Source organism: Cupriavidus sp. SK-3, from assembly GCF_000611145.1.
In the GTDB taxonomy this organism is placed as follows: Bacteria; Pseudomonadota; Gammaproteobacteria; order Burkholderiales; family Burkholderiaceae; genus Cupriavidus.
Window position 1 is genome coordinate 57,672 of sequence record NZ_JFJV02000285.1, and the last position, 55,269, is coordinate 112,940.

Genomic DNA, 55,269 nt, shown 5'->3' on the forward strand with positions numbered 1-55,269 from the left:
GCGAAGCCCGGGCTGCGCACTTCCACGCGGCTGGGCATGGTATCGCCACCGGTGACGACCGGGATGCCGACCAGGCCTTCGTTGCCGATGGCCGCGAACTCGACCGTGGCACCATCCTCGAGCAGCGAGAGCATGGAGACCACTGCCGTGGTGGGAAAGTAGACATGGACGATGCGCTGTCCCGAATCCGTCAGCAACTCCCCCGCGCGGAGCCTGACCAGCTCGAAGTGCCGGCACAACACCTCCCACTCGTGGCGCGGCAACGCGCTGAGCAAATGATTGACATGCAGATCTGACCGATGCGCGATCATTTTCGGACCTCCCTTGGACCCTAGGATCACGGCTGGTGCCAGCAAGACATGCTGGTGCCCTTATGTCCGGGCACTACTGGCAATGCCGTTCCACCCGCTGCAAACAACCGCTGACTTTCTGCCAGCTGGTGTATCTGTATTAAGCGCTACGCAACTCCGTTGCGACACTGGGCAGACGGCTAGTACTAGATCATCCCTTGGTAGGTTGGAGATGGCACGGGTGGACACCGGCGGTCGTGCCCGCTTGGGCGCGCAAGCGAGGCCGGCGGCTGCGCAGGCCACGCCAGGAGCGGGAATCAGCGGAGCGTCCTATGCGTTGTAGCTGACCGGCCGGTCCGCGTTGATGGCGTGAATCTCGCCCGAAGGGATGAGCGCACCCGGGGCGGGGGAGCCGCCGTCATGCATAAGGCGGATACGCCGGCTCTCGCCGGGAGCAAGATGAAACCAGTCTTGTGCCGGTTGAAAGACATGATCTTCGATATGCACCCAGCGCGCGAAGCGCTGTGTGCTGATTGTGAGCCACCATTCACCCACCACGCATTCGACTACAACTTTCAGGCCTGGCGGCTTTAGCGCGCTCGCCCTGCGATCCGGCAGGTAGGCCATCTGGCTCAGCAGTGCACCATCGGCCCCTGCAAGCGAGGCCACGACGACGTCGTGCGCCAGCGGACCAAACCGATAGGCGTAGGTGAAATCGAAGAACACATCCATCAGCGACGCGGCCTCGATGCGGTGCGCCTCGCGTGGGGCAAGCACGAGGTCCTGCGTGGCTTCGGCCACCACCGTCTCGCCGTCGCGGTAGCAGCGCAGCGACAAACGCACCTGATGCGGCTCCGGCGATTCGTTGAGCAGGTGCAGGTGCAAGCCGTTGAGCCCCTCGTCCGTGAACAGCAACTGCAGCGGCTGCCAGACCTGCCGCAAGGCATGCCAGGCCGATTTGGGACGCGCGCATGCGTCCACGATCCCCCAGCCCGGCCCCGGCAGGAGATCCTGCAGTTGCCAGACCAGCCCGCCCGCGCAGGTGGAGCCCACGCGCCGCCATTCGCTGAAGACATCGGTCATGATCTCGGCCACCACCGCGCGTGACAGTGCCAGATAGCGCGCCGGCCGTTCGTAGCGCAGGCGGGGGGGATCGACGTCATACAGCGTACGCAGATAGAAATCGCGCACGTCCTCGAAATCCCACGGCGCGCCGGCATCGCGCGGCACGCGTGACTTCCAGCGCGGATCGTGCAAGGGCTGGCCGAGGTCGTGCTCAGCCAGGGTGCGCTGGCAAGGTACGTTGGCAAACGCCAGGCATTCCGCGGCGAAACGCACATTGGCGAGACGCGCGTCCGCCAGGGGTCGCTGGTAGGCGCCCACGCCGTAATAATGGCTGATGCCGGTATCGGGCTGGAAGGGCCATGCACCTTCGCAAGGTGAGTTGCGCACGTAGACGACATCCGGCCTGTGCGCGGCCACCAGGCCGGGAATCAGCGCTTCGAACAGCGGCTGGCGCCAGGCCGTGCGCGCCGCACCCATCATGGCGGCTTGCTGCTCGGTCTCGCTGCCACCGCACAACACCGCGACGCTCGGATGCGCGCGCGTGGAAACCAGCCACTCCGTCACCTCGCACGCGGCGTCGTCCATCAGCGCAGATCCCGCCATGCCGTCGCTGCCGCCATAGTCGAAATTGGCGAACATGAAGTCCTGCCACACCAGCAGGCCGAGTTCGTCGCAGAGCCGATAAAAGTTCTCGCCCGGATAGCAGGTGACGCCGCTCACACGCACCATGTTCATGCCGGCCCCGCGAGCCAGCGCCAGCCAGCGTCCGACCGTCTCCTGCGCATCCGACAGGCCGTGCAGGTCGTGGCTCGACGCGCACGCGCCACGGCAGAAGAGCCGCTCGCCGTTGATGCGCAAGGCAAAGGCGCCTGGCGCGGCGCCGCGGTCGGCCTCGATGGTGCGAAAGCCAATGCGGCCGCATGTCAGCGTGCCGCCCTGCAGCGCGGCATCTATGCGGTAGAGATAGGGCTCGCCGTGCGTGTGCGGCCACCACAGCCTGGCATGGGTGATGCGCAATGTGCCAGCCAGCGTGTGGGCATCCAGGCGCCGCAACTGGCCCGCGCAAAGCGGTTCGCCGTCACCATCGACGGCACTGAAGCTGCCATGCTCGGGCGCTTCTCCCGGAAAATGCAGCCGCAGGGACACCACGCCCTCATGCCCCTCGATCCGGCTGGAGAGATCGGCGCGCATGCCTTGCGACGCATCGTGGCCGGCCGGGTCAAGCAGTTCGACCGGGCGCCACGGCCCCACGGCATGCACCGGGGGGCACCAGCCGGCCATATGGCCGAGCAAGGTGGTGCGCACCGCGCGCAAGGTGGCTGGCGCGATCATCCGCGGCTTCCAGCGGACCGCGCCGCGCTGTGTGCGCAGCCACGGATGCATCGCGCGAAAGCACAGGTGCAGTGTATTCTCGCCGGCCAGCTCGACTTCGACCTGATGGCTCACGAACATATGGCGCGTGGTAAGCACCAGCGCGCCGTTCAGCCACACCTCGGCCAGCGTGGCCAGGCCGCTGAACCGCAGCACGCGGCGGCCACTGCCCGCGAAGTGCACGCGGTACCAGTGATCGCGCTGGTGCAGCGGTGGTGGCAAGGCATCGTCCCATCGGCCGGCGGCACGCAAGGCGCCCGCCACGGTGCCGGGCACAGGGGCAGCCAGCCAGCCGGCCCCCTCCGGCAAGGCGGCCGGGCAGCCGGCGGCGCCGGCGGAGGTTTCAAGCCACACCCACTGCCCGGACAACGGCGCCCCTTTGACCGCGACGCCGTGCAATGCCGGCAAGCCGCGCCGATCGGGGGCGAAGTCGCGCGCACTCACCCGCCAACCTCGCCGAAGTAGGCAGCCAACGCCGGCACCGTCGCCTTGTAGGACATCTCGAGCTGATCGAAGCAATCCTGGCAGGGATCGGGCTTGCGGCTGATGACGGCACGCATCAGCCGGAACTGCATCACCATGGCCTCGGAGGCAATGGTGTAGCAAGCCTCGGCGATGGTGTCCGGCAGCGGCTGGCCATGCATCACCAGCCAGCGCAGGTAGCAGCCCAACAGCTCGAAATTGGCGCCCAGTTGGCGCAACACGCTCGACGCATAGGCCTGGAATCCCGGCTCCCCACGCCCCATCATCTGGTCCAGGTGCGCGGGGAAAACCGTACGAAAGGCGCTGATGGGATTGACCCGCGGCCGCCGTCCCAGGTGGCNCCGCCGTCCCAGGTGGCGGCGCAGCATGTCAAGCGAGATCCGCACCAATGCGGCATCGGTCTGGGGAGCAAAGCGGCGCCGCACCACTCTCGCTTGCGGATACGGCGCGATATTCTTGTCCTTCAGTTCCGCCGGCAGCCGGAAGATGGCCTGGTACTCCTCGCCGCTGACCGTGTGGTAGCCGTCGCCATGGTAGTAACCGGCGGTCGAGGCCTCCGGCACCAGCAGGTCCACACCGATGCAGGAACGCGCATGCAGGCGCCGGTAGCCGGCGGCGGCGGCATACGGCAGGTTGAAACTGTCGACATCAAGCAGTACCACGTTCCCGCGGCATGTCTGCGCGGCAATGTGCCCCTCCAGGTTGTCGTACACGGACAAGTCGTGCACGGTGACACCATAGAGCCGCTCGAGATCGCCGAACGGGAAACTGAATAACGTGAACTGATCGCCCTCGAAATCCTGGCTCACGGTAAATGCCAGTGCGGCAATGGGCTCGAGTTCCCAGCCATGCAAAAGCTCTATCCACAGATCGACATTGCAATTTGCGTGCGACCACACCGGGTTCCCGCCGCGCAGACCGAAACCGCCGCGCCCCCCCAACTTGGGTGTTCCATGCATTACGCGCTCCAGAGCCGCTCGCGCACGCCTCGCGGCCAGCGCGCCGGCTCGAGTCCATGGTGACGCAGCAGGGCAAGCCCGAGCCGCTCGATGCCAAAGCCCACGCAACCGGTATGGGCGGTGCCACCGTCGTCTGTCCGGATGCCCCACAAGGCACCGAAATGGTCCATATGGTAGTTGAAGCTCATACAGGCGGTAGGCGGCGCCCCGTCATTGACGGGAATCAGCAACTCGAACTTGAGCCGGAGCTCGCGCTGGCTGTCGGCCACGATCTTGCCGCCGCGCCCGAAGAACGGATCATTGGCCACGTCGACTTGCACCGGGAGCTCGAGCGCCTTGCCCAGTTGCAGCCCGCGCTCCATCCATAGCTGACGGAATGCCACGATGCGCTCGGCCGGCCCCAGGCACACGTATTCCCGCTGCCGGAACAATTGCATCCGCGTCGGCTCCAGCGAGGGCTCGTGCCGATAGCAATAGGACAGCACATCGACCACCTTGCCCTGCCACGGCAGCGGTCCGCGGCGCGCCATCACCGGGTAGACCGGATAGCAGGCTGCCGGTGTCAATACCACGCCGGAAAATGCCTGCTGGTCGGTCCACGCATCGCCATCCTCCAGCCGTGCAAGCAGGCGGCGGTGGCCGCGGTCGTCGCCGCAAAAGCTGTGGACGGTGCCCGCCAACTGGGGAAAGCTCTTCATGTATTCACTGGTCTCGAAGTCAGCCTGGCCGATGGCGGGCGGAAATCGCAGGATCTCAGCGTGCTGGTCGCTGCCGAGCGCGGTGATCGCCGCGTTCAGGCCGTCGGCAATGGCTTCGAAGGTCTCACTGCGACCGTACAAGCCCTGCACGCCAGTCGGGATCAGGAGGCCGGCATCGAGCAGCGCCGCGAGAAACGTGGGCTGTCCGGTGCAGGCCGCCGCCGGCTCGTCGGCGCCGCTCGTGGCCAGGGTGTCGCTGATAAGGGCAGTGGAATCCATCTTGTTTCTTTCAGGAACGATCGGCCAGCAGCAGGTTGGCGGTGTTGGCCAGGATACGGTCGTTATTGATCATCAGGGGCGCGGACCACAGATCACGCAGATGACGGCCGAGACTATAGGGCGTGCCTTGTTTGTAGCCGGCCATGCCGCAAACCAGCATGGCCTGGTGCACCACCTGCAGCGCCATCTCCGAAACCGAAGTCTTCAAGCCGTTCATCTCAGCCGCGAGCGAGAACGAAGCCGATACCGACGCAGCAGCGTGACGCTGGCGCTGACGCGCAAGGGCCAACCCGAGCCGTCCTTCGATCATCTGCAACTGGCTCACCGCTTCGGCAACATGGGACGCCGAGGGCGGCAGCGAACCCGGTCGCGCCCGCGCCTGCCCCCGAAAGAGATTTTTTGCGCGCTGGACCGCGTCGCCCGCGATGCCAAGCCAGAGTGCGCTCCAGAGGATATGCGAGACCGGCGTCATGGTGACGTCGGCGATCTCGCCGAACGCAACGGGCAATACCTGGGCAACTTGCCCGGCCGCTTCAAGGCGGAAACCATTGCTGCAAGTGCCACGCATGCCAAGCGTATCCCAGGTATTGAGGCACTGAAGCGTGTAGTCGCCGTGCAGCACGCACACCAGCACCTGGTCCGACGGCGAAGCATCGGCGTGCCGCCGCGCAGTCGCGAGGATGCCATCCGCGTACGCACCGTACGAGATGGTGGGCGCGATCTTCAACAGGTGAAAATGCTCGCCGTCGGCGTCGACCGCGCAGCCGCTGTTTCGCAATGCACCCCCGATGGTTTCCTCCGATGTGGCGGAGGCCAGCAGGAGCTGCTCGGCCGCGATGCGGGCAAGCAGGCTTTCATGCCACGAACTGCCCACGCCATGCCCGGCCACGCATGCCACCTGGATCTGGTGCATGGCGTAGATCATGCCGGTGGACGAGCAGGCGGCGCCAAGGATCTGGCAGATGGCCGCGATGGTATCGAGCGATGCTCCCGCACCGTCGTATGCGGTTGGCACCATGGCGCCAAGCAGCCGCTGCTCACGCAGGGCGGCAAGCGCCTCTTGGGGGAACCTTGCCTCGCGATCTACCTGGTCCCCGTGCTCCGCCGCCACAGCGGCCACGACATGAGCGGCGGCAATCAGCGCCGCGCTGGAAGCCGGGTCCACGCCAGGATGCGCCAGTTCCACCCTGGCCAGCGGCGCACTCACGCTGCCTCCTGCTGCTTGATCTGCTGCACCGCAGTGGCGAGCGAATCAATGCTGCGGAACAACTGCCGCGTCAGCATCCGGTCCGGAATCTCGATATCGAAGGCATTCTCGATGGCAAGCATCACATGGACGGTCGCCAGGGACGACAGGCCTACCTCGTAGAGATCTGTGCCATCGTCCAGCTGGTCCGCCGGAACCGTGAGTCTTGCTACCTCGCCAAGGATGTGACGGATCGTTGCTTTCATGCTGATCTCCAGCGATTGATACGGGAGCCGTTGAACACGGAATCGCCTTGGCGGGGCGTGCGTTCCTCCACCAATGGCGCGGCAAGCGGGGCGGATCGCACAAACTCAGAACGCGCTCTTGCCGGTCCATCCGTGCACTGCAGTTCGCAGGATGATGGAGATGTCCAGTTGGAACGACCAGTTGCGGATGTAGTAGATGTCGAACTCGACGCGCTTGCGCATCTTCTCGACGGTGTCGGTCTGGCCGCGCAGGCCGTTGATCTGCGCCCAGCCGGTGATGCCTGGCTTGACGCGGTGCCGGAGCATGTAGCGGTCGATCAGTTCCTTGTAGAACTCATTGTGTTCCATTGCATGGGGGCGTGGACCGACCACCGACATCTCGCCCCGCAGCACGTTGAGGAATTGGGGCAACTCGTCCAGGCTTGTGCGGCGCAGGAAGGCACCGATGCGAGTCACCCGCACGTCATCGCGCGTGGCCTGTGTCACACCGGCCTCCTGGTGCACCATCATGGTACGGAATTTGTAGACATTGAACGGAGAGCCGTCCATACCGAGCCTTCTCTGGCGGAACAGCACAGGGCCCGGCGAAGAAAACTTGACCAGGAGTGCGATGGCCAGCAGCACCGGCGACAGGCAAAGCAGCACGCACAGCGCGAAGACCCGGTCGAAGCTCGCCTTCAACAGCCCGGTGATGCCGGACACAGGCGGACTGTTCAGGTCGATCACCGGCATGCCGAGGAAATTGCTGAAGCGGTGACCGAGCAGTTCCACCGACATGATATCGGGCACCCAGCGCACGTCGACCATGTCATTGCGGAACTGGAACACCACGTCATAGAGGTCGCGGCATGCTGCCATCGGCAGCGTCAGCCAGATCTCGCGCACGCCATTGCTGCGTACGAAGTCACAGACGTGCTGCAGCGACTCGAGCCTTGCCACGCCCACGGGAATCGGCTTCTCGCGCTCGTCGTAGATGCCGACCACATCGTAGCCGGCGCCGCGGATGCGCTGCACGCGCTGGTACAACTCATTCCCAAGCGTCCCATAGCCAAGGATGACGACGCGCTTGGCGTTGAGGCCTTGTTCACGCACACTGCCCAGCATGCTGTACAGCACCAGGCGCGATACCACCAGCGCGGCGGCGACGCTGAGCAGCCACGTCATGGACCACAACCGCGAGAGTGCGGCAACCTGGTGCATCAGGAAGACTGTGACCAGGCCCAGCAGACAGACCGCGCACCACGCCGCCACCGTGCGCAGCGCCAATGCAGCCAGGCTGCGGCCGCGCCAGGAACTGTAAAGGCCGCAGGCGGGAAACACCAGCAAGGCACCCACCGCGCACAAGGCTATGAGGAAACCGTGCACCGGTGAGGCACCGCGGATGCCGTGGGGGAAGAGCAAGGCACCGACCACCACGCCGCAGGCGGCGATGATGGCTGCATCGGCGATGCGGTACATGATTTGCAGGGCGGCTTGCCGCTCGGCTACAAAAGCTCGGTCTGTCGACATGAATGGCCTCCGCCTGGCAAACCCAAGCAGTGATGGAGACCATGATTGCGCCGCAAGGGCGCCACGTCTGTTTGCTTACGCACACAGAGGCCGGCTCCGGCCCCTGCCGGCGTCAACGCATCAACGGCACCGGTGCGAGGTGCGTCAACACCTGCTCGTGCCCGTTCTGCAATGCCCAGGAGCACCACTGACCGCGCTGGAAAGGCTTGTCACGCCCGGCCAGCCGGGTCGCGAGCACCTCCAGCCAGCGATGTGTTGGCGCGGCGACACCCGTGACAGGTACCGCCAGCATCAGCACAAGCACCAGGCTTGCTGCCACGACCGGGGCCGAGCGTACCGGCCGTTCCGAGTTCAGGACAAAGGGCAGGCTCACGCCAAAGCCAAGGATGAGTCCGCTCAGGACCTCCGAACTGGAGTGCGCGTCCAGTTCCAGTCGCGAAAAGCCGACCAGCAACGCGAGCAGCATGCCCATGCAGCCGGCGCCAAAGGCAAGGCGTTGCCACGAGTTCGGGACCAGTAGATAGAGCAGTACCGGCAGTACCGATGCGGCCATCATGCTATGCCCTGAGAAACCCGTGAAATCGAGCGCGGCGCTGCCGATGCCCCAGCCCATGAACGCCAGCTTGGAGACCAGCACCATCGCGGCCGCCACGCCGAAGCTCAGGAACCACCGCCACGCGCTGGCGATAGCGCGGGTGTGAAAGAGCCAGGCGGTGATCAGCATCGCGCCCGGCAGCAGCAGGGAGGTCTCGCCGAAGCGGGTGATGAATTGCCAGTTAAGCATGATTGCGTCGAGGATCGAGTACGCGAGAAAAGTAACACAGTTGAGCCATTTTCCAGTCCCCGCCACCGGCCGGTGGCAACATCTCCACCCAGCCAAAAGCATGACAAGTCGCAGATGTGCCGGACACGTAAAGCGGCTGGTCCGTTGCGCCTATTGGGCTGGCGGACATCGCGGGCGCCGCGGCCGCCACGCGATGCGCTGCGTGGCGGATGCGGCTTCTGGTCGATAGGCGTGCCACCGCTGTTTGACTATCGTCTGAACAGTGGCCCGCCGAGCGGAATCGTGCCGGCCACTTTAGAGCCCGCATGGTCCCCCGGTCGGCGGGCTCTTTTTTTTGCTCGCGGTTCCACGGCAAGCGTGCCGATACCGATCAACGCCGATGCGGGCGGGCCGCCAGTCCCGCGCCGGAACAAAACAAATAGGCCACGGTCCGCCGCTTGTGCTACGCGGCTGTTACCGTGGCCATCAAGATCCGGCGCAGCACTGGCTGCAACCGAAATGCGCGTGTGCGTATCCGAATTGAATACGCACCGGATCGCTCCGGTCCCCCGAACACGCGCTTTTCGCCTCCCCCTTTGTCTTGCCGGCGCCTTGCCGCGTCCCGATACTCGCAGAGCGCATCGCCTTGCCTGGCTGGTTGGCGCCGCCGCTAGCCCGTGGCCGCGTCATTGCGGCCGTCGTGCGCCTGCTCGCCCGCTACCACCACGCAATACTCATGGCGGGCAATCAGTCCCTCCATGACGGTTGCCAACTGCCGGCGCGCTTCCTGCTCGCCGGCGAAGGTCGCCGCGGCAATGGCTGCCTCTTCACAGCTATAGCGCCGGCCATGCAGTTCGCCGCGATAGAGCAGTGGCCCATCGCGTCCGGTCGTCAATCTGATTTCATAGCAACATGCCCACTTGCCCCGGCCTTCGGGCACGGCAAAGCCGCGCACAACCAGGACGTCCAGTCCCGCGTCCATATGACCCCCTCTGCAACGCGCGGCGGCCGTATTGAAGTTGATATTCCCGGCTTCGTTACCCGCGCGCCTTCAGCATAGTTGCCAGCGCGGCCGTCCGCCCTCATCCCCTTGCCGTAGATCCACCTGAACGAATGGGGGAAGGATCCGGCGCGGGTGTCATGGAGAAGGCGCTGCGGGGAAGACACTGGCCGCCGGCGCGGACCAGTTCCACCGCCGCGCGCGCCTGCTCGGGCGTGGCCGGCACGGTCAGGCACCCGCTCGCGCCAAGGCGGGCGGCATAGCTTGCCACCCCGGAGCCGGACGCCTCGCACAGGATCAGCCAGCGCCTTGGCGCCAGGCGCGCGCAGAGGGTGTCGACGAGGACCTGCGGATCGGCGTCCGTGCCGCTGCAATCCAGCAGCGCGAAATCCACTGGAGCCGGAGGCATTTCCGCCGCTGGCGCAGCCAGCAGCCATTCGGGAGTCTGTGTCAATACCGGCGTGAGTGATGAGATTTCGCGAAGGTGGCGCAGCAGTCCGCGGCGCAGCATCATATTGTGGGCGAGCAGGAGCGTTGTCATCGACTCGGGGGGACGCGGGTGGACATCCGGCCGGCAGGCACAGGGATCGCCTATCGCATGCGGCACTTGTCAAAAGCGTAGCAACTACAACAAAGCGCCGCCTCGTGCGTTTGGATGAGGCGGCTCATGCCGACGATTGAAGCGCTTGCGGGTTGCCATGCCCCCGCCGGCCAGGCGGGGAGCAGGTACCGCTCTGCTCAGGCGGCCGCCTGGCAAACAGCGGCGAAATCAACCAGTTGGGCGGCGCCGCGAATCGGCGCGGCGGCAGCCGGGCCCGGCCAGCTCAGTTTCGCACCGCGCTGCAACGCCACGTAGACCGCCTCGCCCTTGTTGCGTACGTGCAGGCGTTGGTACAGGGTGCACGCATGGGTCTTGGCCGTGGCCACGGAAATGTTCAGCAAACGGCTGACGGTCTTGATCGGATAGCCGCGTGCCAGCAGTGCCAGCACCTCGTACTGGCGTTCTGTAATGTTGAGCAGATGCGAGCCCACTGATGGCGTTTCAGGCTCCGGTGCCACATCGGATGCGCGGCGCGATGGATGTTGAGTGGCGGTTGCGGCCTCGCTATCCGCCTGGCCGGGCCCGGCCAGCATATGCAGCGCCGTTGCGGCATGGCGCGCATTGTCGGTCGGCCACGGCGAGACGCCATCGGCGCCATGCGCAGCCTGCGCGCGCGCGGGGAAACACTCGCCATCGGCCAGAACCAGGCGGATCGCCGCGTCGAGCATCTCGGCGCTGCAGCCCTTGGACAACACGCCTCGCACATTGTCTGGCATCCGAGCGCTGATCGAGTGCGATGGGATCTGGTCCGACAACACCAGTATCCGCCTGGGCATCAAGGTCTGGCAGATGTCTCCCAACGACTGCCAGCCTGCATCCTGGTCCGGCGGCAAACCATAGACCAACAAATCGGCGTGGCAGAGCCATTCGGCAGGATGGGGCAAGGAAGTCGGATCGATGTCGACCAGATCGCCGTGGAGTCCAGCTTGAGTTAACAGATGGCGCAGACCCAGGCGCAGCAGAGGATGTGGCTCGATCAAGAGGATTGTGGCCATGGCCGCTCTCTTTTATTGTTTCGGCATGGCGAGCCCCGCGACAACCCGCGCATGCTAACGGAACTGACCGCTATGTTGCGGTTGCAGTTCCATACGATCCGTCTCGTCTCCAGGCCATGGCAACGCACCCGTCCAGGTTAAGCTGCCCGACTGACCATCCCGTGGAGTCGTTTCGAATCGCCCCGTTTGCGTTTTTTACGCTTTAGATGTTTCTTAAGTCAGAGTTAAAGAACTCTAACTCTGGGTATCAGGATATGCACAGGTGCGGGTGAATGCAAGGGAGGGTTACACCCGTCAAAGGATGTCGCGCGATGCCAACGGCGCCATGTACGCAACCGCACCGCGCGGCGTCGAAACCTGTGGCACGCGCGATCCGGGGATGCCGCATGGATTCGGCGTTATAATTATCGGCATTAAACTTCACTATGCATTTCTACCCGGATGCATTTAGCGATCGCTTAAGTGCCTTATGAATCAATATCTTAGCTGCCCGTTTGGGCATTGTCATGCAGCCCGGTAAGGCCCCCAATCTGAGCCTCACCCGAAGCGAATTCGCGGCCGTCCGCGCCTACGTGCAGGGTATGCCGGCCGCGATGGTTGCCGGGCGCTACCTGTCCGACGACGGCGATGACGACGCTGGTGGCGAGTCCGCACTGCGCTTGCTGCTCGGCCTGCGTGACCGCATGGTACAGCTGGCGCACCTGCATAACAGGCAGGATTTGGCCGAGTTGCTCGAGCTCGGCCCCGGCCGCTCCAATCGGGGCATGGACCGGCGCGTGGAAGCCCTGGCCGAACTGGAGCGGCTCGGCACCGCACGGCCGCGTGCGGATCATGGCATCGAGCTATGGTTTGCTCCCGCCCTGGCGCGACGATTACGCGCCCAAAAGATATCCAATCTGCATATTTTGGTTGAACTCGCCAATCGCCACGGCGGTGCGTGGTGGCGATCGGTTCCGCGTATCGGGGCGCTCGCCGGGACGGTCATCAACCGCTGGCTGGCCGATCATCGCGATGTCGTCAGGGACGAGCGGGGCGAGCCACTGCTGCGCGAGCATTTTGGCGCCCAGGGCCGCTTGACGGAGGCCGCGCTGGGGCCCCGCATGCGCCAGCTTGTGCCGTTCGAACTCATGCGCGAGGACGGATCCGCGACGGCGCAGGCGACCCAATACAATAGTGATTCTAACGTCTCTTTTGGTAGCGATCTTGCGGCTGTCCACGGGTGGCTTGCAGCCAATCGCGCGCAACGGAGTACCTGGTTGGCCTATCGCAAGGAAGCCGAGAGGCTGCTGCTTTGGTCCGCAATGGAACGGCGGAAGCCGCTGGCCGCGTTGGACGGCCAGGATCGTCTGGAGTACTTTGGGTTCCTGCGCAATCCCGGTCCCGTCCGGCTATGGGTCGGACCGCGCGCTCCCAGGGAATCGGCAGCGTGGCGTCCGTTCACCGGTCCGCTGTCGGAAAGCAGCGTGCTTCACGCGTCGCGCATCCTTGGTGCGCTATTTGAGTGGCTGCAGATTCAGGGTTATCTTGCGGACCATGTCTGGCAGCCCGAGACACGGGCCAACGCGCAACGTGCCGCGATGCCTGCCGGGGTGGGCAGCCCGCTCTCGCTCGATTCCCTTTCCCGGTTTCTGGATTGGCTGGCTGCTCGGGGGCGGGACGCCGAGGGGCTGCGGTACCGTGCCGCGGAGGCAGCGGTTCGCTTGCTCCAGGAGCAACATATTGGTTTTGCCGACCTGACGACATTCACGCGCGACAAGCTCGGCGTGGCCGGCGAACCCGGCTGTGGAGATAAAGCCCTCAGCGCGCCGGCGCGTATCGCGCTGGAGCGTCACTGGCAAGACCGCGGACTGGACTGGCACGGTCAGGCTGGCCAACCGATCGTGCTGATCGGACCTCCCCGGCTGCCACCCACCGGGCGAGCCAGGCGCAAAGCCGACATGTCGCCAGGTGCCGGTTACTCGGTGCGGGGCCTGCACGCGCTGTTGAGCCAGGCGATCGAACGCTATCGCGAAGAGGAAGATGCGGGATTCGCGGCGCGCTCTCCGCGTGATCTTGCGGGGCGGCGAACCCGCATGACGCGCGCGCCCGATGCAGGGGCCGCAGCCGGCATCATCGCGTCGGGGACACCGGCCATCGGATGACGCCTCGTGGACGAACGAGCCGCGGCCACCGTCCCCTATGCTGCCGCCCAGCCGTCAGCCCGCAGGCTTGTCCAGGCCGAAGCGTGCCTTGAGTGCCTCAACCAGGGCTTCGCGGGCGCCGCGATCGCCCACCTGCACGTCCAGCATCACGCGGCCGGAATCCCACTCCTTGATCGTTCCCAGCAATAGGCCACCATCGCTCCGGATCTTATATTGGCGACTGATTTCCTTGATCTTGCGCGCTTTTCCTTCCTGTGCATGCTTGCGAATGGCCTCGACCTCGCGACTGGACAAGCCGTCCGCCATGATCCGGGCAGCCAGGTCGCGGGTACGGTCCTCTCCCACGATCTTGCAATAAAGCGTCAGTTCGTAACCGGTCGCAATGCCGATTGCACTGGGCCGCTCGCGCATGACACCCAACACAGAATCCGGGAGCCTTAACAGCGCGAGGGTCTTGTTGACGGTCCCTGCGGACATGCCGGTCAGCTCGCAGATATCTTCCTCCTTCTGGACCTTGCCTTCGTCGAGGAGTTGCCGCCAAGCGATTGCATTGTCCAGCGCCGACTGGTCGGAACGCTGTTCATTGAGCAGGAAGGACAAGCGATAGAAATCGAGATCGCTCAGGTTGCTCTCGATGAAACATTCCATCTCGAGCTTTCCCGCCGATGCCAGCGCGCGCTTGCGGTAATGGCCGTCGATCAGGATGTAGTGCCCTGGACGCGCCGGATCCGGCGTAGCCAGGCCCGGGGTCTTCTGACCATGCGTGGCTATGGAAGCGGCCCGTTCCTGGACCACCACCGGATCATAGATGCGGCGCGCATTGAACGGGTTGTCGTGCAGTTGTGCCAGAGGAACCTTCATCAGGATCCGCCCGTCCCCCTCGTCCTCCGTCTCACTTTCAGCGCTGAAAATGGGATTCGGCTCGCGGCTGCGCGCTTGCAACAGACCATTGGGATGCTGCGAAATTGCCGCTTCGGCACGGGCAAAGCGGTCGAGCGCGTCGCCCCGCGTCTTTTCGGCCGCCATTCCCGCCAGCATGCCTGCCTTGAGGCTTTTCAATTTTGTTGCCATACCTATTGCTCAATCAAAGACAAGACTTCGTCGACCATCATGTCGACTTCCTGCACGGACTCACGCGCGCCCGCCACACCATGCACCGTGCACCCGATCGCCTGGCATTCGCGGAAAGCCGAACGTGAGCCAATCATGGAATGCATCAGGGGCACCTCCGAATCGTCGCCCAATATTTCAATCGCCTGGCGTGCAATGGAAACGCGCCGCTGGACCATGTTTGCCATCACGCGGATGCGGAGCGTCTCGTTCTGGACCTGCGCATGCTGGGCCAGCGTCTTGGCCGCCACGGCAGCCCAGAGATCGGGAGGAGACGGAACGACGGGAATGATCGCCAGATCGGAGATCAACAGTGCGCTTGAGGGAGCCGCCGAATGCACGGCTGGGGGGCAGTCCACCACGATGTAATCGTAGTCCTGCACAAACTTCCTGACCTCGCGATGCATGGCGCCCCCAGATGGGGCCAGGCCGATCACGGACGCAGGAAAGGGTCGCTCGTCGCTCGCCTGCGCGGCCCAACGCGTGGCGGTGCCCTGCTCGTCCATGTCTACCAGCATCGAGCGTGCGCCGCGCAGACCGAGCGTACCCGCGAGATGCATGCTGACCGTGGTCTTTCCGCACCCGCCCTTCTGGTTAAAGACCGTGATGATTTTTGCTGGCACTAAGACCTCTCTTTCAGCGCTGAAAGCGCGATTAACTCTAGCCGCAACTTTAGTCAAAGTGACGTGCTGGCTCAACTGTTTTTTGAATTTATATTTAAAATATAAAATTACTGGTGGCATTTCGCTTTATGGAAATGAAAGATTTCCACTTGAAATGCGGCATGAAATACGCCTAAAGTATCGATAGTGCGTCTTTCGACGCACATGACACAACTAGACAAACTGGTTATGATGCCCGCTACAGTCGAGTCAAGTCGTGTCACCTCGTCGGCGTCCGTTCGGTAACTACGAGAACTTAGCGTGCTTGAACGGTTGTTAGCGTTGTTAGCGTTGTGTACAAGAACTTGCTTCGAAAGGAAATTCACATGGCAACCGGTACGGTCAAATGGTTCAATGAGACCAAGGGCTTTGGCTTCATTACCCCGGACGACGGCGGTGCGGATCTGTTCGCGCACTTCTCCGAAATCCAGGGTTCGGGCTTCAAGACGCTCAAGGATGGTCAGCGCGTCACGTTTGAAGTAAAGCAGGGCCCGAAGGGCTTGCAGGCATCCGCCATCAAGCCGGCCTGATCTCACGAATCACGCCGAAATCGCCGATCACGCGAGGCTTCCGGGCCAAGCGTGGTCAGCAAAGCAAAAGGCAAGCGTTTTCGCTTGCCTTTTGTGTTTACACAGCCGGATGGCCACGCCTCGCCTACCGTCTGTTCCCAGGCGCCGTCTCCGCGACGGCTCCCCCATCGGAAGCGCCCGCCAGGCAAGACCTGCGGACAGCCACGATGCTTCTTATCTCCGCAGGCACAAATACCCTCCAGTAACAAAAAACCCGCGCGCTGGATCAGCCCGCGGGTTCCGCACCACGTATGGCCAGGATCAGGCCAGCTTGCGAACGCTCGTCCGGGAAGGCTGCAGGATCAGCGCCTTGGAGGAATCGGCGTCCACCTTGGCGCCTGGATAGACCACCAGCACATCCTTGAGCGCCTTGCGGAACAGCGCGCGGAATTTACGCTCGCTCTCGGTTTCCGTGCCGAATTGCATTTGCAAGGCTTCCCAGGGGATCTCGGTACGGCGCTGGATCGTGAAAAAACGGTAGGTTAGCCAGGAGTAAACATCGAGCGCGAACGGGGATTGCTTGAGTGCTTTCAACGCACGCATATCAACCGGAACCGGCCGATTAACCAGTTCATTGAAAAACGGCTCGGACAAGACCACGAAACTCTCGAACATGGATCCCTGGCCAGGCTGCATGGGATCCCACCACGTCGACAGCTGGTCTGCCAGCAGGTAACCAACACGGTCAATCGAAAGAGGCTCGTGGCTCTGGTTTTGGTTCTGGCTGGGCGTTGACTTGTTCTGGACGATCGCAATTGTGGCGGAGAACAGACGGATCATCTGTTGCCGCACCAGGGTCATGGTTCCGCGTTTACCTCCTGTGGCCATCGGAATGCCCAGGTTGTACATGAACTCGGACAAGGAGTTGCCAAGCGAGATGCGACGGTCCTCTACGGTTCCCGTAAACTCGCCCCGCTTCTTCTTGGCCATGATTTCCTTGCCGATCCAGGCAAGCATAAGGCGCGGATAGGAGCCGTAGGGATACCCGAGCGACACCGTCTCGGATACCAGTTTCTGGCGACCATTGCTCGCTTTTTCTGAACGCTGCTGGGTGAAATAGCCAGGCTGGATCATCAGCGAAATATTCCCGCTGGTCCGCGTCCACACTGGGGGAGCACCCTTTGGCGCGCGATAAGGCAAGGTGACTTGCACACTGGCCCGGCTCAGAAAGCCGACTTCGCCGCTTTGCCAGGCGTCTTCACGCTCCATGGCCTGGGCTTCGTCAAAGAGCCGCTGGAATTTCTCGGACGGAACCAGACTGTTCTCGTCGCCGGGAACGATGATGCGGGAGGGCTCACTGTCCACATCGGCGGGACCGCGAGACCCAAGGATGGTCTGGTTGCGTTTGATCGGCATATTGGCGTGCTTCGGAATACCCGACTTTTTACGCGAAGCCAACAGCCTTGTCACGCAGAAACGGGTTCAGTAGACGAATTTCCTGCAATGCCGCGTGTTTTGGGGTGAGGGGTCTCCAGACTGGTCGCATGGTTGCCGGCGGTGGGCAATCCCGGAGGGTTGTCCACGGACGGCAACCCATCAGCTACCGGTAAACGATAAGAGTATGGGTTAACTACTTGTAAACCGTATACGGAGCGCCCAAGGCTCTGATTCTTAAGCAGAAATATGACCTCACCGAACCCGATTCTGCGTGAAACCGTACTCGATTCTGCGAAGTGCTGTACCTGATTCTGCGGTATACCGAACCCGTTTCAGCGCAAAGCCCGAACCGGTTTCTGCGGGGATAAGTCGCTGTTCCCACAGGCTTTTCCACAGTCTCTCGGGCGAAAAGCGTACCCGTTTCTGCGTATCAGGGGCGTTTTTCGTCACGTATACCGTCGGGATCCGGTTTACGGACTAGTTATCCCCGCAGAAACGGGTACGCCGCCTATCCCGCCAAAGCCCTCTCTCATCGCGCCCGTACCCAATTCTGCGTAACAAGGGTGCTTGCCGTTTCATTTCCGTACCCAATTCTGCGCGGCGCCATTTGAAATCCGAGCCCCGGCCCTTGGCGCACGCAAAACGTACCCATTTCTGCGGCGTACCCAATTCTGCGAATCACGGATTCCGTTGCTCCACAGTGCTTTGCGTACCCGTTTCTGCGGGCTTGGCAAGCAAGCTTTTAGCTCGAAGCGTACCCGTTTCTGCGCACACCTGCCGCCACTGTTTTCCGCAAGCCCGTCCTCTTTTCTATTATACACAACATTCTTATTGAAAGCGAGTGCTTGCACTCAAAGATCATAAATAAATTAAAGGCTTTCCGGTGGTGTACCCGTTTCTGCGTGCTGTTGGTGGTGAGGGGATGGTGGAGTGCCCCGGCGGTGCGCGACGACTAGACGGGTGCGTACCTATTTCTGCGACGGAAGAAACGCCTTCGTCGCGTCCAGGGCGTACCCATTTCTGCGGGGGAGCACGGTTTTCCTTGCCGCGGCAAGGAGTTGGCGTGGCGCCAGGTGGCGCGGGGGCTCTGCGTGAGGGGGGCAACTGCGCCACGGTGCCCGAAAGCCGCGCACTCCGTACCCGTTTCTGCGAGACGGGCGCGGTTGCGCTAGTGATGGGGCCTGGCCGAAAAATTAGGGGGCGTACCCGTTTCTGCGTTGCGGCGTTGCATCATCGCGCTGCTTGCGGAGAGGCTTTCGCCCAGCCTCGGGGGGTGGAGGACGGATCTGGCGCAGCGCGTACCCGTTTCTGCGTGACGACTTGCTGCGTCACAGCCGGCAAACGCCGTTCAGTTGCCGACGCGAAGCGCCTGAATGATGAGGCGTACCCATTTCTGCGTAGCTTTTGGCCATCGGAAATGGCCGCGGGTGCTCAACGCGCCTTGGGCGTACCCATTTCTGCGGAGTGATTTGGGGTGTCCGGGAGTTCTCTTCAGCCCCGCCGCAGGCGAGCGTACCCATTTCTGCGTGCATTGCCGGGAGCGCTTTCGCCAATGGGGCTGATTTGGGCCGGCAGGCGGCGGCGGCGCCGTTTGGGGCCGCCAGTGCGTTGCGCTGCCAGCTGCATGCCGGCATGGATGCCGCACGGTTGGCGGTCCGCCGTAGCGCGCCGAGTGGGTGTAGGGCCATGCCTGGCCGATCCGCCGCGCACGCAGTACGCGCGGGCGAAAAAAAACCCCCCCCCCCGGGGGGGGGGGGGTTTTCCTGACTGGGCGCACCCCAGGGCGGGGTGCCAGTCTATTGCTTACAGCGGCGTGATGTTCGCGGCTTGCAGGCCCTTCGGGCCGTTCTTGACTTCGAACGACACGCGTTGGTTTTCCTGCAGCGACTTGAAACCTTCCGAGCGGATTTCAGAGAAGTGCGCGAAGAGATCGTCACCGCCAGCGTCCGGCTTGATGAAACCGAAGCCCTTGGCGTCGTTGAACCATTTAACGATACCGGTTTGCATGGTATTGCTTTTCCTGGGAAAAATTTAAAAGAAACGGATAGCTCACGCGTATCCGAGCAAAGCAACTCAAGGAAAGGACACCATGGACAACGGAAGTACCATGACGGTGGCTAACGAATGTGCTGTTGCCTCGTCGCTTGAATCTAGCGGGGTTTATACGGCGGATTAGCGTCAGCGTCAAGGTAGGGTGATTCTGGATGTCTGCCCGGATCCACTGCGGATCGTCATGGGATCATCACATTTTTCAGATGATGCCTATTGGCCGGCAGCGGTGCAGGGGGGAAGAAATTGCCAGACAGTACGCTTGGCCGCACGTGCACAGCGTCAGTAGCCTGGGCAGGAACCCGCCAGCAAACCCCAGTCTACCCGCCGGTGTCGCCGGAGTCTCACAGGTGAAGCGCTTGTTCAACTTGAGCGAGCACCGACCGGCGCGCGCACTGAGTTGCTGGCCGGGCTAACCACGTTCCTGACCATGACCTGCATCGCCGGCTTCTTCGTGATCCTGGCACGCGATCACCTTAAGGTCAAAGGCGCGATCCTGATCGGCATCCTGCTGACCACCATCCTTAGCTTCGTAGTCGGCGACAACACGTTCCACGGCCCTCCATTGCGCCGATCCTGCTCGGCCTCGATATCTCCGCCGCCCTGTCGATCGGCATCATCAATGTGGTGCTGGTGTTCTTCCTGGCGGAGTTGTTCGACGCCACCGGCGCAGGTGGGCGTGGCCAATCGCGCCGGCTTGCCTTGCTAAAGGCGGGCAAGATGGACCGGCTTAACAAGGCACTGATGGCCGATAGCACGGCGATCATGGCGGGATATTTCCCGGCACCTCGTCGTGCACCACTGCCTACATCGAAAGCGCATCAGGCGTGCAGGCAAGTGGATGGACCGGGCTTACCGCGGTCACGGTGGCGACGCTCTTTCTCGCCAGCCTGTTCATCGCTCCGCTCGCGGGCACCGTGCCCGGCTATGCCACGGCGCCGGCGCTGCTCTACGTGTCATGCCTGATGTTGCGCGAGCTGGTGGACCTGGACCGGAGCGATGCGACCGAGGTGGTACCCGCCGTGCCGACCGCGCCTGGCATGCCTTTCACCTATTCGGTGGCAAAGGGCGTGGCTTTTGGCTTCATTACCTATGCGGGGCTCAAATTGTTGACAGGGCGGGCCCGCACGGTCCCGGTCCTGGTGTGGATCGTCGCAGTTGTCTTTGTCTTCAAGTTCTATCGCTTGCCGGGGCATTGAGCCCGCAGGTGCGATTGGCCCGCGACGACGCGCGTACCCGTTTCTGCGTCGCTCGCGGAGCGCTTTGCCGCCTCCGGGATCGCTGGAGCGTACCCGTTTCTGCGTATCCCCCGAAACGTGCCCGAGGTTTGCCAGGCACCCAAACTGTCGTTCTTTTTACACAAAAAGTAAGTGGCCAATTACCTCGCAAGGCAGATGATCTTGGGCAGGTGGCTCATACGAAAGGATGATATTCGGCTGAGTGCCCATACTGAGGGCTGGACAAACAGGCCCAAATGCACTGAACTAGAGGCGTGGCAGATAGCGGGGCGCTTTAAGGGCGCCCCTTCTTGACTCCGGCACTCCGGGGTCGCGCCGCTGGCGCAGTGTAGTCAGGCCTGAAAATCTAGACAGAAACAAGTCCACCGCACACAGACGGCAAGGACTGAACGATCAGACCATCGTCCAGATGGCTTCGCCACCACGAAAGGAGCGCGCGGATACACGCCCGCCCGATTAGAAGAGCAAACAATAAGATCAAACATAAGTGGTAATCGCGAACGTGTAGTGCCGGGGGTGTTGTTCAACGGGGATCACATCATGACCGCAGGAGAAATCCGGCGACCCGCCATGGGGCCCATCAGCGAGTCCGCCAGCCTGTCCATTCACCGTGCCTGGTTGGCTTTGGGGGAAGCCGCAGCCGAGGCACCGCGCCGAAGCCGCATCAGCGAGCGGGGCGATCCTGCCGCCAGTACCGTCGAAGCATTCCTGAGCCAGGACGAGACGCTGCTACCCCATGTGCGGGCAGCGATCGAGCAATTGCTGCAGCGGCAACGCTCGCTCGAAAGCGAACTGTCCCGCCAGCGCGAGTTGCTGCAGGAATGGATCCTTAGCCAACTGACCTACAAGGCGCTCTATTACCGTTACTCGGGCCAGTCGCTGGAGGCACCGCGCAGCGAGCTGACGCGCGAGAAAGACGAGGTGCGCCGGCGTATTCGCGACCAGCTCCAGGCCGGAGGCGACCACACCGCCATTCTCGGCGAGCAGTCCCGCAGTCAGTCCAAACCGTAATGCCGACGTTGCGCGTGGGGGAGCCTCCCCAACCGACTCAGCTTGGCCGCAAACAGAGCCCGCATCAGAGCGCGGCCGTGGCGGAAGCTGGAATAGTCAAAGTGCTCAATGTCAGGGAGAACGTTATGGACCGACTGTGCAAGGCGGCGACACGCACCGCACAGGTGCTGGTCGTATCGCGCCACGAACCCTATGGATTTGACCCGGCCCAGTTCGGCTCCGGCTGGGAGATTCGCCATATTCAGCAGATCCGGGATCTGAGCCGGGTCGTACGGGGCAGCGCGCCGATGGCTGGCGTGCTCGATCTCGAGAGCGAATACAGCGATGCCGACCTGATGCAGCTCGAACAAAGCCTGCAATACCTGCACGTGATGTGGGTGGCGATCACGTCGTCGCGCATGCTGGAAGACGAACGCGTGCGGCGCTTGATACGCGACTACTGCGTGGACTACGTGCGCACGCCGTTCTCGTTCAGCGAACTGCTCTACACGCTCAAGCACGCGCACGGCATGGCCTGCCTGCATGGCGCCCGCAGCCACGAACTGATCGGCCACGGACCGATGATCGGCGAGTGCGCGGCCATGCGTTCCATGTTCCGCTCGCTCGCCAAGGTGGCGCACAACGAGGCGCCCGTATTTATCTCCGGTGAGTCCGGCACCGGCAAGGAACTGGCGGCGCAAGCCATCCATGAAGCCTCGAGCCGCCGCAAAGGTCCGTTCGTGGCGATCAATTGCGGCGCAATCCCGCCGCACCTGGTGCAGTCCGAATTGTTCGGCTACGAGAAGGGCGCGTTCACCGGCGCCAACCAGCGCAAAATCGGCTGGATCGAGCAGGCGCAGGGCGGCACCCTGTTCCTCGACGAGATTGGCGACCTGCCCCTGGAAAGCCAGGTAGCCCTGCTGCGCTTCTTGCAGCAAGGCACTATCACCCGGCTCGGCGGGCACCAGTCGATCCCGCTGGATTTGCGCATCATCTCGGCGACACACGTGGACCTGGTGGCGGCCCAGTCGGACGGTCGCTTCCGTGCCGACCTGTTCCACCGGCTATGCGTGCTGACCCTGTCGATCCCGCCATTGCGCGAACGCGGCGAGGACATCCTGCTACTGGCCAACTCGGTACTCGCCGAACACGGCCACGAGGCGCACCGGCGCATTCGCGGATTTTCGCCGTGCTCCACCCAGGCCATGATGCAATATGAGTGGCCCGGCAATGTACGCGAACTGATCAACCGGGTACGGCGCGCCATCGTGATGACCGATAACCGCAAGATCACCGCAGAGGACCTGCAGCTGCACGGCGGCAGCGACTCACCGCGCAAGACCCTGGATGCGATCCGCGAAGAGGCTGAACGTGAGGCGATCCGTACCGTGATGGCAAGTCACGGCTTCCATGTGGTGCCGGCCGCGCGCGAACTCAACGTCTCGCGGGTCACGCTATACCGGCTGATGCACAAGCACAATATCCGTATCGAAGCGCGCCCCGGCGCCGGCGACTAACAACACATCGCCGCAGAAGCGGCATACAGGACGGAAGCGGGCTGCGGCCCGCTTTTTTTGGGGGAGGACGGGAGCGGCCTACCTGATTCAGAACGTATAAGGGAAGCGCAGCGTCACTGTGTAGTTCGCCGCGTCGGGTGTCAGCCCGAGGCCGATCGCGGCGCTCACCGACCAGCCTTTGGTGATCACGTGATTCAAGCCGAAGGTCATGGTGGCCACATTGGAACGGCTGCCGATGACGGTCTGCGTAACGCCGGCGGTGGTGACCTGCGTGCTGCCCGAAATGGAGGCATTGAAGGCCAGCGACATCGACGTGCGGTCGTTTAGCGCGAGCGCGAGGCCGCCGCCAAAGCCGAACGTGTCGCCCAGCTTGACGTCGGCCGGCGTGACCTGTCCCTGCACCGAGGAAATATCGCTCACCGAGCGCTTGATGTTGTAGGTGTAGCTGGCATTCACGAACAGCACCACCGGGTCGTAGGTCTTGAGCAGCGACAGGCCGGCGGTAACGGCCCATACGCCGTTGCCCGTGGGCAACTGGTCGGCGATATTGAGATTGTTGTTGTTGGGGTCCGCCGGAACCAGCTTGATGCCGAACGGCGAGCGCCCGGTGGGTGCGCGTACGCGGATGCTGCCGACGACGTCGGGCGCCGCGCCGCTCTCACGCAGGAACTGATAATACAACCCCATGCTGATGTCGCCCGGCGCTGCCGTGCTGAGCGTCGCGTCGGACAGGTTCGATGCGGAGCCGCCCGCACCGCCGGAGAGGAAATTGGTATTGCGGTAGATAAGCGGCAGGTCGAAATCCATCGAAAAGCGGTCGGAGAGACCATAGCGCGCGATGGTGTCGTAGGTGAGCGTGTACGACTTGGTCTGGTTGAGATTGATGGTGCCGAGGAAGATGGCATCCAGTGCCAGGAAGCCGGACAGCGACAGCGCGCGCCGGTCGTAGTAGCTATAGATGAAACCGCTGTCGATGGTCAGGCGCCGCTCGAACAGCGGCGCGTGCTCGCTCTGGTAGACCAGGTCCTTGCTCTGCACGCGTGCCTGCTGCTGGGTTTCGCGCGCATCCGAACCCACTACAGGGGTATCGCTGCCGGAAGTCGCGGAGGCTGCGGTGGCTGCGGTGGCTGCGGCTGTCGCGCCAGGTGTGGCAGGGCTGGCCTCTTGTGCCAATGAGGGAACACCGGCGGCGGTCATGGCGCCACCAGCGTTCCCCTCGGCACTGTTCCCCGTTCCTCCTGCCACCCCTCGTCCGCGCGCCCCGACCATTTCCAGGTCGTTCAGGCGCTGCTCGAGAGCCTTGATGGTCTTTTGCTGTTGCTCGACCAGATTCGTCAGCCGTTCGATCCGCTCGTCTGTGCTGGGCTGGACGCTGACCTGGGCCCACGCGCCAGTGGAGATCAGCGTACCCGCCAGGGTCCCCAGCAGAGCGAATTCGTTCTTCATCTTTCCCCCCGGAAATCTGAATGGGCGCGATGCGGGTGCGCCAGCCCTTGCATGGTGGATTATCGTCGCATCGTCGCCATCGCCGCTAGTGCGTCCCGCATGCTGGTTTGGGTCAGTTGCCGGTTTGACAGTTGCTGCACCTGCAGCGTGATGTTGGTGAGGTTGAGTACTTGCTGCGCGTCGCCGGTGATGCGCGCGGTTTGCATCAGGCTGCCGGTCTGCGCATTCTGCGTGGCGCTGCCCGCGGCCGATTGAATGGCCACCGAGACGCCACCGCCAGCAGCGATCGTGGCACTGGCAGTGATGCCGTTGCCCTGAGCCACTTGCGGTGCCGGGTTGCTGTTGCCCGTCGCCGCCTGGATGGGCGCGGTCTGCGTCGTGATGGTACTGACGTTGCTGGCTGAGTTGGCGTCGCCCGCGATCTGCGTGACCTGGCCCACGCCCGCCACCTGCACCGCGGAGCTGGCCACGCCGCCATTGCCCTGCACGTTGCCTGGCGCCAGGCTCTGCACCTGCGCCGACAGGCTCGCGGTGGCCTGGGAAACCGCCCTGGCGGCGGCCAGGTTGGCGGCCGCCACGCGCGCGCTCGCCGTCGCGATCGCCGTGTCGTTCTGCCAGCGCGAGACCATCTCCACCACGAAGCCGCTGACCAGGCTTGCACCCATGTATTTGCCGCGCACGGCCGCCAGTTCGTCGTCACCGACGAGCTCTGCCATGACCGGCGAGGCTACCACCGCGCTCAAGTCGTCCGTCACGGCAGAGGCGCGGGCGGCGGCCGATGCGGTCAGCGCCACGCTGGCCGAGCAGCTCAGGCAGAGGAGGCGAAGCGCGGCGTCCATGTCAGAAGTAGTCCATCCGGATCAGGCCAAAGTCCAGCGCTGCGGGCACCATGCCCCCGGCCAGCGCGGCGTTGGTCCGCTCGCGCAGGGCGGGCGCGGTGATGTTGAGCAGCGGCGAGTTCGGGTCGAACGGCCGGCCGACGATGGCGAACACCAGGCCGTTCCAGTTGGCCGCGAAGTCCTCCTCCTTGATGATGCGGTTCCCCAGCGCAGGATCGGCGACGAACACGCGCCCGTCTATTGCCTTGCGCACCACCACGAAATGCAGGTAGCCGTTGACGTCGAGCAGGGTGATGACGGGGATCTTGAGTTGCCGCAGGGCGCTGTAGTCGACCCGGAAACCTCGTCCGCGCAGGCCGAGCGTCTCCACGTAGTTGCGCATGTCGAGCATGGAGAAGCCGTTCTTGACCACGGTGTCGGCGTCGGCGATGCGCAGCATGTCCTCGACGATCCTGGGCTCCGCCAGGTCAAAGCCATAGCCGTAGCGCAGCAGCGTACCCACCGCGGCCGCACCGCAACTGAAGTCAAGTTGCTGGCGCATCATGTTCTGGTAGCGCATCTCGAGCATGCTCTTGACAGGCTTCCTGAGCATCGGCTGGCCGTCGATGTCGATCGTCATCGTGCTCTGACCGTGAGCGCTGAGTGCCGCTGCTAGCAGCACGCATGCCCCGGCCATGCGGAATAGCGCGCGCATGACACATCCCCCCGTTGGGCGGGATGAGCCGGTAACCCCCCGGTACCCGGCTCTCCTGCCGCGTTTATCCTGCTTCAATGGGCCGCGGTGGAAATCGCGAGCCCGTTGCTCTGTGCATTGCCGGCGCCAGCGGCGATGTTGACGCCGATATTGCCGACTGCGTTGACCAGGGCGCTGCCACTGAGCGTGGCAGCGTTGCTCGGCCGGCAGCCGCACATGGACAGATCGTTGCCGTAAGTCGTCTGGTCGTTTGAGGCGGTGGCCTTGGCCAGCACGCCGACTGGCGCACCGTTGCGGCCACCGCTGTTGCCGCTGCCCGTATTGACCGAGGCAGCCAGCGAATTGCTCTGCAGGTTGCCGGCGCCGGCAGCGATGTTCACACCGACATTGCCCTTGGCCCCGGCCAGCATGTTGTCGCCCATGCTGGCGCTGTTCGCCGCGCCGACCATATGCACGCCGTTATGCCCGGTCTTCTGGCTGGAGAAAACCTGCGCAGAGGCGAACACGTCCGACGCATCGATGCTGGCCAGCGCGGCCTGGTTGGATTGGCCATTACCCGCCCCCGCGGAAATGTTCACGCCGATATTGCCTTGCGCATTGAACAGCGCGTTGCCGCCGCCGGATGCGCTATTGCTGGAAGGGCCGATGCGCACGTTATTGTCGCGCGCGCTCTGCTGGCTGTTGACCACCGCGCCCGATTCGGACTTGAAGCGGATGTCGCCCCAGGCAAAGCCGAGGCCACGGACGTAGATGTCGTTGCTGATGGCGGTCTGGTTGAAGATATCGGCATCGTCCGCCCGATCGAAATAGCTGAAGCCGCCGGCAAACACACTGGTGGAAAGCGCGGTTATCGCTGCGATGGCGAGGATTTTCGTTTTCATGATTTTCTCCTTCCCTGCTTAAAAAAAAGTGCCCGCCGGGGGACGGAGCACAAAAACGTTGGACGAGATATTCCCCGATCCTGCCGTCTGGTTCAGCTGCACCAGGCCCGTCGCGTTGCGGTAGGCATCCGGCTGGATGACTGCCTCGCGGGGTCCCGCTGCGTGGCCCGCTGAACCCGGGCGACTCCCTCCGGCCGATTCCGCGGCGAGCAGGCCGTCGGAGATGGCTTCGATCCTTACGCTGGCGGCCGGCGCCAGCACTGCCGCGTTGCTTTGCAGGTTGCCGTTGCCGCTGGCCACGTTGGCGCTCAGCAGTCCGCTGCCATTGGCGAATGCGCCGTTGCCGATCTGGCTCACGGCGCCGCCCGCGGGGACGGACGCGCCAGCGTGCTGGCGCGACTGCACCGTAGCGCTGCCAATGTCCGCGATGGCAGCCTGGTTGCTTTGCGCGTTGCCGCTGCCGGCGGCCAGGTTAACTGCGGCGCGCCCGGCAACGCCGGCGAGCGCGCCCGGATCGATGCGCGCGCTGTCGGTGTCGGTGCCCTGGGCGTGGGATGGGAGGCTGGCCAGCAACAGACTGGCCAGAACGGCAGCATGGGTAAGAGTCATGGCCGGCCCCCCACCGCGAGCGGCGCCAGCGCGCGCATCAGGGCGCCGCTCATGCTGCCGGTAGCTTGCGCGACCTGGCCGGCGATGCCGCCCGAGACGCCTCCAGCACCACTGCCGTTGGCCAGGCCCTCGATCTGGCTGGACACCACGGCCAGCCGCCCGGTGGCAGGCTGGCCGGCGCCGGACACGGCGGTGCCGCCGATGCTGCGGCCCACCGCGGCAGCGAGATCGCTGTCGGTCAGGTCGCTCACCACGGCGGCTGCGGATTGCTGGAAACGGGCGGACGGAAACGGCTCGACAGCGGCTGCTACCGGCATGTCCCCCTGCGGAATGCCGCGATAGGCAATGTGCGGCTCGACGCTGCGCAGAACGACGATATCGCCTGGATCTGCACTCGCGGAGAAGGAAGCAAAGGCGGCGACAAAAGCTGCAAGACCGAGGGCGCAGGCCGCGCCAGCCGATACGAGCGCCTTCGTGCCGTCATTCGCGCAGGCGGCTGACGCATGGCAGAACTCACTCCCGCGTTGTAGGAATCGTCGCGTCATTTTTTTATATCTCCCTGTGCGGAGCAGAGCGACAAGCGTGCCAATACCCTGGGATCCAGCGCCGGCAAGGGTTTGCGGGTGTGTTGCCAGATCGTGTGTAAGTTCCCCGCAAAAGGGGGGACATTTTGGTTGCAGCACTGAAACACGCTGTTGGCAGTGAAGCCGGTTGTAAGCTATTGCCGATCTGCCGCCCAGCCATGATGGATCAGGCCAGACGCCGCGCCATGTGTGCCCCGACGGGCGGGCGGGCGCCGGTTACATTGCTGAAACAGGGCCCGCGGCGGCTGCCGTGCCCGCCTGCCTTTGCTGCCGGCCGCTTTTGTGCCCCGCAGCCCCCGTTTTGCCACGCGCAACGCCGTCCGGGGGTGCGATGGTCCCTACGCAGAAACGGGTACGCCCTGAGCTTGCAGGAGCATGGGTGCCACGCCGGCCGCACCGGCCACGCCGGCCTGCCCTGCGTGGTTGCGAAGCTGGCGATGCGCTCAGGCTGGCGCGCCTGGCAGGCCCGGCGTTGTGCCGCCGGCTTGTTGCGCGAGTCCGCTGGAGATCGGCTTGGGGCCCGGCTGGCTGCGTTCGCAACCAGCGGCGGCGAGCAGGCCGAGCGCCAGGAAGACGGCGGTCCCAAGGCGGCGGATGGTCCTTCTGTTCATGGTGCCTCCTTCCGACTGTCAAAGGGTTGCGTGCTGGAGGACGGAGCTTGCACGTTGGGGATGGCGCTCAACGGTCCGGTGGCGCCGTGCGCGCGCGGCGAAATGGCGCCTTGCCCGTCTTTCAGTCTAGCTGCTGGTGCCGGGATCGGGCCAAAACCGGGCCGCGGGCGGCTTGGGCAAAGCGTGCGATGGGCGGTATCATGAACCCTGGAGCGGAGAACAAGACGGGAGTGACTGCATTGGAGTCGCATCATGTTGCGCTACGCCATGGTTTTCTTCGTCATTGCCGTGATTGCCGCCTTGTTTGGCTTTGGCGGCATTTCCGCCTGGGCGGCCGCGTTCGCCAAGATTGTCTTCCTCATCTTCATCGTGCTGTTCATGGTGTCGCTGATATGGGGCCTGAGCAAGGACCGGCGCTAGCGCCGCCTATGACAACGGCGCTCATGGCCCCGCTCCTGCGGGGCCGCTCGCCGGCGCCGATCAATAACGGGATCCACGCGTGAATCCAGCTGATTCCCCCGACCGGTCCCTGGACCACAAGCCGCCCAGGCAACGCCCGGGCGGCAATGGCAGCTGGTTGCCCGATCGCCATACCGCCGCGCACACGGTCAGCGTGGTGCTGGCCGCGATACGCTCGTGGCTGGCGCACCGTGCCGCCAGCAAGGGCGCGGCGCTGTCCTTCTATATGCTTTTCTCGATGGCACCGATTCTGGTGCTGGTGATTTCCATTGCCGGCCTCTTCTTCGGCGCGGAGGCGGCACGCGGCGAAATATTCGCCCAGATCGAGGGCCTGGTCGGCGCCCAGGGCGCGGCGGCCGTCCAGCAAATCCTTGCCGCCACGCATCGCGCCGGCGGTAGCGGGGTGGCCGCCGCTATCGCCACCGGCATCCTGTTCGTCGGCGCCACCAGCGCCTTTGCCGAGCTAAAGGGCAGCCTGGACGAGATCTGGCAAGCGCCCGTGCCGCAAGGCGCGGGCTGGCAGCAATTGCTGCGTGCGCGTCTGTTGTCGTTCAGCCTGGTGCTGGTGCTGGGCTTCATGTTGCTGGTGTCGCTGATCGTCAATGCCGCGCTGGCCGTGATCGACCGCTTCTGGGGGCAGTTGTGGACGCAATCGTGGTTTGCGCCGGTCGCCGAAGCGCTCTCTGCGGCATTTTCCTTTTGCGTGGTCACTTTGCTGTTCGCCGTGATCTTCAAGATGCTGCCCAACGCGCGCATCGCCTGGCGCGATGTGATCATGGGGGCTGTCATTACCGCCCTGCTGTTCGCGGTGGGCAAGCGGCTGATTGGCCTCTACCTGGGCAATAGTGCCGTGGCTACGTCTTACGGCGCGGCCGGCTCGGTGGTGGCGTTGATGTTGTGGGTGTATTATTCGGCGCAAATTTTCTTCTTCGGTGCCGAACTCACTCGCCAGTACGCGCTGCAATTCGGCAGCCTGAGAGGGCAAAGCGGCGGCGTGCCGCCCGATCCTCGCGCCGCTGGTCCCGCGAACCGGTAAAATACGGCCCGATTCCCTTCGTGCATGCCCGCAGTGCCCGGCCCCCGACCGCAAGCTGATGGTCGCGCCGGCCCCTGGCGCCGGTCCGCTGCGCCCCGGGCCCTTATTTCATCTTCTGTTTGCCGAATCCACTGCCGTGAGCTCGCTCGTATCCGAAATTGCGCGTCGTCGCACCTTTGCCATCATTTCGCACCCTGACGCGGGTAAGACGACCCTGACCGAAAAACTGCTGTGGTTCGGCGGCGCCATCCAGGTCGCGGGCGAAGTGCGCGCGCGCAAGGCCGACCGCCATGCCACCTCCGACTGGATGGAGCTGGAAAAGCAGCGCGGCATTTCGGTGACCTCCTCGGTGATGCAGTTCCCCTACCAGGAGAACATCATCAACCTGCTCGATACGCCGGGCCACGAGGACTTTTCGGAAGACACCTACCGCACGCTGACCGCGGTGGACTCCGCTGTGATGGTGATCGACTCGGTCAATGGCGTCGAAGCCCAGACCATCAAGCTGCTCAATGTCTGCCGCCTGCGCGACACGCCCATCATCACCTTCATCAACAAGCTCGACCGTGAAGGCCGCTCGCCCATCGAGCTGCTCGACGAAATCGAGGACGTGCTGAAGATGCAGTGCGCGCCGATGACCTGGCCGATCGGCATGGGCAAGTCTTTCCGCGGTGTGTACCACCTGATCGACGACCGCGTGCAGTTGTTCGATCCGCACGGCGACAAGGGCACCTCGGCCATCGTCCAGGGGCTGGACAACCCGGAGCTGGACCGCGTGCTGGGCAGCCAGGCGGAGGAACTGCGCATCGAGATCGAACTCGTGCGCGGCGCTTCGCATGCCTTCGACAAGGACGCCTTCCTCAGCGGCAAGCAGACGCCGGTGTATTTCGGCTCGGCCGTCAACAACTTTGGCGTGCAATCGCTGCTCGACGCGCTGTGCGCGCTGGCGCCGCCGCCGCAGGCGCGCCATACCGAGTCGCGCGTGGTGGAGCCGCAGGAGCCCAGGTTCACCGGATTCGTGTTCAAGATCCAGGCCAATATGGACCCGCGCCACCGCGACCGCATTGCCTTCGTGCGCGTGTGTTCGGGCCGTTTCGAGCGCGGCATGAAGCTGCTGCACGTGTCCACCGGCAAGACCATGGCGATCAATAACGCCATCACCTTCATGTCGCAGGACCGCAATACGACCGAAGAGGCCTATGCCGGCGACATCATCGGCGTGCCCAACCACGGCACCATCCGTCTGGGCGACGTGTTCAGCGAGGGCGAAGCGCTCAAGTTCACGGGCATTCCTTCGTTCGCGCCCGAGTTCTTCCGCCGCGCGCGACTGAACAACCCGCTGAAGGTCAAGCAACTGCAAAAGGGTTTGCAGCAGCTGGCCGAGGAAGGCGCCACGCAGATGTTCCGCCCGATCGCTTCCAACGACCTGGTGCTGGGCGCCGTGGGTATCCTGCAGTTCGACGTGGTGGCGCACCGCCTGGAGCATGAGTACGGCGTCGACGCGATTTTCGAGTCGCACGATTGCGCCACGGCGCGCTGGCTCAAGGGCGATCCCGCGGAGATCGACAAGCTGATCGAAAAGGCCGGCCACAACGTGGCGCTCGACGGCGCGGGCGACCACGTCTACCTGGCGCCCAGCATGGTCAACCTGCGCCTGACGCAGGAGCGCTTTCCCAATCTGCAGTTCATGGAAACGCGCGAGATCGTCTGAGGCCGGGTGTCATGGACGAACGCCGCCCGCCCCGGGCGGCGTTCGTCAGTTCACGCGCAGCAGGAAGTGCAGCACCAGCGCGCCGCCCGAACACAGTACCACCGCATTGACCATGCGCAGGAACTGCTCGCGCGACAAGCGCAGCGTGATCCTGCGCCCGGCCCACAGGCCCAGCGCCATTGCCGGCGCCAGCATCAGCGCCAGCTTGAGGATGGCCGCGCCCGCATACACTCCCGCCAGCGCGAACAGCACCAGCCGCGTCAGCGTGCTTACGCCGATCAGCGTCGATTGCGTCATGCGCATCGCGTCCTTGCCCAGCCGTCCCGACAGGTAGATCGCATACAGGAAACCGCCGCTGCCGAACATGGCCGAGCAGATGCCGCCACCCAGCCCGAAAGGGAGCGCCGCGCGCGGCGTGAAGCCCGCCGGGCGCCTGCCGGCAAGCGACCAGACCGCGTAGGCCATGGCGAACATGCCCAGCAGCAGCGGCAGCAGATCCGATTGCAGCTTGAGCAGCAACGCGGCGCCTGCCAGGCTGCCGGCCAGCATGCAGGGCAGCAAGCGGCCAAGCTCGGCGCGGTCCGCGGCGCGGCCATCGCGCAGCAAGGCAAAGGCGGCGGCGCTGCAGTCCATCAGCGCCAGCAGAGGCACGATCTGGCTGACCGGGATCAGGTAGGCCAGCAGCGGTCCCGCCACCAGCGCGGTGCCAAAGCCCGCCATGCCGAAGATCACATAAGCGCCGGTAATTGCCAGGCACATGGCGAGGTAGGCCGGCAGGGAAAAGCCAGGGAGCAGGAAGGAAAGGGAGGGGAGTTCCACGATAGGCTGAGTCTGGGTTGCGTGCCCCACAGCATAGGGACGCGCCCACCGGCGGACCAATATCAAAGCGCCCCGCGATCCATCGCAAAGCGGCATGGCAGGGTGCTGGGCGCGGCGCCCGCGCCATGGCACACTGCGCCGGGGCGGCGCCAATCCCGTCATCGCAGTCCGCAATCCCGGCTCGCGGCCCCGCGCACGACCCGGCCGGGCATGAGCCCGTCCTCCAATGAGCCTGTCCCTGAATGAGCCCGTCCCTCAAGCAGTTGCGTTATTTCGTGGAAATCGTCGATGCCGGCAGTTTCAGCCTGGCCGCCGAGCGGCTCTTTATTGCCCAGTCGGCGCTGAGCCGGCAGATCAAGGAACTGGAGGCCATGTTGCAGGTGGTGCTGCTGGTGCGCAAGGCGCGCCATGTGGAAACCACGCCGGCCGGCCGCGCTTTCCATGAAGCCGCCCGCAGCATCCTGGCCGAGCTGACCGAGGCGTCGGCGCAGGCGCGCCAGGTCGAGCGCGGAGAACAGGGCACGGTGCGCCTGCTGCATTCGAGTTCGGTGCCGCTGACGCCAGCCTGCACGGCAGTGTTGCGCGAGTACCAGGCCGGCCATCCGGGGATTCGCCTTGAAGTCTCGCAGGCGTCCAGCGAACAGCAGGCGCTTGAGATCGAGGAAGGCCGCGCCGATCTTGGCCTGGCGCGCGAGCCGTTGCTGCGCCGGCTGCCCCGCGTCAACGTCGATCCGCTCTACAGCGAACGTCTCGAACTGGCGGTAAGCTGCGCGCACCCGCTGGCGCGGGAGGACCAAATCGCGCTGGAGGCCTTGCGGGAGCAACCTTTCGTGTCGCTGCCGCATCCGGATCGCGGCGGCCTGAGCCAGCGCGTGGCGCAGTGCTGCCTGGAGAGCGGCTTCTACCCGCGGGCCGCCGCGGCGATCTCGCGCAAGCTGTCGCAACTGGCGCTGGTGGAGGCCGGGTTTGGCGTGGCCCTGGTGCCGGCTTCGCTCGGGCGCATGGCGCCGCCGGGGGTGCGCTTCGTGCCGCTGGCCGATGCCGGCTGCGACACGCGCGTGGTGTTGCTGTCGCGGCGCGATGCCGCGCCAGCCGCCGCGGCGCTGGCCAGCCGCCTGCGCGCGGCGCTGCCTGCTCAATAAGCCAGCGAGGCCTGGCTGGCCCAGAACTTGGCGTCATTGGGGCTATCGAGCCTGTTGCCTGCCACCGTAACGGTATTGAGCGTGCTTTCGGCGCTGAAAGCGCCAGTGGCCTGCGGTGCGCTTGCGGCATCGGGTGCGGTCACGGCGCCAGGGGTGCCGCCGCATCGAGTGGCGCATTATTAATACGAATGATTCTCGAAGCAAATCGCATTTTTTCGCTCTGTAGCGATATTGCATCATTGTTGATACATGGTGGTGGCGCACGGACGCGATGCATGCGCCTGCATGCATCGCGGGGCTCGGATAGAATCCGAAACTTGCGGGAACTGGTCTGGGAAATTGCCTGGGAAACGGCCCGGTAGCCGGTGCGTGGTTTTGGCTGCTATGCGAGTCGTTTCAGGCGCTTTTCAGCGTTTCCCGCCGAGTGAGGCAAGCAAGCGCTTTGCCTCGCCGCCCGCCCCGTCATCACCGCCATCCATGCCGACCCCTGCTACTGCTCCGGCCACCGCGCCGGACTCTGTTTTTCGCGACCCTTCATTTCGGCTGTTCTGGTTTGCCCGCCTGTGCACCACCATCGGCTATCAGATCTTCACGGTGGCCGTGGGCTGGCAGATGTATGACCTCACCCGCGATCCCTTCATGCTCGGCATGGTGGGCCTGGTGCAGTTCCTGCCCTCGGTGATGCTCCTGCTGGTGTCAGGCCATGTGGCGGACCGTTTCGACCGGCGCCTGATCGTACGGACCTGCCAGACGCTGGAAGCGCTGATTGCGGTGTCGATGGCGGTGGCGAGCCTGAAGGGCTGGATCACGCGCGATCACATCTTTGTCTTCGTGGCCCTGATCGGCGCCACCCGCGCATTCGAGACGCCGACCCTGCAAGCGCTGCTGCCCAGCGTGGTCACGCCGCGCCAGCTTCCGCGCGCAGTGGCCTTGTCCAGTTCCGCCACGCAGACGGCCATCATCATCGGCCCCGCGCTGGGCGGCTTTGCCTATGTGGCCGGCCCCGGCGTGGTCTACGCCATCAGCGCCACGCTGTTCGCCGTGGCCGCCTGCCTGGTGAGCGTGCTCAAGCTGCGCCAGGCCGCGCAGCGGCTGACCACGCCGGTCAGCATCGCCACGCTGTTTGCCGGTTTCTCCTATATCCGCAGCCGTCCGGTGCTGCTCGGCGCGATCTCGCTGGATCTGTTTGCCGTGCTGCTGGGCGGCGCCACCGCGCTGCTGCCCATCTATGCACGCGACATCCTCCACACCGGGCCCTGGGGCCTTGGCCTGCTGCGCTCGTCGCCCGCCGTCGGCGCGTTGGTAACCGCGCTGTGGCTGGCACATCACCCGATGAACCGCCGCGTGGGACGCGTGATGTTCGGCGCGGTGGCCGTGTTCGGCGTGGCCACCATGGTGTTCGGCGTCTCGCACTGGCTGCCGCTGTCGATGGCCGCGCTGGTCATGCTCGGCGCTTCCGACATGATCAGCGTGGTGGTGCGGTCCACCCTGGTCCAGCTCGATACGCCCGACGATATGCGCGGGCGCGTGGGGGCCGTCAACTCCGTGTTCATCGGGGCATCCAACCAGCTTGGCGAGTTCGAGTCGGGCGTCACGGCCGCACTGCTCGGGCCGGTCGGCGCGGTGTTGCTGGGTGGCATCGGCACACTGGTGGTCGTGGCGGTGTGGATGCGCCTGTTCCCCTCGCTGGCCTCGCGCGACCGCTTGCACGATCACCCTTTGACGGCCTGAACGCCGGCCGGGCGGCGCCCTGCGGTCCGGCCGCACCGGTTGATTGCGCCTCCCGCACCCAAAGCGTACCCAATTCTGCGTGCCTCGACGGCGCCGTCCGGGCCCCGGAATGCGCCACTCTCCGATCCCGCACCATGCCGCGTGCGCCGAAAATATGCTGCTTGCGCCGCTTTGCAGCGCGATGCCATGCACGCATGAAAGTATCTGAAATGGCACTCAGGCGAATTTTTTTGAACCGGCGCGAGCCCTTGTCCACCAAGGGCTCGCGCCGGTTCGGCAGCCTGCCTCCGCGTAATTCGGGGAAACCAAAGCCCCGCTCATTTGTCCTGAAAGTATCCCCAATTTCAATCAACTGTAGGTGATCGTCAGACATCCGGTCAGACGGTCGCGGGCAGACCAGAACACCGCGCCATGAGAAAACAATAGACGGCGCGGTGTTTGGGCTTTGGCAGTCCCATTGGACGTCCCGATACCGCCAGTGACAGGAGAGCGTCCGGACATGTGTGGCATTGCTGGAGAATTACGTTTCGATCAGGTCATGGCCGACCTGCACGTCGTCGCCGTCATGACGCGCGACCAGGCGCCGCGCGGCCCCGACGGAGAAGGCCTGTTCAGCCTGGGCAGCCGTGCCTTCGGCCATCGCCGGCTGCGCATCATGGATTTGTCGCAGCGCGCGCACCAGCCCTTCATCGACAACGAACTGGGCCTGGGCGTCGTGTTCAACGGCGCGATCTACAACCACGAAGCGTTGCGCAAAGAACTGGCCGCCCAGGGCTACCGCTTTGCCTCGAGCGGCGATACCGAAGTCATCATCAAGGCGTGGCATGCATGGGGGCCGGCCGCGCTCGACCGCTTCGCCGGCATGTTCGCCTTCGCCCTGTGGGAGCGCGATTCCGGCGTGACCCACCTGGTGCGCGACCGCCTGGGCATCAAGCCGTTGTACTACTCGGCCACGCCGCAGCGCCTGCGCTTTGCTTCCACGCGGCCAGCCTTGCTGGCCGGCGGCGATATCAACACCACGCTTGACCCCGTAGCGCTGCATCACTACCTGAGCCTGCACGCCGCGGTCCCCGTGCCCCACACCATCCTGCAAGCCGTGCGCAAGCTGCCGCCGGCCACGCATATGTCGGTGCAGCCCGACGGCCGCACCGACAGCCGCACCTGGTGGCGGCTGGATTTCAGCCGGAAACCAGACGATCTGCAACGGCCGTTCGAGGCCTGGCGCGATCTCAGGCGCGCCACGCTGCGCGACGCCGTGCGCCGCCGCACCGTGGCCGATGTGCCGGTGGGCGTGCTGTTGTCCGGCGGGGTCGACTCCAGCCTGATCACCGGTTTGCCCGCAGAAACGGGTACGCCCGACCTGCGCACCTACGCCATCGGCTTCGAAACCGTGGACGGCGAGGCTGGTGAGGAGTTCCGGTACTCCGACCTGGTGTCTTCCGTACCAACTTCTTCCTGAACCGAACCATGAACCCGCCCGCATGCAGACACTGACAATCGACCCTTACTACCTCAAGACCACGCTGCTGGAGTTGCTCGCCATCCCCAGTCCCGCCGGGCTGACCGAGGAGATCGTGCGCTACACCGCGCGCATGCTCGACAACCTGGACATTCCGTACCAGCTCACCCGGCGCGGCACCATCCGCGCCACGCTGCGCGGCAATCGCGCACAAGCCGGGCTCGGCCCCGACTGCGCTATCGTCGCCCATCTCGATACGCTTGGCGCCATGGTGCGCGAAGTGAAGCCCAACGGCCGCCTGGCGCTCGCGCCCATCGGTACCTGGTCCAGCCGCTGGGCCGAAGGCGGGTGCGTGACGCTGTTTACCGAGAGCGGCCGGCATCGCCGCTCGGTGGTGCCCTTGCTGGCTTCGGGCCACGTATACAACGAGGCGGTGGACACGCAACCCGCCAACTGGGACCAGCTCGCGCGCAGCGAAACGCCGTTGCCTGACGCAGGCGAACTGGCGCACCGCCGGCGCGGCATCGTGAGCCGCGGATGACCAGTCTTTCCAATTTGATTGCCGGAGCCGAATCCATGGACCTCAACTTCATCGAGCCCAGAAAGCTGGAAGCAGCCTGGACCTACCTGCTGCAACTGGTGGTGCAGCAGGGCCTGAACTGCATCGCTGCCGTCCTGATCCTGATACTGGGCTGGTGGATCTCGGGCCGTGCCCGCGCCGCCGTGCTGCGCGCATTCGACCGCCCGCGCGTCGATGCCACCTTGCGTCCCATGCTGGCCAGCGTCACGCAGTGGATCGTGCGCGTGATCACGATTGTGCTGGTGCTGTCGCAATTTGGCGTGCAGACCGCCAGCATCATCGCCATGCTCGGCGCCGCCGGCCTCGCCATCGGGCTGGCTTTGCAAGGTACGCTGCAGAATATCGCCGCGGGCATCATGCTGGTGCTGCTGCGGCCGTTCCGCGTGGGCCAGTACATCGATGCCCAGGGCGTGGCGGGCACGGTGCGCGAAACCGGGCTGTTCATGACCGAGCTGACCACTTTCGACGGGGTTTGCCTGCGCGTGCCCAACGGCAAGATCTGGGGCAGCGCCATCACCAACTACAGCGAGAACCCCACGCGCCGCCTCGATATCGAGGTCACGGTCACCTTCGGCGCCGATATCCAGGCCGCGCTCGATGCGCTGCGCGCCATGCTCGCCGCGGAAGACCGCGTGCTGGCGGACCCGGCCGCCGAGGTCATGGTGATCAATTACGCGGCGCAAGGCGTGACGCTTAATGTGCGCTGCTGGCTTGCCGCCGGGGATTACTGGACCGTACGCTTCGCGTTCTACCACCGCATCAAGCTGGCGCTGGAAGCCGCCGGCTGCGCCATCGCCGTGCCGGTGCAGGAACTGCGCGTACCCGACGATGCGCAACTCGCGGTGCCCGCCGTGGCCGATGCCGCGCGCAGGCTGAGCTGAACCGTCTGGCCTGATCGCTTTCCGCCGCCGGGGCGCGCAAACGCCCCCGGCGGCGATTCTGTTTTGTGGCGCGCCCTCGTGATGCCGCCGCACTTTCGCCCCTTTGGGGCGCTCACGCGTGTCCAGGGCCCGCTGCCCGAGCGGCGGGCCCTGGCATGTATTCAAATCTGGAACTGGCATTGACGTTTGACTCCACGCCCGCACTGAACCCCACACGGAACCCATCACATATATCCCCGCGCTTTCGCGCCGTGGCGCCGCCATGCGAAAGCGCATTTTCCCCCGGCCTGCGCCGCAAGCGCGCACTGGCGCGCTGCCTGCCGGCGTTCGCCTGCGCCGCCGTACTGGCCCCGGCCGCATCGATGGCGCACGCGCAGGGCAGCCTCACGCTGTATGGCTTTGCCGATGCCGGCATCTTCCGCCCGGCGCCGGGACAGCCGGTCCAGCTCGGCACCATGCAGCGCAGCTTCTTCGGCCTGCGCGGCAGCGAGCCGCTGGGCGGCGGCTGGGCCGCCACCATGAACCTGCAGACACGTTTTGACATGGGCGACGGACGCCTTGAAGCCAGCGGTGCCACGCCGTACTTCCAGGGCGAATCCACCGTCGGCATCCGATCGCCCTATGGCGACTTGCGGTTTGGCCGCGCGCTCACCCCGATGTGGCAATACGACTGGCAGTACGACAGCTGGGACAACTTCAATCGCGTCGGCTCGGTGGCCTGGTTTGTGTACCACCCGTCCTATCGCACCGATCCGTACCGCAACGGTCCGGCGGGCGAATATTCGCGGCTGAACAACGGGGTGTTCTACGATTCGCCGAAATGGGGCGGCGTGCATGTCCACGTCTCCGCCGGCGTGGAAAAGAACGAGACGCCGGATGCCGCCGGCAACCGGGACCGCACCCGGCCGCTGGCCGCTTCGCTCAACTACGACGCGGGACCGTGGTCCGCCATGCTCACCGCCGAGCGCAATTCGGCCCGCGACAACACCTGGTTTGCCGGGCTCGCCTACGCCTTCAGCGCGGTGCGGCTGATGGCGTCGTATAGCCAGACGCATCTGAGCGCCGCCAGTCAGGCGTTTCTCGGCGATGCCAGCGCGAAACGCAGCGCGGCTACCCTCGGCGTGAACTGGCGCGTGGGCGCCGTCACGCTGAAGCTCTCCGGCGCGCGGGATTTCCAGGGCTACGGCCACGCCGGCACGACCGGTTACGTCACCAGCGGGCTGGACTATGCGCTTTCGAAACGCACCACGCTGTATGGCGCGGTGTCGTATCGCCACAGCCGGCAGGCCAGTGGCGGCACCGGGTTTGGTGCCGGCATCAGCCATAGTTTCTAAGCGGCGCGCTTCAGCCCTCCTGCGCGAACAGCGAGCACGCGCCCGCCTCGGCCGTGCTGACATGGCGCCGGAAGTTCGCGAACAGGTCGCGTCCCACGCCGTGCCGGTTGGCGGTGAGATCGGGCGGCGTCACGTCGCGCGCGGCCCACTCCGCTTCCGGCACCATCACCGTCAGCACACCGGTGTTCGCATCCACGCGCATCGGGTCGCCGTCGCGCACGCGGGCGATGCCGCCGCCGCTCAGTGCTTCGGGGCAGACGTGGATGGCGGCCGGTACCTTGCCCGACGCGCCGGACATGCGCCCGTCCGTCACCAGCGCCACGTGGAAACCGCGCTCCTGCAGCACCGTCAGCGTAGGCGTGAGCTTGTGCAGCTCCGGCATGCCACAGGCGGCCGGCCCTTGCCATGGCAGTACGGCGACGAAGTCGCGCTCCAGCTCGCCGCGCTTGAAGGCGTCGATCAGCGCATCCTGCGTATGGAACACCAGCGCGGGGGCCTCGACCACATGGTGCTCGGGCTTGACCGCCGAGATCTTGAGTACCGCGCGGCCGATATTGCCGTCGAGCAGCTTGATGCCGCCCTCGGGCGCGAATGGCTGGCTGGCAGAGCGCACCACGCTGTCGTCCAGCGGCGCTTCCGGCCCGTCGATCCAGGTGAGCCTGCCATCGCGCAGCACCGGCTCGCGGGTGTAGTCCGCCAGCCCCTTGCCCACCACCGTAGTGACATCGTCATGCAGCAGCCCGAGCTGCAGCAGGCCGCGGATCACCACGGGCAGGCCACCTGCGGCCTGGAACTGGTTCACGTCCGCGCTGCCGTTGGGGTACACGCGCGCCAGCAACGGCACCACTTCCGATAGTTCAGCGAAATCGTCCCAGCCCAGCACGATGCCGGCGGTGCGTGCCATCGCCACCAGGTGCAGCGTGTGGTTGGTGGAGCCGCCGGTGGCCAGCAGGCCGACAATGCCGTTGACGAAGGCGTGCTCGTCGAGCACGTCGGCCACGGGCGTATAGCGCTCGCCGCCATGTACCAGGCGCAGCGCCTGCCGCGCGGACTCGCGCGTGAGCGCCTCGCGCAGCGGCGTGTTCGGATTGACGAAGGCGGTGCCGGGCAGGTGCAGGCCCATGATCTCCATCAGCATCTGGTTGGAGTTGGCGGTGCCGTAGAAGGTACAGGTGCCGGGGCCATGGTAGGACTGGCTCTCCGCCTCCAGCAACTCGGCGCGGCTGATCTTGCCCTCGGCATAGCGCTGGCGCACGCGGGCCTTTTCTTCATTGCCGATGCCCGTGGTCATGGGTCCGCCGGGCACGAAGATGGCCGGCAGGTGGCCGAAGGACAGCGCGCCCATCACCAGCCCCGGCACGATCTTGTCGCACACGCCGAGGTACAGCGCGCCGTCGAACATCTGGTGCGACAGCGCCACCGCCGTGGACAGCGCGATGACATCGCGCGAGAACAGCGAGAGATCCATGCCGTCCTGACCCTGCGTCACGCCATCGCACATGGCGGGCGTGCCGCCAGCGAACTGCGCGGTGCCGCCCGCTTCCAGCGCGGCCTCCTTGAGCCATTGCGGATACTCCGCCAGCGGCTGGTGCGCCGACAGCATATCGTTGTAGGACGAAACGATGGCGAGGTTGGGGCGCTCCTGCGCCTTCAGGCGGATCTTGGCCTGCTCTGGCATGGCCGCCACGGCGTGCGCCAGGTTGGTACACGAGAGCTGGGCGCGTTCCACCTTCTGCCCCGCCATGGCGCGGGTGCGGTCCATGTAGGGCTGGCGGGTGCCAGCACTGCGCGCCACGATACGGGCGGTGACCCGTTCCAGGACTGGGTGACTTGGCATGGGGATCTCCTGCGTGGGGATGTCGTTTTTCAGCCTAGCGCACTTTGGGGCGGGGTGCACGTATGGTGCGCTGCAAGTTTTTCCTGCAAGTGCTAGACTCCGCTCCATTCTCTGGAGTTCAGGCAACATGAAGCAAGCAGCGCAACGCACCGCCATCGCAGTGTTTGCCGCGGCACCTTACGGTGAACGCGTGCTGCTGGCTATTCACGCCTAGTCTTCCGAGCGTCCGCCCGGAAGGCTGCAAGGCCGGCTCCGGGAGTGACGAAACAGCATATCGCCAACCCCGGACGGCCCGCAGGCCCTCCGGGGTTTTGTTTTTTTGTTTCGCCACCATCTGACACGCCATGCGTACCTACGACAAGCTGATCGCCACGATTCAAACCGGCCAAGGGAACGGGAGCTTGCGCTCGTCCCTTGGTGCGGTAACGGTGTCGGCTGGCGTAGCCACCGAGAAGGTTGCGTGCCGCATGCGGCATGCCGGCGCCGCCCCGCAAGCGATCCCATAGCCTCCCGGCCGCACATGCAGTCCGGGAGGCCTCGCAGATCGCCTCCCAGGGACCCAAGACACCCTGGCAGGCACACACCCGCCAGGGTGTTTGCATTGTAGGCAGCCCATCATGGAAAGCAGAAAAGAACGCACGAACGAACGCAGGAACGAACGCAGAAACCTCAGGAACATCGGCATCATCGCCCACGTCGACGCCGGCAAGACCACCACCTCGGAACGCATCCTGTTCTACACCGGCGCCAGCCACCGGCTGGGCGAGGTGCACGACGGCGCCGCCACCATGGATTTCGATCCGCAGGAGCAGGCGCGCGGCATCACCATCAACAGCGCGGCCACCACCGTGTTCTGGCGCGAGCACCAGATCAACCTGATCGATACGCCGGGCCACATCGATTTCAACATCGAAGTGAACCGCTCGCTGCGCGTGCTCGATGGCGCTGTGGTGGTGTTCGATGGTGTGGCCGGCGTGGAGCCGCAGACGGAAACCAACTGGCGCCTGGCGGACCGCTATCGCGTGCCGCGCCTCGCCTTCGTCAACAAGCTGGATCGCACCGGCGCCGATTTCCTGCGCGTGGTGGGCATGATCGAGGACCGCCTCGGCGTGGTGCCGCTCGTGCTGCAGTTGCCCATCGGCAGCGAGGGCGATTTCACTGGCGTGATCGATCTCGTCACCATGCAGGCGTTGCTTTGGCAGGGCGGTGCGGGCACGACCGGATACGTGACGCAGGCCGTGCCGGCCGCGCAGTGGGAGCAGGCGGCCGTATGGCGCGAACGTTTGCTGGAAACCCTGGCCGAGCATGACGATGCCTTGCTCGAGGATTATCTCGCCGGCCGCGTGCCGGCCGGGGACGCGCTGCGCGCGGCCATCCGGCGTGCGACGATCTCCGGCGCCGTGGTGCCGGTGCTGGCGGGATCGGCCTTCAAGAACAAGGGCGTGGAGCCGCTGCTCGACGCGGTGACGGCCTATCTGCCGGCACCCGGCGAGGTGGATCGCCATGAAGTCAGCGCGGATGCGGACCAGCCGCTGGTGGCGCTTGCCTTCAAGGTGGTGCACGACGCGCACGGCACGCTGACCTTCGTCCGCCTGTATCGCGGCAGGCTTGCCGCTGGGGACACCGTGCTCAATGCCGGCAGCGGCAAGCGTGAACGCGTGGCCCGGCTGTACGAGATGCATGCCGACCGGAAGCAGGAGCGCGATGTTGCCGTGGCGGGCGATATCGTGGCGATCGTCGGGCTCAAGGCCACCATCACCGGCGACACGCTGACCGATCCGGCGCATCCCGTGGTGCTGGAGAGCATCGAGTCGCCCGAACCGGTGATCGACGTGGCCATCGAGCCGAAATCGCAGGCGGACCAGGCTGGCTTGTCGCGCGGCTTGCAGGTGCTGGTGCAGGAGGACCCGAGCCTGCGGCTGCGGCAAGACCCGGAGAGCGGCCAGACGCTGCTGTCCGGCATGGGCGAACTGCAACTGGAAGTCACGCTGGAAAAACTGCGCACGCGGTTCAACGTGGAGGTGACCGTAGGCCGCCCGCAAGTGGCTTATCGCGAAACGCTGACCCGCGCCGCCGATGCGCGCTATCTGCATCGCAAGCAAAGCGGCGGGCCGGGCCAGTTCGCGGAAGTGCTGCTGCGTTTCGAGCCGCTGGCGCGTGGAGAAGGCCTGCGGTTCGAGAGCCGCATCACCGGCGGCGCGGTACCGCGCGAGTTCGTGCCGTCGGTGGAAGCCGGTATCCGCCGCGCGGCAGCGCAAGGCGTGCTCGCGGGCTACCCGGTGGTCGATTTCAAGGCCACCCTGCTGGACGGCAGCTACCACGAGCGCGATTCCTCGGCGCTGGCCTTCGAGACCGCGGCGGCGGCGGCCTTCCGCGAAGCCGCGCGCGATGCGCAGCCGATGGTGCTGGAGCCGGTGATGGCCGTGGAGGTGGTGACGCCCGCGGATCATGTCGGCGACGTGATCGGCGACATGCACCGGCGCCGGGGCCTGGTGCGTGGGCAGTCGCAGCGCGGCGGCGATGGCAGCGGCAACACGGCCGTGGTTGAGGCGCATGTGCCATTGGCCGGCATGTTCGGCTATATCGGCAGCTTGCGCGCGCTGACCTCGGGGCGCGCAAGCTTTGCGATGCAGTTCGATCACTATGCGGTGGCGCCAGCGAAGGCGGTGGCGGAGATCGCCATCTGACGGCAGCCGTTGAACGGGCGGGCACCAGTCTGGTGTCCGCCTTCTTCTTTCTTGTTCAGCGCCGGCTTCCCGGATCGGGGCTGCCAACCTCGGCGTCCCTCCCGTACTCCTTCAAATAACTGAGCACGCCGCGTACCGCCGCCGACATCGGACGCGAGCGCCGCGTCAGCAGCCCGAGATTGACCATCGACACCGGCAACTCCACGGGAAGCACGGAGACCATCGCATAACGCGCGTAATACTGCGCAACGTCGTTCGGCACCACGGAAATCATGTCGGAGGTTTCCATCATGGCGGTGGCGGCAAGAATGGACGCGGTCTCGACGATATCCAGGGCATCGATCATGCCCGCCTGCGTCAACGCACTCTCGACTCTCAGCCGCATCGGGCTGCCCACGGGGTGAAGAATCCAGGTCATCGGCACCAGGTCGCGCAGCGCCAGTGGATCGAGCCTGGTCAACGGATGGTCCGGCCGCGCGATCACCCGCATCTGCTCGCCCCTTTCGAACAATTCAATGTCCAGGTCCGGATGACTGAGCCGGTCGGGCAAGCGGCCCAGCACCACATCGAAGTCCCCGCGGATCAGCGACGGCAGCAGGGTGTCGCTGGTCCCCACCTCAATGGCAATCCGCACCTTCGGGTGAGCGGCCTTGAACGCCAGCAGCCCGCGCGTCAGGATCGTCGGCACCGGACCCATGACGGTGCCGATCCGCACCAGGCCCGAGGCGCCGCGGCCCAGTTCCGCGATTTCCGCTTCAGCATGGCCGAATTCGTGCGTGACCCCCTGGGCGAAACGGATCAGTACCTCGCCGTAGAGCGTCGGCTCCATGCCCCGCGGAAGGCGCTCGAACAACTGCACGCCGAGTCTTTCCTCAAGCTGCTGCAGCAACAGGCTCGCCGCCGGCTGGGTGGTGTGCATGGCCGCCGCGGCCCGGCGAAGGTTGCGGTGTTCCGCCAGCGCGTTGATCAAGGCGATCTGCCGGCTTGAGATCTTCAGCGGTGCGAACGCTTTCGCCGATTCCGCGGAGGGTTCGGTGGGCTCGGGTTTCACATCGGTTGGCTTCACATCGAATAGATACCAATTTTGGTATCGATATATATGAAAGCACGATTATGCAGGTATCAATAGGGGCTGTACAGTCGACGCGTCCCAGATGGCCAGGATGTCCCTGACGGCCCCAACAACCAATCAGCCGAGCGTCAAATGCCTATTCGAATTACCCACCTCAGCGTCCACGACATTCGCTTCCCGACGTCCAGAACCCTTGACGGCTCCGATGCCATGAATGCCGCTCCGGACTATTCGGCAACCTATGTGGTGCTGCATACCGATGCCCCGCAAGGCACGGAAGGCCACGGGCTGACCTTCACCATCGGCCGTGGCAACGAGATCTGCGTGCTCGCTGTGCAATCCCTGGCCCCGCTGGTGGTTGGCCTGACCCTCGAGGAAATCACCTCGGACATGGGCGCCTTCTGGCGGCGGTTTGCCACCAGCGACAGCCAGTTGCGCTGGCTGGGGCCGGAAAAAGGCGTGATTCACCTTGCCACCGCGGCCATCGTCAACGCCGTCTGGGATCTGTGGGCAAAGGCAGCCGGCAAGCCGGTATGGAAGCTGCTGGCGGACATGACGCCTGAAGAACTGGTCCGCTGCCTGGATTTCAGCTACGTGACGGACGCGCTGACGCCGGAGGAAGCGATCGCGCTGCTTCGCCGCCAGGCCCCGGGCAAGGCACGGCGAGAGGCGCAGATGCTCGAGCAAGGCTACCCGGGCTACACCACCGCCGCGGGCTGGCTGGGCTATTCGGAGGAGAAGATGCGCCAGCTGGCGCGCGATGCCGTCGCGGCGGGATGGACGCACTTCAAGCAGAAGGTCGGCGCCGATCTGGAGGAGGATATGCGCCGCGCCACGATCCTGCGTGAGGAGATCGGTTGGGAGCGGACGCTGATGATGGACGCCAACCAGGTCTGGAGCGTGGATCAGTCGGTCGACGCCATGCGCCGCCTCGCGGCCTTCGATCCCTGGTGGATCGAAGAGCCGACCAGCCCGGACGATATCCTCGGACACGCTGAAATCCGCAAGCGCATTGCACCCATCGGCGTGGCCACTGGCGAGCATTGCCACAATCGCGTGATGTTCAAGCAGATGTTCCAGGCGCAGGCGCTGGATTTTTGCCAGCTTGACGCCGCGCGCCTCGGCGGTCTCAACGAGGTGCTGATCGTCGTGTTGCTGGCGGCGAAGTTCGGCATCCCGGTCTGCCCGCATGGCGGTGGCGTCGGTTTGTGCGAGTACGTGCAGAACATCTCGCTGTTCGACTACATCGCGGTATCGGGTTCGCTGGAAAGCCGCGTGCTCGAATACGTCGACCATCTGCACGAGCATTTCATCGAGCCGGTAGTGATTCGCAACGGCCGCTATATGCCGCCCCAGCGCCCGGGCTACAGCATCGAGATGCATGCCGGCACGCTTGAGCGCTACCGCTTTCCGGACGGACCGGTCTGGGCCGGCCTCGGCCCGGCCTGAGCCGCGGCGGCACTGGCGCGCCAGCACAAGAAGAACATCAATAAAACACCGATATCAGGAGACCCCATGCTAACTGCCGATGCTGTCGCGGCGCGCGTTGAGCCCTTGGCCGACGACGCGCAGCGCCTGAACAAACTACTCATTCGCAAGCTGATGCCTTTGCTTGTGATTGTCTACGTGATCAGTTTCCTCGATCGCACTAATATCGCCCTGGCCAAGGCCAGCATGGGGATCGACGTGGGATTGTCGGCGGCCTCCTATGGCCTGGGCGCCGGGCTGTTCTTCCTGACCTACGCGCTGTTCGAAGTCCCGAGCAACCTGATCATGCACAAGGTGGGCGCCAGGTTCTGGATCACCCGCATCATGATCACCTGGGGCCTGCTTTCCGCAGGCATGGCATTCGTGCAGGGCGAGACCAGCTTCTACGTCATGCGGCTGTTGCTCGGCGTTGCCGAGGCGGGCCTGTTCCCAGGCGTCATGCTCTACCTGACTTACTGGTTCGACCGCGAGCAGCGGGCCCGGGCCACCGGCTACTTCCTGCTGGGCGTCTGCGTCGCCAACATCCTGAGCGGCCCGCTGGGCGGCGCGCTGCTGCAGATGGACGGCCTGATGGGCCTGCATGGCTGGCAGTGGCTGTTCATCATCGAAGGGCTGCCGACCCTGGCGCTCGCCTATGTTGTCTGGAAGACCCTGCCGGATGGTCCGGGCAGCGCACCCTGGCTGACCTTGGAAGAACGCCAGCGGCTGCAGGCGCGGCTGGACGCGGAGCAGGGCTCGGGAGCGTCCCAGCACCGCTTCACGGAGATGTTGCGCGATCCGCAGATCTGGCTGACCATCGCCGTGTACTTTTGCCACCAGATCACCATCTACACGGTCATCTTCTTCCTGCCGGGCATCATCGCGACCTACGCCAGCCTGTCACCGCTGGAGATCGGCGCGCTCAACTCCGTGCCCTGGGTGGCGGCTGCCCTCGGCGCCGCGATTCTGCCCCGCCTGGCGACAACGCCGCAGCGTTGCCGGCGGATGCTGTTCATCGGGCTCCTGACGATGTCCGCCGGCCTGGTGGTGGCCGCGATGTCCAATTCGTTTATCGGCCTGATCGGCTTCTCGCTGACGGCGTTCATGCTGTTTGTGGTGCAATCTGTTCTCTTTATCTTCCCTTCCAGCCGCCTGAGCGGCACGGCGCTGGCAGGGGGGCTGGCGTTCGTCACCACGTGCGGCCTGTTCGGCGGCTTCTTCGGCCCTTCGATGATGGGCCTGATCGAGCAAGCCACCGGCAGCACCCACAACGGACTGTTGCTGATCGCCGGCCTGCTTGTGGTTGCCGCGCTGATCAGTACCCGGCTGCGGCAGGGACACGAACAAGCCTGATCCGGCACGCATTGGAGACTACATCGCATATGGAAACACTGACCGCTCTCGATTTGTCGGATGCACTGCCCGACGACGGCTGCGCCGGCACCCTGGTGGGACGGGCCTGGGTGCCCGGGCGGATCTCCGGTCCATCGGTCGTCGCGATTCGCGACGACGGTGTCTATGATCTGTCGGAGCTGGCCTGCACCATCAGCGGGCTGCTCGAACTGGATGCACCGGCCGAGCGGGTCCGGCGCGCGCCCGGCCGGCGGCTCGGCAGCCTGGCGGAGATCCTCCGCAATACCGGCCGCCCCGCGCGGGATGCGAGCCAGCCCCATCTGCTGGCGCCGTGCGACCTCCAGGTCATCAAGGCAGCGGGCGTCACGTTCGCGGCAAGCATGCTGGAGCGGGTCATCGAGGAGCAGGCGGGCGGGGATGCGTCGCGCGCGGATGCCGTGCGCCAGGAGGTGAAGGCCCTGATCGGGGACAACCTCGCGGCCGTACGCCCCGGCTCGGCGCAAGCCGATGCGCTGAAGCAACTGCTCATCAAGCAGGGGCTCTGGTCGCAGTATCTCGAGGTGGGCATCGGCCCCTATGCCGAGATCTTCACCAAGGCCCCCGTGCTGGCCGCAGTGGGCACGGGGGCCGATATCGGCATCCATCCGGAGTCGACCTGGAACAACCCCGAGCCCGAGGTCGTGCTCGCGGTCAACAGCGCCGGCACGGTGCTGGGCGCCGCGCTGGGCAACGATGTCAACCTGCGCGACTTCGAGGGCCGCAGCGCCTTGCTGCTGAGCAAGGCCAAGGACAACAACGCCTCCTGCGCCATCGGCCCCTTCCTGCGCCTGTTCGACGCTACCTTCTCGATGGACGATGTGCGCGCGGAGGAGATCCAGCTGCGCGTGGAGGGCGGCGACGGCTTCGTGCTCCGCGGCGCCAACTCGATGAGCAAGATCAGCCGGGACCCGCTCGACCTGGTGGCGCAGGCCGCCTCCCGCTGCCATCAGTATCCCGACGGCTTCATGCTGTACCTCGGCACCCTGTTCGCGCCAACCGAGGACCGCGATGCGCCCGGCTGCGGATTCACGCACAAGCTGGACGACGTGGTCACCATTCGCAGCCCCAGGCTCGGCACGCTGCGCAACCGCGTCAACCTGGCGGACCGGGCAGAACCCTGGACCTTCGGCATTCGCGCGCTGGTGAACAATCTCGCCGCGCGAGGCTTGCTGTCGAATCCGCTGTAAGCGCCATCCTTCATTTCGCCATCTTGAGAGCAAGAGGAACCACCATGCAGTCACCCGCCGCGAGGGAATGGCTTTCACCCACCATCAAACTGAGTCCGGCGGACGACGTGGTGATCGCACGCCAGCAACTGATTCCCGGCACGCTCCTGAGAGACGAGGGCGTGACCGTCGCCGGCATGATCCCGCCAGGGCACAAGATCGCGCTGCGCCGCATCGAGAGCGGCCAGCCGGTGCGCCGCTACGGCCAGATCATCGGCATCGCGTCGCAGCGGATCGAGCCGGGACAGCACGTGCACACGCACAACCTGGGCATGGTCGAGTTTGCCCGCGACTATCGCTTTGGCGACGCCGCCCCCGAGCCGGCCGCGAGCGCGGGCGCGGCCACCTTCCTCGGCATCCGGAGAGCCGACGGGCGCGTTGCCACGCGCAACTACATCGGCATCCTGACCTCGGTCAATTGCTCTGCGACCGTGGCACGGGCGATCGCCGACCACTTCCGCCGGGATATCCATCCCGAAGCCCTGTCGGACTACCCGATGGTGGATGGCGTGGTGGCGCTCACGCACGGCGGCGGCTGCGCCATCGATTCGCAGGGCGAGGGCCTGGCGATCCTGCGGCGCACCCTGGCCGGCTACGCCAGGCACGTGAATTTCGCGGCGGTGCTGTTTATCGGGCTCGGCTGCGAGACCAACCAGATCGGCGACCTGCTCGCCGCCGAAGGACTGGCCGGCAAGCCCGGCCTGCGCACGGCGGTGATCCAGGAAGCGGGCGGAACGGCACGCACCGTCGCGCTCGGCGTCGAACAGGTCAGGGCCATGCTGGCCGAGGCCAATCGCGTGGCACGGGAGCCCGTCAGCGCCGCGCACCTGGTGGTCGGCTTGCAATGCGGCGGCTCCGACGGCTATTCCGGCATCACCGCCAACCCCGCGCTGGGCAATGCCGTGGACCGCCTCGTCGGCCAGGGCGGCACGGCCATCCTGTCGGAAACCCCGGAGATCTACGGCGCCGAGCACCTGCTCACCCAGCGTGCCGTGTCGCGCGCGGTGGGCGAGAAGCTGCTCGCGCGCATCCGCTGGTGGGAAGCCTATTGCGCCAGGCTCGATGCGAATCTCAACAACAATCCCTCGGCCGGCAACAAGGCGGGCGGGCTGACGACCATCCTGGAGAAGTCTCTCGGTGCGGTCGCCAAGGGCGGCAATAGCCCGCTGACGGATGTGCTGGAGTATGCGGAAACCGTCCGGAGCAGGGGGCTCGTCTTCATGGATACGCCGGGCTACGACCCGGTATCGGCAACCGGCCAGGTTGCCGGCGGCGCAAACCTGATCTGCTTCACCACGGGGCGGGGCTCGGCCTATGGGTGCGCGCCCACGCCATCGCTGAAGCTGGCCACCAACAGCGCCGTCTGGCGCAAGCAGCGGGACGATCTCGACCTGAACTGCGGCACGATCGCGGATGGCGAGGAGACCGTTGACGAGGTCGGAGAACGCATTCTCGCCTTGATGCTGCGGGTGGCTTCCGGCGAGCGCACCAGGAGCGAGATCCATGGCTACGGGCAGAATGAGTTCGTGCCCTGGCAGATCGGGGCGGTGACCTGAGTTCCTGGCTCGCCCGCTGTCCGACGCGGCCCGGACCATTGCCGACCCGTTCAAGGGAAACCTTCAGCCCATCCTTGCAGACGACGCAAGCTTCAAAAATGCAGCCACCTCGTCTGTATCGCGCAGGCTGTACTTCGAAGCCTGGCACTCAGCGAACAGAAGTGCATGCGCGCAACGGGAGCTTGACCCGGTCCGCGTCCGATAGGTTGCCGCCCAGTCGCGAGACGGCGGAGGTGCCGATCAACTCGTCCTAGATGAATGCGCCAACCAGAACGGAGGATGGCTGACCGGACAACTGCCGGCGAAAACCGTCAAGCGGCCTGGTGAGTTCCTCGGCGAGCGTCAGGCCCATCGGCAATGCCGATCGGCCAGCCGGAGCTGGCGGCCGATCCGCGGTTCGCCGACGACCACTCGCGCTGCAACGCGGAGGGCGCCCTGCGGGCATGCATCGAGGGATGGTCCGCCACGCGCACGGTGGAGGAAGTGAACCAGTTGCTCAGCGCCGCGGGCCCCCATCCGCATTCAGACGTCGACGATCACCAGTGTCCCGTGGCTGCCGGGCAGCACGGCATGCGCGATGCCGGCCAGGGCGAGATACATCTCTCCGGGCCGGACCACGACGGTTTCGCCCTCCGTTTGCAAAATGAGCTGTCCGCTCACGACAAACAGGCCTTCGTTGTAGTCGTGCGTCTCGGCTTCGTACGCCTGCTCATCCATCCTGAGGATTTTGATGCGGGCGGTCCCGACCTGCCCCACGACGGAGGACTTCCAGGCGGCCGGCAGACCGGAGGCAAGGGCGTCAAACTGAATCAGCGGCACAAGCGTGTCTCCAGGTGCGGGGGGTCAGCCGCGCTTGGGGATATCCAGCCCCCTGGCCACGGCGGGACGCGCAAGGAAGGCATCGAGCGCGCGCGTGACGTGGGGGAAATCCTTGATGCCGACCAGTTCGCCGGCTTCGTAGAAGCCGATCAGGTTGCGCACCCAGGGGAAGGTGGCGATATCGGCGATGGTATAGGTATCGCCCATGATCCAGGTCCGGTCCGCGAGGCGGCCATCCAGCACCGCAAGCAGGCGCTTCGCCTCCGCGACATAGCGGTCGCGCGGGCGCTTGTCCTCGTACTCCTTGCCGGCGAACTTGTTGAAGAACCCAACCTGCCCGAACATCGGGCCGATGCCGCCCATCTGGAACATGAGCCACTGGATGGTCTCGTAGCGGCCGGCGGCGTCCTGCGGGATGAACTGGCCGCTCTTGTCGGCCAGGTAGATCAGGATGGCGCCGGACTCGAACAGGGCAAGGGGCTTGTCGCCAGGGCCGTTGGGATCCAGGATGGCGGGAATCTTGTTGTTCGGGCTGATCGACAGGAATTCCGGCGTGTACTGGTCATTGGCGTCGAAGCGCACCAGGTGCGGCTCATAGGGCAGCCCGGTCTCCTCCAGCATGATCGAGATCTTGACGCCGTTCGGCGTGGGCAGCGAATAGAGCTGGATCCGCTCGGGACGCAGGGCCGGCCATTTGTTGGTGACGAGGAATGCGGAGAGATTGGTCATGGAAATCCGTTCTGGCCGGGTTGGGCCGGGTGGGCTGGGCTGGTTTGGCTGATGCGGTGAGGAGGATCGATTGGCTCAAGCCGTGACGGCTCGATGCCGATGGTCATCATCGCGGGGTAGGGCGGGAGATCGCCGGCGCGACGCCTGTCCGGGCAGGCGCAGGTTCACTTCGGCTTGTCGCCGTTGTCCGGCGAGGTGATGCCGGCGGCCACGAGGCAATCGCGCAGGTGCTTGATTTCCTGCTTGGCGCACACATTGCCGTGATGCGGGTGGTGCAGGTAAAACTCGTACTCGTTGAGCACAACCCGGAAGCGCGCGCCCTGGATCGGCTCCACGCTCGCCCCCAGTTGCTGCAGCAGGGACTCGACTTCGCGCCAATGAATGTTGTTGCTCAGCGGGTGGCTGAAGATGGACTGCAGGAGGCTGCGTGATTTGTGGCTCATGGCGCGGGTCAGGCATCGTCGGCGGCAATAGCCGTAGCATACAAGAGAGGGTGCGTTGCTGCTTGCATGTGCGTTGCGCAAGGTTTGCGCGCGGCGCCATTCAATCCTTGCCCATCGCCAGGTAGGCGCGCGGCGTGGTGCCCGTGTAGCGCCGGAACAAGGCGATAAAGCTGCTGACGCTCGTGTAGCCCAGCCCGAGCGCCACGGCGGTGACGCTTTCACCGGCAACCAGCCGCTCCATGGCCGCGAGCATGCGCATTTGCTGGCGCCATTGCGCCAGGCTCCAGCCGGTGTCGGCCTGGAAGTGGCGCGTCAGCGTGCGCCGGGCCATGCCGATGCGCGCCGCCCAGCCATCCAGCGCGGTGTTGTCGTCGGGGTTTGCCAGCAAGGCGGTGGCCATGCGCAGCAGGCGCGGCTCCTGCGGCATGGGCAGGAACAGGGTTTGCGCAGGCTGGCGGGTGAAGTCATCGGCAAACACCGCGAGGTAATGCTCGCGCACCGGCCCGGCTGGCGGGCCGGCCTGTACCAGCGTGTCGAGCAAGGCCGCCAGAAGCGGCGACAACCGCACCACCTTGAGCGCCGCAGGCATCGCGGCACGGCTCCAGGCCTCGTCGAAGTACAGGCTCATGCCGGTCATTGCCCCGTGAATGCTCGCGCCGTGCGATTCGTACGGCGGCACCCAGCCGATACAGCCGGTCGGCATCAGCCAGCGGCCGCCGCCGGCTTCGATCACGACCACGCCGGATTTCACCGTAAACAACTGCCCCTGCGCATGCTGATGCGGCACTTGCTCGCGCGAGGCGCCGTGCGCGAGCGGGCGGATTTCTCGTAGCGGCATCGGTTTGGCCCGTTTCGAACATAAGTTGGCATTCTATCGTTAGTTGGCAGTGCGGCAAGTGCCTAGACTGGCTGCACCAACCACCCCAGGAGCGATCCATCGTGAATGCCAACGTAAAAACGCCAACCCTCTCCGAACGCCTTGGCCAGCCGGTGCCCGACGTGCTCGAAATGCTGACCGCCCTGCTCGCCGGGCAGGGCCGGTGGCTGCGTACCGGGCAACCGCTGAGCGCGCCGGCCGATTTCGACGCGTTGCGCGTGGCGTTCGATCACCACAGCGGCACCGTGGGTTCGGTGCTGAAAAAAGCCCTGCTGGAGCGCTGGCCAGAGATCCCGTTTTCCGACAGGGAGCTGGAGAGCGGCGAGCAGCAGGCGCCGGAATTTGCCGACGCCTACTGGGTTTGCGATCCCATCGACGGGGCCTTGCACTACCTGAGCGGCATGCCGGGCTGGACCATCGCACTGTGCCTGGTGGTGCGGGGCGATCCGGTCCTCTCGCTGGTGCACGATCCGGCCACCGGCCGCACTTATCGCGCGGTGGCAGGGCAGGGCGCCGATTGCGATGGCCAGCCGTTGCGGGCCAACGCGCGCTCGGCGCTGACGACGGCGCTGATTGCCACGGCGCATCCGAACTGGCCGGGGCAGGTGCGCAGCGATACGGCGGATTTCCTTGACCGTTTTGGCCGGATGTTGCCGCAGGTGTTCGGCCAGCGTGTGTACGGGCCTACGTCCTTGTTGCTGGCACTGGTGGCGCGCGGCGCGCTCGATGGCTACTGGGAGTGTGGACAGGACTATTACGACTGGTTGCCCGGTGTCCTGCTGGTGAGGGAGGCGGGCGGCGCGGTGACGGCGCTCGATGGCAAGCCACTGACCTGGGGTTGCCAGGGGATTGTGGCAGCCGGGGCGGCCATGCATGGCGTGCTGAACGCGGCGCTGTCGGGAGAGGGCGCATGAAGCCGGATGCGTTGCTGCCCGATGGGGTGGATGTGGTGGAGGTGAATGGCGTGACTGTGCGCAAAGGTAGCGTGGGGGCGTTTTTGATTAGCTGGCGGGTGATGAATGATCCGGGGGAGGATGCGGGGCGGCGGGCGGCGGCGCGGGAGGATTTGGTGGGGTTGTTGCCGGGGTTGAGGGCGATGGGGGTGTTTGATGTTTTTGCTGCGCGGGATCCTGGGTTGGCGGTGTTGATTGATGGGGTGGGCTAACGGTTGGCTGACAGTGGCTGCCTGGCTTCAACTGCAAAGGCTTAAAGTCAAAGGCGGTTTCACCC

At 65.1% G+C, this 55,269-nt stretch carries 50 protein-coding genes and 3 pseudogenes (1 of these 53 cut by a window edge); 22 read left to right on the plus strand and 31 right to left on the minus strand.

The annotated features are described in order from the left end of the window. The 12 genes and pseudogenes from CF70_RS31600 to CF70_RS31650 all read right to left on the minus strand — a co-directional run. Positions 1-311, minus strand: the 5' end (the start) of a protein-coding gene (locus CF70_RS31600; RefSeq protein ID WP_035875153.1) for a Crp/Fnr family transcriptional regulator. Its footprint begins 412 nt before the window's first position; the window shows 311 of its 723 coding nt (coding positions 1-311); its start codon is at positions 309-311; its stop codon lies off the left edge, out of view. A 309-nt stretch (positions 312-620) separates the two neighbouring features. Then, positions 621-3,170, minus strand: coding sequence for a glycoside hydrolase family 2 protein (locus CF70_RS31605; RefSeq protein ID WP_035875156.1), 2,550 nt, complete (start codon positions 3,168-3,170; stop codon positions 621-623). Then, on the minus strand, positions 3,167-3,549 hold a 383-nt coding region (locus CF70_RS38510; protein ID WP_235185290.1), incomplete at its 5' end, for a DUF1839 family protein. The genes CF70_RS31605 and CF70_RS38510, both read right to left, overlap by 4 nt. A 1-nt stretch (position 3,550) precedes the next feature. After that, positions 3,551-4,168, minus strand: a pseudogene (locus tag CF70_RS38515) (DUF1839 family protein); the annotation flags it as partial. Then, on the minus strand, positions 4,168-5,145 hold the full coding sequence (locus tag CF70_RS31615) for an amino acid--[acyl-carrier-protein] ligase (protein ID WP_035875164.1): 978 nt from the start codon (positions 5,143-5,145) through the stop codon (positions 4,168-4,170). The gene CF70_RS31615 and the pseudogene CF70_RS38515, both read right to left, overlap by 1 nt. Before the next feature lie 10 nt (positions 5,146-5,155). Next, the gene (locus CF70_RS31620; RefSeq protein WP_035875168.1) at positions 5,156-6,352 is read right to left on the minus strand and encodes an acyl-CoA dehydrogenase family protein; all 1,197 of its coding nucleotides are present in this window, start codon (positions 6,350-6,352) and stop codon (positions 5,156-5,158) included. Further along, positions 6,349-6,597 (minus strand): acyl carrier protein, encoded by a 249-nt coding sequence (locus CF70_RS31625; RefSeq protein WP_035875171.1) that lies wholly within the window; start codon positions 6,595-6,597, stop codon positions 6,349-6,351. The genes CF70_RS31620 and CF70_RS31625 overlap by 4 nt, the downstream gene beginning before the upstream one ends. 105 nt (positions 6,598-6,702) lie before the next feature. Next, a complete protein-coding gene (locus tag CF70_RS31630; protein ID WP_035875174.1) occupies positions 6,703-8,106 on the minus strand; it encodes an undecaprenyl-phosphate glucose phosphotransferase in 1,404 nt (467 codons plus the stop codon). Between the two features lie 112 nt (positions 8,107-8,218). Further along, the gene (locus CF70_RS31635; RefSeq protein ID WP_051649303.1) at positions 8,219-8,890 is read right to left on the minus strand and encodes a phosphatase PAP2 family protein; all 672 of its coding nucleotides are present in this window, start codon (positions 8,888-8,890) and stop codon (positions 8,219-8,221) included. Positions 8,891-9,539: 649 nt separating this feature from the next. Then, positions 9,540-9,851, minus strand: coding sequence for a hypothetical protein (locus tag CF70_RS31640; RefSeq protein ID WP_051649304.1), 312 nt, complete (start codon positions 9,849-9,851; stop codon positions 9,540-9,542). A 100-nt stretch (positions 9,852-9,951) separates the two neighbouring features. Then, on the minus strand, positions 9,952-10,410 hold the full coding sequence (locus CF70_RS31645; RefSeq protein ID WP_035875177.1) for a response regulator transcription factor: 459 nt from the start codon (positions 10,408-10,410) through the stop codon (positions 9,952-9,954). Between the two features lie 197 nt (positions 10,411-10,607). Then, on the minus strand, positions 10,608-11,465 hold the full coding sequence (locus CF70_RS31650; protein WP_035875180.1) for a response regulator transcription factor: 858 nt from the start codon (positions 11,463-11,465) through the stop codon (positions 10,608-10,610). Between the two features lie 506 nt (positions 11,466-11,971). Here CF70_RS31650 and CF70_RS31655 point away from each other — a divergent pair. Then, on the plus strand, positions 11,972-13,606 hold the full coding sequence (locus CF70_RS31655; protein WP_081862456.1) for a phage integrase family protein: 1,635 nt from the start codon (positions 11,972-11,974) through the stop codon (positions 13,604-13,606). A 54-nt stretch (positions 13,607-13,660) separates the two neighbouring features. On the opposite strand, the gene CF70_RS31660 is transcribed toward CF70_RS31655, so the two are convergent. Then, on the minus strand, positions 13,661-14,677 hold the full coding sequence (locus CF70_RS31660; RefSeq protein ID WP_035875184.1) for a ParB/RepB/Spo0J family partition protein: 1,017 nt from the start codon (positions 14,675-14,677) through the stop codon (positions 13,661-13,663). Positions 14,678-14,679: 2 nt separating this feature from the next. Next, positions 14,680-15,339 (minus strand): AAA family ATPase, encoded by a 660-nt coding sequence (locus CF70_RS31665; protein WP_035875292.1) that lies wholly within the window; start codon positions 15,337-15,339, stop codon positions 14,680-14,682. A gap of 365 nt (positions 15,340-15,704) precedes the next feature. On the opposite strand from CF70_RS31665, the gene CF70_RS31670 reads away from it, so the two are divergent. After that, positions 15,705-15,908 carry a cold-shock protein gene (locus tag CF70_RS31670; protein ID WP_006159056.1) on the plus strand — a complete coding sequence of 68 codons (204 nt, stop codon included), beginning with the start codon at positions 15,705-15,707 and terminating at the stop codon, positions 15,906-15,908. A 300-nt stretch (positions 15,909-16,208) separates the two neighbouring features. On the opposite strand, the gene CF70_RS31675 is transcribed toward CF70_RS31670, so the two are convergent. Together CF70_RS31675 and CF70_RS31685 are read right to left on the minus strand one after the other, a co-directional pair. After that, positions 16,209-17,303 carry a replication protein RepA gene (locus tag CF70_RS31675; protein ID WP_035875187.1) on the minus strand — a complete coding sequence of 365 codons (1,095 nt, stop codon included), beginning with the start codon at positions 17,301-17,303 and terminating at the stop codon, positions 16,209-16,211. A gap of 1,824 nt (positions 17,304-19,127) precedes the next feature. Further along, positions 19,128-19,331 carry a cold-shock protein gene (locus CF70_RS31685; protein WP_035875195.1) on the minus strand — a complete coding sequence of 68 codons (204 nt, stop codon included), beginning with the start codon at positions 19,329-19,331 and terminating at the stop codon, positions 19,128-19,130. A 481-nt stretch (positions 19,332-19,812) separates the two neighbouring features. Between CF70_RS31685 and CF70_RS31690 the strand changes: the two are divergent. The 3 genes and pseudogenes from CF70_RS31690 to CF70_RS31700 all read left to right on the plus strand — a co-directional run. Further along, positions 19,813-20,572, plus strand: a pseudogene (locus CF70_RS31690) (solute carrier family 23 protein); the annotation flags it as partial. 579 nt (positions 20,573-21,151) lie between these two features. Beyond that, the gene (locus CF70_RS31695; protein ID WP_035875296.1) at positions 21,152-21,622 is read left to right on the plus strand and encodes a hypothetical protein; all 471 of its coding nucleotides are present in this window, start codon (positions 21,152-21,154) and stop codon (positions 21,620-21,622) included. 125 nt (positions 21,623-21,747) lie between these two features. Continuing rightward, positions 21,748-23,118, plus strand: a complete 1,371-nt coding sequence (locus tag CF70_RS31700) for a sigma-54-dependent transcriptional regulator (protein ID WP_035875198.1) — start codon at positions 21,748-21,750, stop codon at positions 23,116-23,118. An 87-nt stretch (positions 23,119-23,205) separates the two neighbouring features. Here CF70_RS31700 and CF70_RS31705 read toward each other — a convergent pair whose 3' ends face one another. The 7 genes from CF70_RS31705 to CF70_RS37135 form a co-directional block, all read right to left on the minus strand. Continuing rightward, positions 23,206-24,564, minus strand: coding sequence for a hypothetical protein (locus CF70_RS31705; protein ID WP_051649306.1), 1,359 nt, complete (start codon positions 24,562-24,564; stop codon positions 23,206-23,208). Positions 24,565-24,623: 59 nt separating this feature from the next. Further along, the gene (locus tag CF70_RS31710) at positions 24,624-25,403 is read right to left on the minus strand and encodes a hypothetical protein (RefSeq protein WP_051649308.1); all 780 of its coding nucleotides are present in this window, start codon (positions 25,401-25,403) and stop codon (positions 24,624-24,626) included. 1 nt (position 25,404) lies between these two features. Then, positions 25,405-26,097 (minus strand): C39 family peptidase, encoded by a 693-nt coding sequence (locus CF70_RS31715; protein WP_035875201.1) that lies wholly within the window; start codon positions 26,095-26,097, stop codon positions 25,405-25,407. A gap of 74 nt (positions 26,098-26,171) precedes the next feature. Continuing rightward, a complete protein-coding gene (locus tag CF70_RS31720) occupies positions 26,172-26,978 on the minus strand; it encodes a hypothetical protein (RefSeq protein WP_035875204.1) in 807 nt (268 codons plus the stop codon). 18 nt (positions 26,979-26,996) lie between these two features. After that, complete coding sequence (locus tag CF70_RS31725) at positions 26,997-27,587, minus strand: hypothetical protein (RefSeq protein WP_035875207.1); 591 nt, start codon at positions 27,585-27,587, stop codon at positions 26,997-26,999. Further along, positions 27,584-28,132, minus strand: coding sequence for a hypothetical protein (locus tag CF70_RS31730; RefSeq protein ID WP_051649311.1), 549 nt, complete (start codon positions 28,130-28,132; stop codon positions 27,584-27,586). Before CF70_RS31730 ends, CF70_RS31725 begins: the two co-directional genes overlap by 4 nt. A 482-nt stretch (positions 28,133-28,614) precedes the next feature. Continuing rightward, positions 28,615-28,782 (minus strand): hypothetical protein, encoded by a 168-nt coding sequence (locus CF70_RS37135; RefSeq protein ID WP_200876841.1) that lies wholly within the window; start codon positions 28,780-28,782, stop codon positions 28,615-28,617. A gap of 252 nt (positions 28,783-29,034) precedes the next feature. On the opposite strand from CF70_RS37135, the gene CF70_RS35505 reads away from it, so the two are divergent. The 3 genes from CF70_RS35505 to CF70_RS31745 all read left to right on the plus strand — a co-directional run bounded on the left by CF70_RS35505 (position 29,035) and on the right by CF70_RS31745 (position 31,988). Beyond that, positions 29,035-29,202: a DUF1328 domain-containing protein gene (locus tag CF70_RS35505; RefSeq protein ID WP_035875210.1), complete on the plus strand. Its 168-nt coding sequence runs from the start codon at positions 29,035-29,037 to the stop codon at positions 29,200-29,202. 109 nt (positions 29,203-29,311) lie between these two features. Continuing rightward, positions 29,312-30,277, plus strand: coding sequence for a YihY/virulence factor BrkB family protein (locus CF70_RS31740; protein WP_051649323.1), 966 nt, complete (start codon positions 29,312-29,314; stop codon positions 30,275-30,277). A 136-nt stretch (positions 30,278-30,413) separates the two neighbouring features. Further along, a complete protein-coding gene (locus tag CF70_RS31745) occupies positions 30,414-31,988 on the plus strand; it encodes a peptide chain release factor 3 (RefSeq protein WP_035875308.1) in 1,575 nt (524 codons plus the stop codon). Positions 31,989-32,033: 45 nt separating this feature from the next. Here CF70_RS31745 and CF70_RS31750 read toward each other — a convergent pair whose 3' ends face one another. Next, positions 32,034-32,807 carry a sulfite exporter TauE/SafE family protein gene (locus tag CF70_RS31750; RefSeq protein ID WP_235185291.1) on the minus strand — a complete coding sequence of 258 codons (774 nt, stop codon included), beginning with the start codon at positions 32,805-32,807 and terminating at the stop codon, positions 32,034-32,036. Positions 32,808-33,049: 242 nt separating this feature from the next. Here CF70_RS31750 and CF70_RS31755 point away from each other — a divergent pair, with 242 nt between their 5' ends. After that, entirely contained in the window at positions 33,050-33,949 is a 900-nt protein-coding gene (locus tag CF70_RS31755; RefSeq protein WP_035875216.1) for a LysR family transcriptional regulator, read from the plus strand. Here CF70_RS31755 and CF70_RS36825 read toward each other — a convergent pair. Then, complete coding sequence (locus tag CF70_RS36825; RefSeq protein ID WP_160172317.1) at positions 33,943-34,092, minus strand: hypothetical protein; 150 nt, start codon at positions 34,090-34,092, stop codon at positions 33,943-33,945. The genes CF70_RS31755 and CF70_RS36825 overlap by 7 nt on opposite strands. Positions 34,093-34,426: 334 nt before the next feature. On the opposite strand from CF70_RS36825, the gene CF70_RS31760 reads away from it, so the two are divergent. The 5 genes from CF70_RS31760 (at position 34,427) to CF70_RS31780 (ending at position 39,934) form a co-directional block, all read left to right on the plus strand. Further along, positions 34,427-35,680 carry an MFS transporter gene (locus CF70_RS31760; protein WP_035875219.1) on the plus strand — a complete coding sequence of 418 codons (1,254 nt, stop codon included), beginning with the start codon at positions 34,427-34,429 and terminating at the stop codon, positions 35,678-35,680. Positions 35,681-36,179: 499 nt separating this feature from the next. Further along, on the plus strand, positions 36,180-37,139 hold the full coding sequence (locus tag CF70_RS31765) for an asparagine synthase-related protein (RefSeq protein ID WP_081862458.1): 960 nt from the start codon (positions 36,180-36,182) through the stop codon (positions 37,137-37,139). A gap of 22 nt (positions 37,140-37,161) precedes the next feature. Continuing rightward, positions 37,162-37,680, plus strand: a complete 519-nt coding sequence (locus CF70_RS31770; protein ID WP_235185292.1) for a hypothetical protein — start codon at positions 37,162-37,164, stop codon at positions 37,678-37,680. Positions 37,681-37,715: 35 nt separating this feature from the next. After that, positions 37,716-38,600: a mechanosensitive ion channel family protein gene (locus tag CF70_RS31775; protein WP_035875320.1), complete on the plus strand. Its 885-nt coding sequence runs from the start codon at positions 37,716-37,718 to the stop codon at positions 38,598-38,600. A 155-nt stretch (positions 38,601-38,755) separates the two neighbouring features. After that, positions 38,756-39,934, plus strand: a complete 1,179-nt coding sequence (locus CF70_RS31780) for a porin (RefSeq protein ID WP_081862459.1) — start codon at positions 38,756-38,758, stop codon at positions 39,932-39,934. Positions 39,935-39,944: 10 nt separating this feature from the next. On the opposite strand, the gene edd is transcribed toward CF70_RS31780, so the two are convergent. Continuing rightward, positions 39,945-41,771 (minus strand): phosphogluconate dehydratase, encoded by a 1,827-nt coding sequence (gene edd / locus CF70_RS31785; RefSeq protein WP_035875223.1) that lies wholly within the window; start codon positions 41,769-41,771, stop codon positions 39,945-39,947. Positions 41,772-42,388: 617 nt separating this feature from the next. On the opposite strand from edd, the gene fusA reads away from it, so the two are divergent. Continuing rightward, positions 42,389-44,458 (plus strand): elongation factor G, encoded by a 2,070-nt coding sequence (fusA, locus tag CF70_RS31790; RefSeq protein ID WP_051649315.1) that lies wholly within the window; start codon positions 42,389-42,391, stop codon positions 44,456-44,458. A gap of 55 nt (positions 44,459-44,513) precedes the next feature. On the opposite strand, the gene CF70_RS31795 is transcribed toward fusA, so the two are convergent. Continuing rightward, complete coding sequence (locus tag CF70_RS31795; protein WP_200876842.1) at positions 44,514-45,509, minus strand: LysR family transcriptional regulator; 996 nt, start codon at positions 45,507-45,509, stop codon at positions 44,514-44,516. A gap of 153 nt (positions 45,510-45,662) precedes the next feature. Here CF70_RS31795 and CF70_RS31800 point away from each other — a divergent pair, with 153 nt between their 5' ends. The 5 genes and pseudogenes from CF70_RS31800 to CF70_RS36385 all read left to right on the plus strand — a co-directional run. Next, the gene (locus tag CF70_RS31800; RefSeq protein WP_035875225.1) at positions 45,663-46,979 is read left to right on the plus strand and encodes an L-fuconate dehydratase; all 1,317 of its coding nucleotides are present in this window, start codon (positions 45,663-45,665) and stop codon (positions 46,977-46,979) included. Positions 46,980-47,045: 66 nt separating this feature from the next. After that, positions 47,046-48,350, plus strand: a complete 1,305-nt coding sequence (locus tag CF70_RS31805; protein ID WP_035875228.1) for an MFS transporter — start codon at positions 47,046-47,048, stop codon at positions 48,348-48,350. Positions 48,351-48,379: 29 nt separating this feature from the next. Continuing rightward, the gene (locus CF70_RS31810; protein ID WP_051649317.1) at positions 48,380-49,576 is read left to right on the plus strand and encodes a fumarylacetoacetate hydrolase family protein; all 1,197 of its coding nucleotides are present in this window, start codon (positions 48,380-48,382) and stop codon (positions 49,574-49,576) included. A gap of 44 nt (positions 49,577-49,620) precedes the next feature. After that, complete coding sequence (locus CF70_RS31815) at positions 49,621-51,171, plus strand: UxaA family hydrolase (protein WP_035875230.1); 1,551 nt, start codon at positions 49,621-49,623, stop codon at positions 51,169-51,171. Positions 51,172-51,528: 357 nt separating this feature from the next. Beyond that, positions 51,529-51,669: pseudogene (locus CF70_RS36385) on the plus strand (CoA transferase); the annotation flags it as partial. Positions 51,670-51,693: 24 nt separating this feature from the next. Here the strand turns inward: CF70_RS36385 and CF70_RS31820 are convergent. The 4 genes from CF70_RS31820 to CF70_RS31835 form a co-directional block, all read right to left on the minus strand. Next, entirely contained in the window at positions 51,694-51,990 is a 297-nt protein-coding gene (locus CF70_RS31820) for a cupin domain-containing protein (RefSeq protein ID WP_035875233.1), read from the minus strand. Positions 51,991-52,014: 24 nt separating this feature from the next. Continuing rightward, positions 52,015-52,719 carry a glutathione binding-like protein gene (locus CF70_RS31825; RefSeq protein ID WP_035875235.1) on the minus strand — a complete coding sequence of 235 codons (705 nt, stop codon included), beginning with the start codon at positions 52,717-52,719 and terminating at the stop codon, positions 52,015-52,017. A gap of 164 nt (positions 52,720-52,883) precedes the next feature. Continuing rightward, positions 52,884-53,162 (minus strand): hypothetical protein, encoded by a 279-nt coding sequence (locus CF70_RS31830; RefSeq protein WP_035875236.1) that lies wholly within the window; start codon positions 53,160-53,162, stop codon positions 52,884-52,886. Positions 53,163-53,262: 100 nt separating this feature from the next. Continuing rightward, positions 53,263-54,000 carry a helix-turn-helix domain-containing protein gene (locus tag CF70_RS31835; RefSeq protein WP_035875238.1) on the minus strand — a complete coding sequence of 246 codons (738 nt, stop codon included), beginning with the start codon at positions 53,998-54,000 and terminating at the stop codon, positions 53,263-53,265. A 101-nt stretch (positions 54,001-54,101) separates the two neighbouring features. On the opposite strand from CF70_RS31835, the gene CF70_RS31840 reads away from it, so the two are divergent. Both CF70_RS31840 and CF70_RS31845 read left to right on the plus strand, forming a co-directional pair. Continuing rightward, positions 54,102-54,953 carry an inositol monophosphatase family protein gene (locus CF70_RS31840; protein ID WP_051649319.1) on the plus strand — a complete coding sequence of 284 codons (852 nt, stop codon included), beginning with the start codon at positions 54,102-54,104 and terminating at the stop codon, positions 54,951-54,953. Next, entirely contained in the window at positions 54,950-55,204 is a 255-nt protein-coding gene (locus CF70_RS31845) for a hypothetical protein (protein ID WP_035875243.1), read from the plus strand. The genes CF70_RS31840 and CF70_RS31845 overlap by 4 nt, the downstream gene beginning before the upstream one ends. The last annotated feature ends 65 nt before the right edge of the window (positions 55,205-55,269 follow it).

What these genes read in the sequence shown, in the direction of transcription:
- CF70_RS31615 (WP_035875164.1), bottom strand. Translation starts at nt 5,145, where the DNA reads ATGGATTCCACTGCCCTTATCAGCGACACCCTGGCCACGAGCGGCGCC.
- CF70_RS31625 (WP_035875171.1), bottom strand. Translation starts at nt 6,597, where the DNA reads ATGAAAGCAACGATCCGTCACATCCTTGGCGAGGTAGCAAGACTCACG.
- CF70_RS31630 (WP_035875174.1), bottom strand. Translation starts at nt 8,106, where the DNA reads ATGTCGACAGACCGAGCTTTTGTAGCCGAGCGGCAAGCCGCCCTGCAA.
- CF70_RS31635 (WP_051649303.1), bottom strand. Translation starts at nt 8,890, where the DNA reads ATGCTTAACTGGCAATTCATCACCCGCTTCGGCGAGACCTCCCTGCTG.
- CF70_RS31640 (WP_051649304.1), bottom strand. Translation starts at nt 9,851, where the DNA reads ATGGACGCGGGACTGGACGTCCTGGTTGTGCGCGGCTTTGCCGTGCCC.
- CF70_RS31645 (WP_035875177.1), bottom strand. Translation starts at nt 10,410, where the DNA reads ATGACAACGCTCCTGCTCGCCCACAATATGATGCTGCGCCGCGGACTG.
- CF70_RS31650 (WP_035875180.1), bottom strand. Translation starts at nt 11,465, where the DNA reads ATGGCCACAATCCTCTTGATCGAGCCACATCCTCTGCTGCGCCTGGGT.
- CF70_RS31655 (WP_081862456.1), top strand. Translation starts at nt 11,972, where the DNA reads ATGCAGCCCGGTAAGGCCCCCAATCTGAGCCTCACCCGAAGCGAATTC.
- CF70_RS31660 (WP_035875184.1), bottom strand. Translation starts at nt 14,677, where the DNA reads ATGGCAACAAAATTGAAAAGCCTCAAGGCAGGCATGCTGGCGGGAATG.
- CF70_RS31670 (WP_006159056.1), top strand. Translation starts at nt 15,705, where the DNA reads ATGGCAACCGGTACGGTCAAATGGTTCAATGAGACCAAGGGCTTTGGC.
- CF70_RS31675 (WP_035875187.1), bottom strand. Translation starts at nt 17,303, where the DNA reads ATGCCGATCAAACGCAACCAGACCATCCTTGGGTCTCGCGGTCCCGCC.
- CF70_RS31685 (WP_035875195.1), bottom strand. Translation starts at nt 19,331, where the DNA reads ATGCAAACCGGTATCGTTAAATGGTTCAACGACGCCAAGGGCTTCGGT.
- CF70_RS31695 (WP_035875296.1), top strand. Translation starts at nt 21,152, where the DNA reads ATGACCGCAGGAGAAATCCGGCGACCCGCCATGGGGCCCATCAGCGAG.
- CF70_RS31700 (WP_035875198.1), top strand. Translation starts at nt 21,748, where the DNA reads ATGGACCGACTGTGCAAGGCGGCGACACGCACCGCACAGGTGCTGGTC.
- CF70_RS31705 (WP_051649306.1), bottom strand. Translation starts at nt 24,564, where the DNA reads ATGAAGAACGAATTCGCTCTGCTGGGGACCCTGGCGGGTACGCTGATC.
- CF70_RS31710 (WP_051649308.1), bottom strand. Translation starts at nt 25,403, where the DNA reads ATGGACGCCGCGCTTCGCCTCCTCTGCCTGAGCTGCTCGGCCAGCGTG.
- CF70_RS31715 (WP_035875201.1), bottom strand. Translation starts at nt 26,097, where the DNA reads ATGCGCGCGCTATTCCGCATGGCCGGGGCATGCGTGCTGCTAGCAGCG.
- CF70_RS31720 (WP_035875204.1), bottom strand. Translation starts at nt 26,978, where the DNA reads ATGAAAACGAAAATCCTCGCCATCGCAGCGATAACCGCGCTTTCCACC.
- CF70_RS31725 (WP_035875207.1), bottom strand. Translation starts at nt 27,587, where the DNA reads ATGACTCTTACCCATGCTGCCGTTCTGGCCAGTCTGTTGCTGGCCAGC.
- CF70_RS31730 (WP_051649311.1), bottom strand. Translation starts at nt 28,132, where the DNA reads ATGACGCGACGATTCCTACAACGCGGGAGTGAGTTCTGCCATGCGTCA.
- CF70_RS37135 (WP_200876841.1), bottom strand. Translation starts at nt 28,782, where the DNA reads ATGAACAGAAGGACCATCCGCCGCCTTGGGACCGCCGTCTTCCTGGCG.
- CF70_RS35505 (WP_035875210.1), top strand. Translation starts at nt 29,035, where the DNA reads ATGTTGCGCTACGCCATGGTTTTCTTCGTCATTGCCGTGATTGCCGCC.
- CF70_RS31755 (WP_035875216.1), top strand. Translation starts at nt 33,050, where the DNA reads ATGAGCCCGTCCCTCAAGCAGTTGCGTTATTTCGTGGAAATCGTCGAT.
- CF70_RS31760 (WP_035875219.1), top strand. Translation starts at nt 34,427, where the DNA reads ATGCCGACCCCTGCTACTGCTCCGGCCACCGCGCCGGACTCTGTTTTT.
- CF70_RS31765 (WP_081862458.1), top strand. Translation starts at nt 36,180, where the DNA reads ATGTGTGGCATTGCTGGAGAATTACGTTTCGATCAGGTCATGGCCGAC.
- CF70_RS31770 (WP_235185292.1), top strand. Translation starts at nt 37,162, where the DNA reads ATGCAGACACTGACAATCGACCCTTACTACCTCAAGACCACGCTGCTG.
- CF70_RS31775 (WP_035875320.1), top strand. Translation starts at nt 37,716, where the DNA reads ATGGACCTCAACTTCATCGAGCCCAGAAAGCTGGAAGCAGCCTGGACC.
- CF70_RS31780 (WP_081862459.1), top strand. Translation starts at nt 38,756, where the DNA reads ATGTATTCAAATCTGGAACTGGCATTGACGTTTGACTCCACGCCCGCA.
- edd (WP_035875223.1), bottom strand. Translation starts at nt 41,771, where the DNA reads ATGCCAAGTCACCCAGTCCTGGAACGGGTCACCGCCCGTATCGTGGCG.
- fusA (WP_051649315.1), top strand. Translation starts at nt 42,389, where the DNA reads ATGGAAAGCAGAAAAGAACGCACGAACGAACGCAGGAACGAACGCAGA.
- CF70_RS31800 (WP_035875225.1), top strand. Translation starts at nt 45,663, where the DNA reads ATGCCTATTCGAATTACCCACCTCAGCGTCCACGACATTCGCTTCCCG.
- CF70_RS31805 (WP_035875228.1), top strand. Translation starts at nt 47,046, where the DNA reads ATGCTAACTGCCGATGCTGTCGCGGCGCGCGTTGAGCCCTTGGCCGAC.
- CF70_RS31810 (WP_051649317.1), top strand. Translation starts at nt 48,380, where the DNA reads ATGGAAACACTGACCGCTCTCGATTTGTCGGATGCACTGCCCGACGAC.
- CF70_RS31815 (WP_035875230.1), top strand. Translation starts at nt 49,621, where the DNA reads ATGCAGTCACCCGCCGCGAGGGAATGGCTTTCACCCACCATCAAACTG.
- CF70_RS31825 (WP_035875235.1), bottom strand. Translation starts at nt 52,719, where the DNA reads ATGACCAATCTCTCCGCATTCCTCGTCACCAACAAATGGCCGGCCCTG.
- CF70_RS31830 (WP_035875236.1), bottom strand. Translation starts at nt 53,162, where the DNA reads ATGAGCCACAAATCACGCAGCCTCCTGCAGTCCATCTTCAGCCACCCG.
- CF70_RS31835 (WP_035875238.1), bottom strand. Translation starts at nt 54,000, where the DNA reads ATGCCGCTACGAGAAATCCGCCCGCTCGCGCACGGCGCCTCGCGCGAG.
- CF70_RS31845 (WP_035875243.1), top strand. Translation starts at nt 54,950, where the DNA reads ATGAAGCCGGATGCGTTGCTGCCCGATGGGGTGGATGTGGTGGAGGTG.